Raw genomic sequence first — 56,753 nt, 5'->3', positions numbered from 1 at the left:
ATAGGGAATATAGAAAAATACATCACCGATACCGCGTTTGCTATGGGCTGGAAGCCTGATATGAAGCACGTGGTGTGGACCGATAAAAAAGTCGCCATTATAGGTGCTGGCCCCGCTGGCTTGGGGTGTGCTGATGTGTTGGTACGTAATGGCGTTAAGCCGGTGGTATTTGACCGTCACCCAGAAATCGGGGGGTTGCTAACCTTTGGCATTCCTTCTTTCAAGCTCGAAAAAGAAGTAATGCAGCGTCGTCGTGAAATCTTCACCGAGATGGGAGTGGAGTTTCAACTGAATACCGAAATAGGCAAAGATATTGAATTGCAAAGTATTATTGATCAATACGATGCAGTCTTTTTAGGTGTTGGCACATACCAAAGCATGCGCGGCAATTTAGCCAATGAGGATGCCGAAGGCGTCTATGACGCATTACCATTTTTAATTGGTAATACTAATCGCGTGATGGGCTATGATGAAAGCCAAACGCCTTTTGTTGATATGCAAGGCAAGCGTGTTGTCGTGCTTGGCGGTGGAGACACCGCGATGGATTGTGTGCGTACCTCGGTGCGTCAACAGGCAAACCATGTGATCTGTGCCTATCGTCGCGATGAAGAAAATATGCCGGGCTCAAAGCGCGAGGTGAAAAACGCCAAAGAAGAAGGCGTGGAATTCATGTTTAACGTTCAACCTAAAGGTATTGAGGTGAATGAACAAGGCATCGTCACCGGTGTGAAAATGATAAAAACCCAACTCACAGAGGCGGATGAAAATGGTCGTCGCCGCGCTGAAGAAGTCGCGGGCTCTGAACATGTTGTGGCCGCTGATGCCGTGCTCATGGCTTTTGGCTTCAAACCCCACAAGATGGAGTGGTTATCGCCGTTTGGTGTCGAAATCAATAGTTGGGGTGGGATCACTGCGCCTGAGCAAGGCGAATATACTCACCAAACGACTAATCCAAAGATTTTCGCTGGCGGTGACGCGGTACGAGGATCCGATCTGGTCGTCACAGCGATCTTTGAAGGTCGAAACGCCGCCGAGGGCATCATGGACTACCTCGAGGTATAAAGTTCTTTTCTGGGAAAATCAAAGCGGGCCCTTGTTGGCCCGTTTTTTTATAGCTAACAGTGACTGAAAAAGGATAAGCTAAAAACCGCTCAACTGGTTTTTCATCCGTAAGTGCAAATTATGACAGGGAGGTAATGAGCTATGGAATATGTGTTAGCGGTGACTCTGTTTGCCATTTCGGCTTCCATCACTCCAGGACCCAACAATATTTTAGTGATGACTTCTGGCGTTAACTTTGGCGTTAAGCGCAGTTTGCCGCTACTGACAGGCATTTGCGTAGGCTTTGCTGTTATGTTGTTGCTTGTCGGCCTAGGATTTTCTTATGTATTTAGCAGATACCCAAGCCTGCACTTTGTCATAAAGTGTTTAGGTGTTCTTTATTTACTCTACCTTGCGTTCGTTATTGCTTTTTCATCCGCTGCCATTGAGGGGAAGGAGCAGCATCGACCTTTATCATTTATCAATGGTGCGTTATTTCAATGGGTTAATGGTAAAGCTTGGGTTGTTGCTAGCGGCGCTATTGCCGCTTTTACGAGTGTTGGAGGGGAATTTAGTGGCGACAATATTGTTATCGTCCTGACTTTCTTATTGGTGTCATTTCCCTGCGTTGGCGTGTGGCTAATGTTCGGTTCAATGCTTAAAAATCTACTCAACACCGCAAACAGACGTCGCTGGTTTAACCTGACGATGGCTTTGTTACTGGTGTTATCGGTGATACCTGTGCTCAAGGAAATAGTAACAGCACTTTAGTGCACAGCCTCAATCCATAAGACCGTACACATTGCTAATGTCGAGTTGTTAGCGCTCTGAGCGCTCATATAGAGTTAATCGAGTGTCATCCCTCACCCGTGTGCGGCAATCAACTCTTTGGCGTTAGCCAGCGTTGCTTTACTAATGTTGTCCCCTGCTAATAGCCGCGCAATTTCATCGACTCGTCCTTGCTTATTCAACGGCTGCATCTGTGTATAGGTCTCATCGTTGGCCACTTCTTTGGCGACAAAAAACTGGTTCATAGCACTGGAAGCCACCTGCGGTAAATGGGTCACACAGATTACTTGTGTTGATTCACCCAAACGACGTAATAACTTACCTACCGCAGCGGCTGTCGGGCCAGAAATACCCACATCCACTTCATCAAAAATAAGAGTAGGCGTGGTAACCCGTTGAGCGATAATTACTTGAATCGCTAAACTGATGCGCGATAACTCGCCTCCGGATGCTACTTTGCTAAGCGCCTGTAAGGGCTGGCCTGGGTTGGTACTGACCATAAACTCTATGCGGTCTTGGCCTTGCTTACTGGGGGCTCGTGCGTTGTCGTAATCAAGCTCAATGGCAAAGCGGCCATTTTCCATCGATAATTCATGCATACTGGCGCCAATTAACTCGCCCAGTCGCTCAGCCGCGTGTTTGCGGCTGTCTGAAAGCGCTAAACTGTGCTGCTGATAAGCAGCCAGTGCCGAGGCTATTTCTTCGTCTAATTGGGCTAAACGTTGGTCATCAACGCAAATAGCTTCTAACTCAGCCTTAATATGCTGATGGTGCTCTACTAAGGCCTCGGGTTCAACCATGTGCTTTCTTGCCAGAGTTACTGCGGTGCCAAGACGCTCATCTAGATACTGTAAGCGCTGTGGATCGAGCTCGGCGCCATCGCAATAAGCGCGTAACTCGCGGCTAGCTTCTTCCACTTGCACACAGGCATCGTTGAGCATAGTCGCTACGCCCTCAAGAGCGTTATCAATGTTGGCCAGTTCGGCAATAGTAGCGGCGCTTTGTTGCAATGCACCGTTAATGGTTTGTTCTTCGCCCTCATATAAGGCATAAAGCTGTTGTTGTGAGCCTTCTAGTAATTGCTGTGAATGACTGAGTTTGTGATGCTCAGCTTCAATGTCAGCGTATTCACCCTCATTGAGGGAGAACTCATCAAGCTCAGCAACTTGATATTCAAGCAGTTGCTTCTGTGCTTGTTGTTGGGCGTGCTTAGCTTCTAGCTGCTGGCGTTCACGATGGAGATTGGTATAGGTATGATGTGCGTTGGCCACTTGCTCAAGTAGTGCACCGTGGCCTGCGTATTCGTCTAGCAAATGCAGCTGCTGGTCGCTTTTTAACAACAGTTGATGAGCATGTTGGCCATGGATGGAAAGTAAATATTGGCCCAACTCCTTTAGCTGTCCAGCGGTGACGGCAATGCCATTAACGTAACTTTTACTACGGCCATTTTTAGCAACCACGCGACGCAGCAAACACTCGTCATCATCGCCCTCTAACATATGCTCTTGCAAATACTGTTGTGCTTTAGGCAGCTGGCTAATATCAAACCGCGCGCTAATATCGGCTTGCTTTGCCCCTGGGCGCACTGCGCCAGCGTCAGCACGTTCACCTAAACACAGCGACAGCGCATCAATAGCAATGGATTTACCGGCCCCAGTTTCACCGGTTATGGCGGTCATGCCACTGCGCCATTGGGTTTCCAATTCGCTTACAATGGCAAAATTAGTAATTTTTAATCCACACAGCATACTGTTCATCCATCCAGTTATGTATAACTGTTAATCTATACAGTGTTTGTGGTTTTTGCAAATTAAATTTTAAACAGTTTCGTGCTGAGCTGATGAGTGCTCTTGCTGCTCATCGACGTCGTCCTCAGTCTCATCAGGCTCGTCTTTAAGCTGCTCGTGGTCACTGAGATCGCTGGAGGTAAGCTGCGTCAGCAGGGTAGGGAGGATGTCATGGTAAAACGCAGCATTAAACTCAATACCGCGTGTGGGTAATTCACTAATAAAGTATTGAATCCGCTCTGCTAGAGTATCTATGTCGTTACGCACATAAGACTTAGCTAACTCGCTGTCCAACGTCTGCAGCACACGTTCACTGATGTATTCTAAATAAGTGAGGTTATCCTCATTGTGCCCTTGAACAACGAAGAAGTTGCTGCAGATAGCATTGAGTTGCGGCACATGTTTGGGACGTAGAATGCGAGCTTCTTCATACTCATGCAGATGGCTTTGAAAGCGTTGTTGAACTTGCTTGACCCGAGCGTTAAACATACGTCGTTGAGCCTCTCGCGCTTTCTCACGGTTGCGCTCAATGACCATGTACACACCAAGCAAGGTAATAAGTAAAATAAGTGTCAAGATGACGACGAAAACCATGAGGATACGAGTGGGAACCGAAAACAACTAATGCCCTATTCTTATGTAAATAGGGCCTAATTGCAATAAAAACTGAACGCTAAGTTAACGCTGGCTAATACAAGCGTGAACCCCAGTTTAGCTTTTGCCTCAACACGTTATAGTACGAATAGTCAGTTGGATGGACTAGCCGCAAAGGCTTTTCAGCCTTTTTAATAACGACCTCATCACCAGGGAGCAGGGCCAGTACCACGTGACTATCACAACTCACTTGCAGGCTATCGGTATTACTAGGACTGAGTTGCAAACGCACCACACTGTCGCCATCAACGACGAGCGGGCGGCTGGAGAGGGTGTGTGGGAACATAGGTACTAGCGACATGGCATTTAAACCTGGCGTGAGTATAGGCCCGCCACCAGAAAGTGAATAGGCGGTAGAACCCGTGGGCGTGGACACTATCAGGCCATCTGATTTTTGTGAAAAGACAAAATCATCGTTGATAAAACACTCAAATTCAATCATATGAGCCACTTTATCGGCGTGCAGTACGGCCTCATTCATGGCTGAGTTGGCACTTTTTAGCTCAGCATGGCGAAACACTTCGACTTCCAATAAAAAGCGTTTTTCTTCTATATACTGACCGCTGAGAACCTGCTCTAAAGAGGCTTCAAAGCTATCGGGGTTTAAATCGGTTAAAAAGCCTAAGTTACCTCGGTTGACGCCGATCACCCCAACATCAAAGCGGGCAAGCACCCGAGCGGCACCGAGCATGTTACCATCGCCGCCGACAACAATCGCCAAATCGGCCCGTTCACCCAACTCCACTAAATCCACCAAAGTGGCTTCTTTCGCGTCTTCAAGTTGGCCGCCATAGTGGCGCTCGACCAAAACCTTGTAGCCTAGTGCTTGCAAAAAGGTATAGAGGCGTTGTAATGTCAGCGCCGCGCCTTCATGATTGGCTTTACCAATTAAGCCTATGGTTTTAAAAGATGCGCTCATAAATGTGCCAAGACCGAACTAACTCCTTATAGAGTAACGCAAAAGTCAGGGTGTTGAAACTGAGGCAAAGAGCCTAAATTATAACTATATGAAATTATCACCACGTGACGAGCAGATTTTCTCTGCTGTAATGAGCTTGTATTGCGACGGCGAAGGTAATCCTGTCGCCTCGACCCGTATTGCTAAGCAAAAAGGCATGGCGGTGTGCAGTGCCACCGTGCGCAATGCCATGTCTCGACTTGAAAAGCTCGGTTTACTGTACTCACCTCATACCTCTGCGGGGCGTATTCCTACTGAGCAGGGGTTTGCGTTTTGGTTTGACAGCTATTTCGACCTCGACCAACTCGGCTTGTATTGGCAGCCCCCGCAGGACAAACTGATTGAGTTTGCGCATCACCTCGCGCGACGCTTTAAAGTGTGCGTCTGTGTCGGCCTACCACAGGTAACGACGCAAGTTGTATTTCGAGTTGAAGTACTTGATTTTGACCGCAAACATTGGCTGGTGCTGCTGCTTGACCGGCACGGGCAAAGCCATAACATTCTTATTACTAAGCCCGTCGAAGCCAACGACGACATTCGCTATCAGTTTGCAACTTGGCTGAATTCGGTGTTTGCCCAGCAAAATCTGCTCGAGGGGATCCACCGCATGAAAGCAATGAGTCGCACTGCACCGCATTATTGTCATGGTTCGCTGGCTCAGTGGACGCGAGAGCTGGGTAATAAATTGGGCACTGATAACAGCATCGTGGTGGGCGAGAATAACCTCTACGCTCACAGCCAGCACGACCAAGAATATGCTATTGGAGTGCGCTTTTTACATGCGGTTGAAGACAAGCTGGCTTTTCGCAATGGCGTGTCGGTGCTACTAGGTAACAGTGTGCCGATGCCGGGATTTGATGACTTCTTAATATTGAGTTTGGCGTACTTTGCGAATCACGAATACCAAAGCCGGTTTTGTGTGATTGCTCCGAAATCAGCAGAGATCGAAGCAATTATTCAAGAATTTGCGCAAATCGAAGAAGTGGACCTTGAAACCACTTAAACCATCCCCATAATGAAACGCAGTTAAGCAGTTTTTGGAGAACAGATAAATGTCCGAGCAAACACAGGCGAAAGAAAACGAACAGGACAACCCGCAAGAAGCGGTGGAACAAGAGCAGGCGAGTGAGCAACAAGCTCAAGGCGAGGATAACAGCGCAGAAGCTGAAATCGCTGCGCTTCACGCAGAATTAGAAGCGGCGAAGCAGACGATAGAAGATCAAAAAGATAGCGTTGTTCGCGCTGCTGCCGAAGTGGAAAACATTCGTCGTCGTGCGGCTCAAGATGTCGACAAGGCGCACAAGTTTGCACTGGAAAAGTTTGCCGGTGATCTGCTTCCTGTGCTCGATAACCTTGAACGTGCCATTGAGTTCGCTGATAAAGACAACGAGGCTATTAAGCCTATGCTCGAAGGCGTTGAAATGACAGCGAAAAGCTTTGTCGAAGCGCTTGGCAAATTTAACGTTGAAGTGGTTGAGCCACAAGGCGAAACATTCAACCCTGATTTACATCAGGCAATGAGTATGCAACCCAGTGAAGACGTAGCACCTAATACTGTGCTTGCAGTGATGCAAAAGGGCTACACACTCAACGGTCGCCTATTGCGCCCGGCTATGGTGATGGTGTCAAAGGCGCCGTAATAGCCTTTAGATAATGCTTTAAATGCCCGCTTAGCGGGCATTTTTTTTGTGATGCCAAAACTGGGTAAGCAGAATCAGTACTAGGGCACTGAACATCATACTTGAAAATGGCACCGCATTTTCGGGATGGATCAGGGCGAGAATAGGCCCTACCAGCGCGCCGCTACCAAAACGCAAGGTACCAATCACGGCGGTTGCCGTGCCGGAGTTGCGTTCAAATTCCATTAAAATAAGGGCATCAGCATTGCTGGCAATGATACCCAAACTCATCATTAATGGCGCAATACTAAAGACAATAAAGTACAGTGACTGCTGCATTAGGCTCACTGTGAGTAAGGTGCCGCCGGCAATAAAAGCCAGAGCTAAGCCGATAAACAACATGCGCCGAGAACCCACTTTTGGTACCACACGGGTATTGACGAAGTTGCCTATCATCAGCGCTATTACGTTAAAGGCAAATAACACCCCAAACAATTGCTCTGACACTTCAAAGTAATCTAAATAGATAAACGGCACCGAGGTCAAAAAGCAAAAGAAAGCGAATGACGCCAACATTGAGGAGAGTATATCTGCCCGGGCTTTAGGTTCGCTTAGTACTACCGAGTAGCTTTCAAAAAACAGCCTCAAGCCACGCTTTTCGCTGCGATAAATGGGAATGTCGATCAGGTGCATTTGCACCCACACAAGAATAAATACGGCATAGCCCGCTAACGTTAAGAAAATCACTTGCCACTGCGCCAGAGAAAAGATCAGCGAGCCAATACTCGGGGCAATGAGCGGTGCAATCATCATAATCATCGACACATAGCTCATGCCTTTAGCGGTATTTTGCTGATATATATGACGAATAATGCCAGGCACCACAACGGTAGCAGCGGCGCCGGTAAAGGCTTGTGCAGCCCGTAATGCCCAAAAAAGATGGATGTCTTGGCAAAACGCCAACGCCAGTGAGCACAGCGCGAATAGCCCAAGGCCAATGCGGGCAAGGCGACGACGGCCCATTTGATCGGCTATAGGGCCAAAAAACAGCATACCTAACGCATAACCACCCAAGTACACACTCAGTGAAATTTGCACTTGTGGCATGGTCGCGCCTAAATCAGCGGCAATTTGCACCATCGCCGGCAGATACATATCCACCGCAAGCGGGGTAATAGCAACAATACTGGCTAACAGCGGCAGTAATAAACGCCGACTAGGCGTTCTTATATCGTCTGTGGACATAGAATTCAGTCTTCAATTTGATAGTGTGGAGAAACCAAGGCTGGCTTGATACTTTTAACGTATTGGGGTTCAGCGCAGACGGATAAAACACCTTGGTTTGTTCACTATATCACCCGCTGCCAGTAGGTAACAGCCAAATGTTATTAAGATAATGTTAATTATACAGTTTTATACTTTTGCGTAGAGCTAGGCGAGCCCCATCACACTTTGCTATGCTAACCTCATTCGGTAAATAGGGAACAAATCATGAAACATGCTTTAATCGCGCTGGCGCTTGTCGCCGCGCTTGGTGGATGCAAAACATCGCCCACGGGGCGCACCCAAGTGGCTTTATATTCAGACAGTGAGATGAGCCAACTCGGCGGTGCTAGCTTTGAACAAATGAAAAAAGAACAGAAGATCAACAAAGATCCAGCCACCAATGCCTATGTGCAGTGTGTGGCTGATGCGGTGATCAACGTTCTACCGCAGCAATACGCGCAACAAGAGTGGGAAGTGGTGGTGTTTGATGAGCCCTCGGCGAATGCCTTCGCATTACCTGGTGGCTACATTGGTGTGCACACCGGGCTATTAGATGTCGCGCAGAATCAAGATCAACTCGCGACGGTGTTGGGTCATGAGGTGGGGCACGTGATTGCTGAGCACTCAAATGAACGCGTTTCGCAAAGCCAACTACTGCAAACGGGTATGCAGTTAGGTGCTGTGGCACTGGATATGAGCGAGGTGAGCTATCGCAATGAGATTATGCAGGCCTTGGGTCTAGGAGCCCAATTTGGGGTGGTGCTGCCTTTTAGCCGTACTCATGAAAGCGAAGCCGATGAAATCGGTCTTGAGTTGATGGCCAAAGCAGGCTTTGAGCCCCAACAGTCAGTGGCATTGTGGCAGAATATGGCCAAGCAAGGTGGCGCTCGTCAGCCAGAGTTTTTATCAACCCACCCGGCGCCATCAAGTCGCATTACGCAGTTGCAAAAGCAAATGACCAATGCACAAAGCTTGTATAGCAGTGCTCAAAAGCAAGGTAAGCGCCCGCAATGCCGTTAGTCGCTCGGTAAGCACTTAAATGCTCAGCGCCTATAAAAAACTTAAACAAAGGCCGCCAGTATTTATCCCACTGTCACTGGCGGTTGTGCTTATCATTGATAGTTTGATTAGCGCGCCGGTATTTGCCATACAGTGGCACACCCCCATGCTGATGTATCGTATCGGTGTGGTGTTTAGCTCGGTTAAGTTAGTACTGGCTGGTGGTTTGAGCGCATATTTGTGGTGGGCGATAGAAAAGCGCAGCTACAGGCCTTTGGCTACTATCGCCGCGCAAGCAGTCATGCTAATGAGTGCCTTACATGGCATTTTACTGCTTGTGGGTATGCAGAGTGTGATCGATAAATCAAAGCACTATGAGCAGATTGGCCCTTATATCTTGGCGCAACAGCACAATGATAACGAGCCTGGCTACATGCAGGTGCTCTATGTATATTGCCCTAAAGCACTGGGTTTTTACCGCTTAACAGAGGTTCAGCGCCAGCCCGGGCCTCCTGCGATGCTGTTAGTCAAGCGAGATAAACAATGGTTTGTGCAAGGCACTGACCATGCACTGCCATCACCTGGAGAAATCTGTGGCCAATAATTACTTAGTGACACTATTGATAGCCGTGGCGAGTTATAGCGGCTTTAGCAATGCCAAGGGCAGTGATAGCGCTTTGCATCTAGACCCTAGTTTGCCAACAAGCTTAGCGCTGGCCTTTGCTAATGATAACAATATTGAGCCGGATATCAGTGCTTTCAAAGTATTAAATGTGGTGCCTATGAGCAGTCGCTCTGGGCGTCGGGTGGCGATGCTGACCATTGAAAACACTGAAAGCGGCCAACGCAGTTTGAATCATCAGCAGGTCATGGGGCTTTTTGCAGATGGTATGCGGCGCTCACCAGAGGCTTTTAAGCAATTATTTACGGGGCGACAACGTTTGTCTATTACCGTTGATTTTGCGCAGTATGACCACCCGCTGCTTCAGGTGTATACACGTAACGAATAGCCAGTGTGAAACGCAGTCAGATGCTTACAGCACGCCCGCTAAGGAAGAGGTAAGCGAGCGCTTACCTCTACAATAAATCAGCGCTAAGCGCGGCTGATAAACTTGCTCTCAGCGGTGTTAATTTTAATCTTATCGCCGCTGGAAATGTGTTCGGGCACTTGTACTACCAGTCCTGTACTCAAGGTTGCCGGTTTGGTGCGTGCACTGGCCGATGCCCCTTTAATGGATGGTGAGGTGTCTTCAATCACTAATTCAACGCTAGTTGGTAGGTCGATGGACACAGGGCGTCCTTCAACTAACACCACCTGTAAGCCTTTGGTCGACTCGTCAATAAACAGTAGCTGTTCAGCAATGCTGTCTTTGTTGAGATGATAGGGGGTGTAGTCCTCTTCATCCATAAACACATGCTCATCACCGTCAACATACGAAAACATCGCAGCACGACGCTGTAAATCGGCAAAATTAAGCATGTCTTCGGCTTTGAACGTTTCATCCACCTTGGTGCCATCAACCACATCATACATGCGCATGCGGTACAGGCTTCCACCGGCGCGGCCTTGAGGCACAGAGCGCTCAATGTCGCGTACAATCATCACCCGACCTTGATACTCAATAGCCGCGTGTTTTTTTATCTCACTTGCCTTGGGCATTATTATTATTCCTCGATTATCTAAGAGCTGTAAGTTACCTGATCAAAAGGTCCAAGCCAAGTGAATTTGCGGAACCGACTCAGAGGTATTGGTGCCCAGTTTATTGTGCCAATATTGCCATTCGATACCTAGCATCAAGGTGCGTTCTTTGGCGTTAAGCGCGTGGCCCAAATCCCACTGCAGGATCGGTTGTGCTAATACCCAGTTTTGTACTTTTTCGCCAAACTCATTAGTACGGCCATCAATGTACTCAACGTGGCCGGTAAAGTAGAACTTTTGCTCGCCGAGGCTAAAAGGTGCGCCCCAGGCAATATCCAGCATCCAACTGTCGCTTTCGGTTGGCGCGCCGCCGGCACTAATACCATCGCTATCATCAATATAAGCTGTGACTAAGGTAGAGAAAAAGTCAAAGCCATCTACCTGCCAGTCGAGTTTCACGCCGGGTAGGTATTTCAGTACCTTGGCATCGCCTGCGGCATTAAAGCCCATTACAAAACCGACATCCTTGAGAGGGCCGGCACTGATATTTTCGCCAGAGATTTTTGATAGGCTGAAATTGGAGTACCACTCACCGTAGAAATCACTGTCTTGGTAGCCATCATCAAGATCATCATGAATAACATCGATAAAAAAGAAGTTATCGCCGTAATCGTAAGCCGACGCGTGTTGCAAAGACACGACGCTGGTATCTGCTTTTTGGCCCGAGAAGGGGTTTTTAAAGTCGCCATAATTCACGTGCAGTTGAGTCTGACTCCAATTGGCCGCGAACGCTGGCATGCTCAGCAAGCTACAGCCTGTCAATGCACAGGCGACAAGGTTACGTGTATTGATTTTCATAACAAGATGTTTCTAAAAGGAAAGTCAACGCAATTATAGCAGATGATGGCGAACAACCACCATCTGCATGGCGTTGATTTAACCGCGATGGCGCCGCAGTATGATGGTAATAATTGCCGTAACAGCCAAGATGAAGCAGTAATAAGCCGAGGTTGATACCTGCCATGGACTAATGCTAAACGTTGCACCTAGTAGCAGAGCTTGGGCGCCGTATGGCAATGAGCCTTGTAGTACACAGGCAAAAATATCCAGTAAACTGGCCGAGCGTTTTGCTGCAATGTCGCCATCGTCTGCGAGCTTCTTAGCCACCGGGCCTGCGACAATAATGGAGACCGTGTTATTGGCAATACACAAATTCGATGTCATCACTAGCAGCGCAATACCAATTTGGTCAGCCACCTTGCGATTGAAACGGGCAATGATTTTGGTCAACGCTTGAATTTTATTGGCAAGGTAATCCAGCCCCCCACCTCGGCGAATAAACTCCGACAGGCCACCGATGAACATGGATAACAAGAAAATCTCTTGCATGTCACTGAAACCCTGATAAACGTCTTTTACAAAAGCACCGCCTTGGTAGTCGCCTGTAAAGCCCATTATTGCCGCGAAGATAATGCCGCTAAAGAGCACTACAAAGACATTCAGTCCCATCACCGCAAGCACAAGAATAAAGAAATACGGCAACACTAAGAGCCAATCAAACTCCGCTACTTCTACCTGTTGTGGTGGTGGTGTGAGCATGATCAATAATGTAATTGTTAAAATGGCGGCAGGCAGGGCGATTTTTAAATTCTCACGGAATTTGTCTTTCATCTCGCAGCCTTGGGTGCGTGTAGCCGCAATGGTGGTATCAGATATGATCGATAAGTTATCGCCAAACATGGCTCCAGAGACGATAGTACCCGCCATAAGTGCAGGGTCGATGCCTGTTTTCGTCGAGACGGCAAGGGCGATTGGGCCGATGGCGCCAATGGTGCCCATAGACGTGCCCATGGCCGTCGATACTATCGCGGCTATTAGGAACAGCCCAGGTAATAGCATACTTGCAGGAATAAAAGACAGGCCGGCATTGACCACAGCATCAACGCCGCCAGTGGCTCCAGCAACAGCGGAAAATGCGCCAGCCAATAGATAAATCAAACACATGGTGATGATGTTGCTATGCCCAGCACCACGAATAAAGGTTTCTACCGAGGCATTAATACTTTGTTTTGTTATCAAAAAGGCGATAACGATGGCTGGTAGAATCGCGACTGGGGCAGGGAGTTGGTAAAACGCATAATCGACACCTTGCGATTGCAAATACAATCCAGTGCCCAAAAATAGCGCGACAAAAATAAGCAGTGGAAGCAACGACAGTTTTGCCGTTGTTGCGTTGTAAGTAGGCTGCATGAATACCTCAAAAAATGATCGCCAACAGCCAAAAGTTCTTCTTTTAGCTGTATTTCTTTCGCATGATTTGTCCATCAAACCCTGCGTGCGCCCGCAAGCCAAAGACCAAATCGGCGCGTAATTTTGGGCAGTTTATACGTATGGACGGCTAAAGTCTACGGCGTTCATTGTGGTTGTTGTTATTTTACTCAGTAGTAACACAAAAAATTAACATTATCGAGCGCTTAGCCATAATTAGCGGGCTTACCTTGGGCCTAAATTGAAGTCGCACACGACATGACTGCAGGGCATTGTTTTGAATCTTTCTCACTCGCGCACCCTGTGCATCTGCGTTAGCATAGAGGCTATCAGTATTTCATTGATTGAAGGAAAATATATGTCTGCTCGTGTAGGGGTACTCGGTGCCAATGGCCGAATGGGGCAAGTGTTATTAGCTGCAACCAATAATGATGGTGACACGCAGCTCGCAGGCGCTTATGTACGCGCGCACTCGCAACTGCTCGGTGTCAACGTCAACAATATAGTTAAAGACCTAAGTGAACACGCTGAGGGCTTAGCTTTTAGCGCCTTCGATGAGCAAAGTCAGTGTGACGTGCTGATTGATTTCACCCTTCCTGCTGGCATGCTGGCCCACCTTGATATCGCCGTTGCTAAAGGCACACCGATGGTGATTGGTACCACCGGGCTTGATGAGCAACAAATGCAGCGTTTGTATGATGCCAGCGAGCATATCCCCATTGTTTTTGCCCGTAACTTTAGCGTCGGTATTAATTTATTACTTAATTTGGTGCAAACGGCAGCGCAGAAAATGGGTGATGACGCCGACATAGAGGTTTTCGAAGCTCACCACCGCCATAAGATTGATGCGCCATCAGGGACCGCATTAGCCCTTGGTGAAGCCATTGCCGAAGCCAAACAATGGCAACACGATGACGTCGCTGTGTATGACCGCTCACAAAGTGAGCAGGCCAAATCTCAAAAGGAAATTGGCTATTCGGTGCTACGAGGTGGCGATATAGTTGGTGAACATACGGCTTACTTTGCATTAATGGGTGAAAGGCTTGAATTAACACACAAAGCAAGCTCAAGAATGACGTTCGCGCAAGGAGCAGTGAGGGCTGCGAAGTGGGTGCAAAATAAGCAACCTGGCTTTTATACTATGCAAGATGTGCTCGAACTATAGAACTTTAAGGGTGTTTTTACGAGTTTCGGGAGCTTTTCATTGAATAGGTGCTGTTTTTTATATTTACAAACTTTTAATTAGATCTTTCTCCGACTCTCGTGTAGAATATCGTCAATTTGCCAAAATTTCATAATGCGTATAACCAAGCGCTGCAAACGGGTAGTAAATCGGTCATTTTTACTCCCGTTTTTTACTGTTAGGAGGTTAACTTGACTAAATCCGCTCTGTTAGTCCTAGAAGACGGCACAGTGTTTCGCGGTACTGCGATCGGCGCTGACGGCATGTCAGTGGGTGAAGTAGTATTCAACACGTCGATGACTGGTTACCAAGAAATCTTGACTGATCCGTCATATGCCGAACAAATCGTTACCCTGACTTACCCGCATATCGGGAACACGGGTACTAACAGCGAAGACGAAGAAGCGGCACGTATCTGGGCTAAAGGCCTAGTTATCCGCGATTTGCCACTGCTAGCGAGTAATTTCCGCAACCAACAATCGCTCGACGATTACCTAAAAGAACGTAACATTTTAGGCATCGCCGATATCGATACCCGTAAGTTGACTCGTATCCTTCGCGATAAAGGGGCGCAAAACGGGTGTATCATCGCGGGCGATGAGGTTGATGAGAATAAAGCCCTGGAAGCGGCGCAAGCCTTCCCTGGGTTGAAAGGCATGGATTTAGCCAAAGAAGTCTGTACCAGCGAGCCATTTGAGTGGCGCGAAACGAGCTGGACACTGGGCGAGGGCTTTAAAACCCTAAGCGCTGAGGATGAAAAGTTTCATGTGGTTGCCTACGACTTTGGCGTTAAGCGCAACATTCTCAGGATGTTGGTGGATAGAGGCTGTAAGCTCACGGTGGTGCCGGCACAAACCTCGGCAGAAGAGGTGTTAAAGCTTAATCCCGATGGCATTTTCCTCTCTAACGGCCCCGGCGATCCAGAACCTTGTACTTACGCCATTGACGCCATTAAAACCTTCCTAGATAAAAACATCCCTATTTTCGGCATTTGCCTTGGTCACCAACTATTAGCACTGGCTTCAGGTGCAAGCACTGCAAAAATGAAATTTGGCCACCACGGTGGTAACCACCCGGTAAAAGACCTTGACCGTGGTGTAGTGATGATCACTGCGCAAAACCATGGCTTCGCGGCGGATGAAGCAAGCTTGCCAGAGAACCTTAGAGCGACACATAAATCGTTGTTTGATGGCACCTTACAAGGTATCCACCGCACCGATAAGCCTGCGTTTAGTTTCCAAGGCCACCCAGAAGCCAGCCCAGGCCCCCATGACGCAGCCCCGTTGTTCGATCACTTTATCGAACTGATGCAAGCGCAATCTAACTAATTTAAGACCGGAGTAATAATGCCAAAACGTACTGACATAAAAAGCATTCTTATCTTAGGCGCAGGCCCGATCGTTATCGGTCAAGCTTGCGAATTTGACTACTCGGGTGCTCAAGCCTGTAAAGCGCTTAAAGAGGAGGGTTACCGGGTAATCCTTGTTAACTCTAACCCTGCTACGATTATGACCGACCCAGAAATGGCCGATGCCACCTACATCGAGCCTATTCACTGGGAAGTAGTAGAGAAAATCATCGCCAAAGAGAAGCCCGATGCGGTGCTGCCAACCATGGGCGGACAAACCGCATTGAACTGTGCACTCGAGCTGGATAAGCACGGCGTGCTTGCCAAATATGACGTTGAGCTTATCGGTGCCACGGCGGATGCCATTGATAAAGCGGAAAACCGCGAACGCTTTGACGCCGCGATGAAAAATATTGGCCTTGAGTGTCCGCGTGCAGAAATTGCGCGCTCTATGGATGAAGCCCACGATGTGCTTTCGCGCATTGGTTTTCCATGTATTATTCGCCCCTCATTTACCATGGGCGGCACCGGCGGCGGTGTGGCTTACAACATGGAAGAGTTCGACGAAATCTGTACGCGAGGTCTTGACCTATCGCCGACCAATGAGCTGTTGATTGACGAAAGCTTACTGGGCTGGAAAGAGTACGAAATGGAAGTCGTGCGGGACAAAAATGATAACTGCATCATTGTCTGCTCAATTGAAAACTTCGACCCTATGGGCGTACACACCGGTGACTCAATCACTGTAGCGCCGGCACAAACACTGACCGACAAAGAATACCAAATCATGCGTAACGCCTCGATGGCGGTACTGCGTGAAATCGGCGTAGAAACCGGTGGCTCTAACGTACAATTTGGCGTTAATCCAGATAACGGCCGCGTGGTCATTATTGAAATGAACCCTCGCGTGTCACGCTCATCGGCATTGGCTTCAAAAGCGACTGGTTTCCCGATTGCAAAAATCGCTGCCAAACTGGCTGTGGGTTATACCCTGGACGAGCTGCAAAATGATATCACCGGTGGCAAAACTCCGGCGTCATTCGAGCCGTCTATTGACTACGTTGTTACGAAAATTCCACGCTTTAACTTTGAAAAGTTTGCCGGCTCTAATGACCGCCTAACCACACAGATGAAGTCAGTGGGTGAGGTAATGGCTATTGGTCGTAATCAGCAAGAGTCACTGCACAAGGCACTACGTGGATTAGAAGTAGGCGCGACCGGCTTTAACCCGGTATTGCCTATTGGTGAAAAAGGCGCGATTGAGAAAATCACTCGCGAGCTACGTGAGCCGGGCGCTGAGCGTATCTGGTACATCGCCGATGCGATGCGCCATGGTATGAGCGTGGAAGATGTATTTAATTTAACCAAGATTGACCGCTGGTATCTGGTGCAAATTGAAGACATCATCAAAGACGAAGAAAAAGTCAAAGAAGGCGGCCTAGCTGGCCTTACTGGCGACTTCCTACGCGCTTTAAAACGTAAAGGCTTTGCCGATGCGCGTATTGCTGAACTTGCCGGTGTGTCGGAAAAAGAAATCCGTAAAAAGCGTCAGCAGCTGAATATTCTGCCCGTATACAAGCGCGTGGATACTTGTGCAGCTGAGTTTAGCTCAGACACTGCCTACATGTACTCAAGCTATGATGAAGAGTGTGAAGCGGCGCCTTCAGACAAAGACAAAATCATGGTTATCGGTGGCGGTCCAAACCGTATTGGTCAAGGTATCGAATTCGACTACTGCTGTGTGCACGCAGCACTGGCGATGCGCGAAGACGGTTATGAGACCATCATGGTGAACTGTAACCCTGAGACAGTGTCAACAGACTACGATACCTCAGATCGCCTATACTTCGAGCCAATCACCCTTGAAGATGTTCTGGAAATTGCTCGAGTTGAAAAGCCAAAAGGCGTTATCGTGCAATACGGTGGGCAAACACCGTTGAAATTGGCGCGTGCTTTAGAAGCGAACGGTGTACCAATAATTGGTACCTCACCGGATGCCATTGACCGTGCAGAAGACCGTGAGCGTTTCCAGCAAATGGTTGAGCGTTTGAACCTGCTGCAACCTGAAAATGCCACCGTCACGTCGCAAGAAGAGGCGATTGCCAAATCAAAAGAAATTGGCTTCCCGCTGGTGGTTCGTCCCTCTTATGTACTGGGTGGCCGAGCGATGGAAATCGTTTATGATGAAGACGACCTACGCCGCTACATGAATGAAGCGGTATCGGTGTCTAATGAAGCCCCAGTGCTTTTGGACCACTTCCTTGATGATGCCATTGAGGTTGACGTAGACGCAGTGTGTGATGGTGAAACCGTTATTATCGGCGGTATTATGGAGCACATCGAGCAAGCAGGGGTACACTCTGGTGACTCGGCATGTTCTCTACCTGCCCATACACTGAGCCAAGACATTCAAGATGTTATGCGTGAGCAAGTGCGCAACATGGCGCTTGAGCTGGGCGTAATTGGTCTTATGAATACTCAGTTCGCGGTTAAAGACGGTGAAGTGTACCTGATTGAAGTGAACCCTCGTGCCGCGCGTACAATTCCGTTCGTATCAAAGGCGACGGGCGTGCCACTAGCTAAGGTAGCGGCGCGTTGTATGGCTGGTCAAAGCCTAGCGAGCCAAGGCATCAGCAAAGAAACCATTCCACCTTATTATAGTGTTAAAGAGGTGGTGTTACCCTTTGCTAAATTCCAAGGTGTTGACCCAATTCGTGGCCCAGAGATGCGTTCTACCGGTGAAGTGATGGGTGTTGGTGATACTTTCGCCGAAGCCTTCGCAAAAGCGCAGCTTGGAGCAGGTAATGCTTTACCACGCGGTGGTCGCGCGTTACTATCAGTACGTAATGGTGACAAAGCGCGAGCTATCGAGCTTGCTAAAACCATGACTGAACTAGGCTTTGAACTAGACGCAACCTCAGGGACAGCGCAAGCGCTTGAAGATGCGGGCATCGCAGTTCGCCGTGTAAACAAGGTATTTGAGGGCCGTCCTCATATCCTTGACCGCATTAAAAACGGCGAGTACAGCTACATCGTAAACACCACCGAAGGTCGCCAAGCGATTGAGGATTCCAAAGTGTTACGTCGTGGCGCCTTGATGCACAAGACAAACTACACCACCACCTTGAATGCTGCGTTTGCCAACTGTACGGCTAACTCAGCAGACGATCGTGGCCACGTAGCGTCAGTTCAAGAGTTACACCAACGAGTAAACTAAGCGCTTGGCCGCAGTGTTGCTGCGGCCTACCGTAAGTGGGAAAACTATGCAAAAAATTCCAATGACCGCACGCGGTGCAGAGCTATTGCGTGAAGAGTTAAACGAATTAAAGACAGTAACGCGTCCAAAGATCATCGCTGATATCGCCGAAGCGCGTGAACACGGAGATTTGAAAGAGAACGCTGAGTATCACGCTGCCCGTGAGCAACAGGGGTTCTGTGAAGGTCGTATTCAAGAAATTGAAGCGAAACTGTCGAATGCGCAAATTATCGACGTCACTAAAATGCCGAACAACGGCAAAGTGATTTTCGGCACCACGGTCACCATATTAAATGTGGATACCGACGAAGAAGTACGTTATCGCATTGTTGGTGACGACGAAGCGGATATTAAAAATAACCTGATTTCGGTTAATTCACCCATTGCTCGCGGTCTTGTCGGCAAACAGCTCGACGACAGCGTGAACATTGAAACACCTAATGGTGCGGTGGAATACGAAATTATCGAAGTTGAATACCTCTAAACGAGCGTATTCATTCTAAAAAGCCCGCGCCTTGACGCGGGCTTTTTTATGGCAGTGATGCACTTGCGCAGGGAAACCGTGTATTGCGCATCATAGCCTGCGCAAATGACTCAACAAGGAAGCTCCCATGCGTTATCCTGCACCGTTAAAACCCGGTGATACTATCGCCGTTCCCGCGATCTCCTCGGGGGTCGATGCGCCTTTTTGGCCACGTTTGGATTATGTACTGGAGAGCCTGAAGCAACGCGGCTTTCAAGTACGAGAGGGTGACTCGCTACGAAAACAAGGGTTAGTGAGCGCCTCTCCTGAAGCGCGCGCCAATGAGCTGATGGCACTGCTATTGGATGAGACGGTGGCTGCAATTATGCCGCCTTGGGGTGGGGATTTCGCTTTAGATTTATTGCCCCACTTGGATTTTGATGCCTTAGCCAATGCCGCACCTAAGTGGTTAACAGGGTTCTCTGATATCAGCACCATTAGTGCCGTATTAAGCTATCGCTGCCATTGGGCAACCATGCACTGCGCTAATTTAATGCAATTAGGCATCAATGACTGCAGTGCTCAGGTTGAGCAAGTATTTACTGCGCTGAACTTGAGCTTAGGCCAGCAATTGCAACAACGCAGTAGCCAATATTATCAGGCGACACACCCCAACTACCGCACGCATCCCAAAGCCGTTTTTAAGGGAGATATGCCAACTCACACGCGCATGTTATCAGGGGCGCACTCAGCGCAGTTTGCTGGACGTTTAATCGGTGGCTGCGCCGATACATTGTTTCCTTTGTTATGTAGTTCGCTGTTAGACCTAAAGCAGTGGCGAGCACATCACAATCAAGGTGTGATTTTGTATTTGGAAAATGCTGAGCTGAGCCCGGCACAATTTGCTCGGGGCTTATTGGCGGTACGCGCCACTGGAGGCTTAGAGAATCTCAGTGGCATTATTCTCGGGCGCTCATTGTGCCTAGGGCAGGGAGATTTTAGCTACTATGATGCCCTCGATTACGCCCTCCAAGGGGTGGCGTGTCCGGTTGTTATCGATGCTGATATTGGTCATGTTGCGCCCAACTGGGTCATGATTAATGGTGCCGATACTGAATGTGAATTTAAACAGGGTGAACTTAGCCTGGTGCAGTACTATCGCTAACAGCGCGATATACAAAGGCTGATATATAATTTTTAAGGAGCTAATAAATGCACAAGGACAAAGCGATGGCGCAGTGGTGTTTAGAGGAGCAACGCCGTCAACAACAACACTTAGCCACGTTTAATAATTTGCGGCCAACATGGAAAAGCTGGGTGGCGCGTTTGCTTAGCAATTTGCTGGTGGTACTGATATTACAAGCCATGTACCCAGAGGTGCTGAGCGAACCAGTACTCTATGTGCTGGTGATTTTGATATTCGCTCAGGGCTTTGACATGCACAGTCAACACAAGCGCATTAATAAACGTATCGATGCGCTGTATTCACTGTTGTCGCACAAGGATTAAACTTTCTATCGGTAATTTAATGTTGCACTAATACAATGGAAATAGGCTGGCTGGATGGTCAGCTTAGTGTAAGAAGCGCACCTTTATACATAACTCGTTTTTGCTCCAAAACGAGTTAACGTGAATGCTCTGATGGTGGCTTTGGGCGAAGTACGGACACTCACTCCCTAGCTAATCTAGGGAGGGCTTTTCTAATTCCTGCCAAGATGTTGCTCCAACCAATACGCTTATTCCAAAGCTTTCCGTCGACTAAAACTTTATAACAATCGATCCGATCAGTTTTATACAGTTCAAGTTTATGAGTAATGGGTTCACCACTATCGTAATCGGTGATTTCGATTATTCTTCTTAGTTCAGGAATGTTTTGTGGCTCTACAAAGCTTTCTTGTTCTATAGCAAATTTTCGATTAGTGTATGATTTACGATAATTTTTTGAAGCTTTATTAGTTTGTCTATACATAGGTAATCTCCTACCTTACAAGGTAGCATACCTTGCAAGGTCTCACTAATAAGCTGTTATATTTCAATCAAGGTGTGTCGGTGACGTCGAAGATTTGGATTCTAGTAATTTCATTGTTTTTTGTTAGCCCCACGATGGCTAAGAGTGAGATGAACCCAAGAGTTTCAGCTATAAAAAGCAACTTAATCTATGAGGGAACCTTTGTAGAGGCCGAAGTAATTGGACTGATCGTAAAGAGTGATAATGATGCTTTTACGCTTATGCTTGATAGCGATAATCAAATTTGGTTTGACGATTCATTTGTAATGTCCAATGAAGAAAAAAAGCATGTGGCCCCTTATTTAGTAAAAATATTCGAAGAGGCAACTGATCCGCAGCAAAAAGCTGCAATAGCAACAATATTAAAGGCAATGCTATGAAATATAACAAGTTGCTAAAGTTCGTTCGTACACTCACTGGGACAATTAACAGTTGGCTTGGCGCTTCGCGCAAGTATATCCCACTGTTAATTGCCCCTTAGCAAAGCGTTAGTTTTCTCATCAACATCATCATTTATCAACAAGGATAGAAATGGATACTTTCATTGAATTTGTAAAATCAGACATTGGGGTCACGCTGGCTTGGCTTTGTACTGTAGGAAGTACATTGTTTGCTGTGATTACATCAAAGAAAAATAAACAGTTGAAAATAAAAATTGGTGAAATAACAAAGAATTCAACAGTAGATAATAGTCAGGATAGTGTTATGCAAAACGGCCAGAAGAATGTATATACAAAGAACAACTCTGGCGGCATGAAAATTGACATGTAAGGACTAAATCTTGACCATAGGAAATGAAGAGGGTAACCCCCCTGTAAATAAAACAGTTCAAGTTGAACGTAATGCTGGAAATATCATAATCGGGGATTCACCCGAATATGAGATCAGCTCGGCTATAAATGAATTGCTAAAATCATTAGCTAATAAGCCGTTTACGTTTAAGAGAAGCAGAAGACGCCCGTCCTCTGAAACTGTTGTGAAGATTGAACACAATAATCTTAAAGCTAAAAGTCATATCATAAAGCAATATCTAGATCACTCCTCAAAAGTAGAAGAAGCCTATTCTGAGATAGATTCACTGATAACTTTTGGAAAAGATACAATTCTGCAAAATTTAAACGATTTATATTATCTTGCTTTAGACGCTGTTGAAATAGACTATCTAAATTGTGATATAGACATAGCTAAAATCAGAGAAAATTCAGAGTTCATTTTGGATTTTATTATCCAAAGATTAAAAAATACCGTATTTGAATCAAAAAACACTCCAGATTACAAAGAGCATATTGAATTGGGCGTTAATGTCGTCGTCGCTCATGCTTTTATTGAGTGCATAATTATGGAAAATCCAACTTATGATTCCTAGAAATGGTTGTGACCCAGAAATAAATGTTGTAAGTATCGGGGCAAAAATTCTAAAGAGATTGGCAGAGGAAAATTCGTCCTTGGATGTGATACTCACTGACTGTTCTTCAGAATTTAAAGTATCGATTGATCACATTATATTGTCATTAGATTGGTTGTATGCAATTAAGGCTATTGGGATTAATGGAACAGAGGTTTTTATAAATGAAGCTTGTTAGCCTTGAAATAAAGATAAATAGCGAAATAAAAAGATTAGTTAAATTCGAGACAGGCCTTAACCTTATCACAAACAAGCCTAATTCTGGCCGCACAGGAAACAGTGTCGGAAAATCAACATTATCAAGAGTGGTTGATTTTTTAATGCTAGGAAGTATAGACAATATTTACATCGATGAAGAGTTCAAAAAGCCAAACCTTGAGATAGAAACGCTTTTTAAGAACAACGTTGTAACTGCTTCTCTCAGTTTCTTTGACTTCTCAAACAAAATAAATCAAATTTCTCGAAATCTATGTATTGATGGAGAATCTGAATCAAAATTTTGGGTAAATGGTGAAATTGTTGATGAAAAGGAATATGAGTCATTTATTCAGGATAAAATCTTTAATATATCTACTAGAAGGCCTTCTGTTCGAGCTGTAGCGCCTAAATTTATTAGAAATGATAGTCATAGAATGTTGAGTACGACCAAGTTTCTTGATAAACGACAAGGTCCAAAAGATTACAGTGAACTTTTTTTATACCTTTTCGGTTTCAACAATACGTCTCTACTTACAGAGAAAAGAGATGCAACGAATCTGGTTAATAGACGAAAAAGGAATTCAACTTCAATCAATGCTCTAGTGAAAGAGCAAAAGCCAAAAAGTGAGATCAAGAAATATAAGGCAGATGCTAAAGAGCTAGAGAGCAACCTTTTAACATTCGAATATTCGTCAGAATATTCGAATCCAATAGAAAGGCTTTCAGATCTGCAAGTAAAAGAAGACAGGTATACCGAGGAGCTTCTATCAATACAGCGAAAAGTAGACAATATCAATCATACTATAGAGCTATTATCCAAAGACAAAGATGGTTATTTAATCAACGAACTTAAAGCAATATATAGTTTCTCTGGTGTAGCAATTGATGGAGCCTTAAAAGAACTTGAAGACGTTATTTTGTTCCATAGAAATCTCGTTGAAAAAAAGAGGGACTTTCTTACGATTGACTTGCCTAAATTGAATGAGGAATCTGAAGGTCTTCAAGCAGAACTCAGTTCAATACGGAAAGATAAGTTACAAGTTTTTTCTGATATGAGGTCCAAGGAAAGCTTAGATAATGTGACTAAAAACCTGAAACGCCTTGGTGAGCTTAAAGTTGAGCTTGGAAAGTTAGAAGGTCTAATGGAGCAGCAGTCCAAGGCAAAACTAGATCAAACTGAAGCTGAAGCTCAATTACAAAAAATCCTTGAGGCTATTTCCAAAGAGATTGACAATGTTTATGAGTTTGAGAAAAAGTTCAATACACATTTAGGGTCTCTTACCAAAAGTCTTCACGATGAACAATACAGCATAGACTTAGAATTCAATAAGGATAGCGGTATTTGTTCAATAGAGCTCAATAACTCAGCAACTAATCCTGAAGGTGGGAAGAAGAAAGCTGAAGTCATTGCTTTTGATTTTGCATATATACATGCCATTAATGAGTTAAAGTTAAATCGACCAAATTTTATATTTCATGACAGTATTGAGGATATTGACAAAAAACAGATTGAAGATATTTTCAAAGAAGCAAAGAGGCTTCCGGGTCAACAGATTCTGTCAATGCTATCAGATAAAATATCAGAAGAAACTTACAAGAAGATATCGAAAAATGTAATCTTATCTCTTGATGAGGATGAAAAGTTCTTTTGTGTTTAAACAAAAACTAACAAGTCAAATCACTCGGACGCAGCAAAGCTGCGCCGGTGTTTGAAGCGTTATAAGCCACTCTAGTTTGGCACTAAATTAAGGATGATGATGAAAAAAACTCTTTTACTGCTAATGTCTCTTTCGCTATTCGCATGCTCTTCGACTCCCCCTAAGCTTGATGCAAACGAAGAATTCGAACGACTCTATGTCGCGCTTGGAATGGAAGAAATCTTAAGTTCATTTGGTGGTGAAATAAATATCAGTCCTGAAAAATTGTTTTCAGAAACGTTGAGTGATTTACCTGAAAATCAAAAAAGAATTTTTATCGAGTCTATGCCTTCGAAAATAATGACTGATCCTATCAATGTAAATGCAGCTAAAGTTGTATTTAGAACAAAGCTTCTCTCGTTATTAACAGCCGAAGAGTTAAAGATTGCAGCAGACTTTTATTCTAGTAATGTTGGCTTAAAGGCACATCGAGCTATCATAGAGGCAGAAGTAGCTGTTTCTGAGTCTTTAGATTGAATTAATGGCTTATAACAAGTTACTCAAAAGGACGCAAAACGCTTGGCTTATGCTCCTTCGTCGTTAATTTTAGCCAAGCATTTATGCGCCCATTAGTAAGGCGTTAGGTACACATGGTTAGTTCAGGCGTATTCTTAAATATTGGAAAAAGTATTCTAGCTCTCGCTTTAGCTATTTTCGTTATTTTTTGGTTTCCTAGTCCTGCTTTTGATGCCTGTTTCCCTGATAATAATTCTTACGTGTGTAGCCAATGGCCAGAGATATTCGCTGGATGTATGTTTGTCTTAGTTTCATACTTTGCAGGCCCTAAAAGTAAATATCACTATATCCCTGCTTTCTCGCTTTTTGCGTACATAGGTAGTGCGGAGCACATCAGGTTTGGTGGGCAACTTTTAGATGTCCTATATCAGATACCTTCCCAGTCATTTTACTACGGCGGCATCATAGCTTTAGTAGTAATAACTGGGGTAAAGTTTATAAAACGTAACTGGGTGCAAAGTGTACCTAACAAGCTAATAAATAAGGACTAAAAACAGTTTGCTGTTTTCGTTCCTCAAATTTTAGCAAACTATTTTTAGCCCATTATTAGGGCGTTAAGTAGCCAAGGAAAGTACGGCGTTTAAATGACCTACGAAGAATTTTATTACAGCATTGATTGCAGGTTTCCTTATCATCAAGAATGCGAGTGGAAGCGAATCATTGATCAATCAATTGAAATAGGTGAGGACGCGCCTTTTCTCGTGCTTCATGAAATTTGCAGAGTTCCTGCTTCGGAGAAGCTGGAACAAGCAAAACATTTAGAAATGTATAAATATTGGAAGCAATCGTTTGCCAGCCCAGTGCAGGACATCGTTGAAGCAGCTTCACTTTCTTACATCAACAAAACTGAGATAACAGACTCCGAAGCACTCGATATAATGGAAAAACTTTCAGCGTTTCCTAAATCTTATAACGCGCTTCAAGTTGTTTTGTTTGCGTGTCCAGACGATGATGAACTCGTCGACGAAAAATATGAAAACATTGTAGCCGTGTGGAAATCGGCCACTTAACAAGTTACTTAAAAGGACGCATAAATGCTTGGCTTGCGCTCCTTCGTCGCTAATTTTAGCCAAGCATTTATGCGCCCATTAGTAAGGCGTTATGTGATTGAATTTATAATTGGTGTGTTGTATATTTTGAGTAGTTAAAGTTTCTGGCACTAATATTTATCTTTCAAATTCTGATATTTTAGTCTCAATAGCAGTTCACTTTATGTCGGTTTGCTTATTTTTAACCACATTACTAGGGATGGAAGTTATGTCACTAAATAGTCTGATGAGAGCGTGTGCGGGGTTTCTTGGAGGCGGTTTCCCGTAAATCGATACTTACTTGGTATTTTTGTGTTTGTAGATAGAATCTTGGTTTTTGAATCTTATATTATTGCTAGGGGTGAGATCCCCCACCGCCTCACCAATTCAACCCACTAGGTTTGCCTAGTGGGTTTTTTGTATATATTCAGACAATCACATAACAAACAATTTAAGAGGGATTCACAACGCTTGGCACTTTTGCTTCTACTTCAGTTTTAGTGTTTATGGCACAATGCTTTAGGTTTGGGTGGAGGCGTTGTTCACCCCTTAATTGGGCGTTAGGCTTCTTTAAACATAAGGTTCAATCTTGACTCAGAAATGGTATAAAAAAGATGGTAATCAAAGTTCACTCATTAATGGTATCTGTATAATTGCAGGAGCCATAGTAGGTGTTCTCGGAGCGCCTTACGTTAATAAAAATATGGAGCCACCTAAGCAAATTATTTATAAGGTTGGTGATACGAGCGATAATATTGGCCAATACTGGAAGCATTTAAATTTCTCTTTTGTCAGAGAGGAATACATAAACCCTAGGATTATTGAAGAGCTTCTAGGTTGGATTAGTGACTCCTCAGCAACAACGTCCTCAATTGACTTAGTAGCAGCAAATAAAAGTAATAGGTTTTTTGTTGATATAGAGCACAGGAAAGTGGATGGAAAAGAATTAGTCGGTTACATCAGAGAAAAAGGTGAAGGTTCTTTTTTTTATCAGTACATAGGAACTTCGCCTTCCGGAGTACATATAATTCTATGTATAGATCATGGTGGTGGTTCAGGTGTCTTCAAAACTTTGATGCTTTTATCTTTGCGAGCAGACAATGCCTTAGATGGTTACTCTCAAGGTTTTACTAAAAGAGAAAGAGTGCTCTTACATTCAATAGGTCACATTGGATTAGGTGACAGATACTCAGGAAATATCACTTATAAAAATGAGATTTTAACGGTCGGTGAAGATAAAAGCCCAATGAAGCACGGGCTTTGGACCTCCGCACAGAAATTCGAGGTTAAGTAGAACTCTAAGTCTAACAAGTACCTAAACCAAGGGACGCAAACAGCAGGCTTGCGCTCCTCCGTCGCTAATTTTAGCCTGCTATTTTACGCCGGTTAGGCAAGCGTTAGAAGCCTATGAGAATTTATGCCTCGTCGTAGAGAACTAAAAGGGATTGTGAACAATCTCTCTGAATTATTGAGTGGTCGAAATAATGACTATCTCGGCTATTGGGCCGTGGGTCAGTTATTTCTACTTGCACAAGAGCATGGCGTTGATTCGCTCACTCTAAACTTAATAGATTGTAAAAGCGATATTGTCTCACCTGTATTGGTTGATATGTGCCAATCGATGAAGTCTGAGGTGAATCGAATGCTTGCTGCGCATCAGATTCCAAGGGAATGGGTTAAGTCAGTTTCTGCGAAGTTTAGTTTTAATCAAGAGTATCAAGAAAAGTATCACTACTGGCGCTCAGCATTAGGTAAACCTTACTTGGTTCAAGTAGAGATTGAAACAGATTTGGGCTACATAAATAAAGCCACACAAGGTGGTAATGTCCAGCCTCATGATCCTTCAAAAGAGCACCGAAGAGGCAGCTTCTAACAAGCGCCTTAAAAAAATGGACGCAAAATGCTTGGCTTGCGCTCATTCTTCGCTAATTTTAGCCAAGCATTTTCCGCCTCTTAGGCGGGCGTTATATTCAAAGGAAGGATCGGAGTGTTCAATAAGTTTTTGAGTGGATTAGTGTTTGGTAGCGGTTTTGCGATAGCCTTTGTTTTTATTGCCTATTTAGGTCTACAAGTACTCCTTCCTGCTGTAATAAATAACTCTAACAAAACTCCTGAATTTAATGATTCGAAAGCAGCCGAGGTCATAGAGCAAGAGTCATCATCTACTCCCAAAATGACAACCAATAATGATTTCAAACTATATAAAAACTCTAGCGCAAAGATGGAAGTGCCAGAAGGTGGCGGAATTTTATCTATAGCTTCAATAAATACTCCCGCTGGAAATAAGTTCCCTAGCACTTATCAACTTTGGATTACAGAATCAGAGTTTTGGCAGGTTAAAACGAATGAACAAAATGTCGAAATTGAACAACTTAAATATCCGACCGTTTTGCCAATAGATGCCGTTGACGCAACCATGAGAAAACAAGCTGGGTACGCTATGAGTACAATGACAGTTCATTCTGAAGCAATTACATCTTTAAAAATGGGCAATGGTTCATGGCAGGATAAGGACATGAACGGAAAAACGAAAATAACAAAAGAAGGTGTTGTATTTATTCAACCCAATGAATTTTGAATATAACAAGCCAATTAAGGGCGGGACTGCTAAAGCTTGGCTCAGTTTCGCTTCGCTACACAGTTTAGCCAAGCATTACCAGCCCCTTATTGGAGCGTTACCGAATAAATACTCTAACGTGTTTCTGTCCAATAATGATTTAGAGTAGCTGTTTGCTTCTCGCTCTTAACAGCCTTTAAGTAACAACCGTTATTACTGGCCCGCAGCGATTAGCTTATAACCTCTCAAGTAAATGGCTAGCTCAAAAAAAGCCCCGCGATGCGGGGCTTTATGGTTGGGTTAGTAACAATGCTTAATTATGTTGTGCAGCTGGTTTATCACCTACTTCGGTGCTTGGCTCAGGGCGAGAGAACCATTTGCGCATCAGACGCTTGGCATCTTCCAGTGCCACATATTGGCAAGGAATGAGTACCAAGGTGATCACCGTTGCAAAGAGCACCCCGAAAGCCAAGGAAACCGCCATAGGAATCACAATCTGTGCCTGCAAGCTGGTTTCAGTGATAATCGGGATAAGGCCGATAAAGGTGGTGATTGAGGTGAGCAAAATAGCGCGAAAACGCTTGCAGCCCGCTTCGACCACCGCATCTTTTATAGCGATACCCTGGGCACGCGCTTTATTGACAAAGTCCACCATGACCAGCGAGTCGTTAACCACCACACCGGCCACGGCGATGATGCCAAAGAATGACAGGCTACTCATGGTCATGCCCATAAACACATGGCCATAAACCGCGCCGACCACGCCAAAGGGGATCACCGACATGATCAACAAGGGCTGGGTGTAAGAGCGCAAAGGAATTGCCAATAACGCAAAGATAATCATCAGCGATAGCACTAAGTCGCGGATTTGCTCGGCAACGCTTTCCATTTCCTCTTGCACGCGCCCAGCAACCTTGCTTTGTACGCCGGGGTAGTTCTTCAATAAAGCTGGCAGATACTCATCACGGATCTCTCGGGCAATGGTGAAAGGTTCAGCTTGATTGGGGTCTACCGCAGCCCACACGTTAACCGTGCGTTTGGCATTTTCGCGACGGATGCGGTTAACACCGTCGACCAGCGTCACCTCAGCTACTTCTGCCAGCGGCACTTCTGCGCCAGCAGGCGTGATAATGCGCACATCATTAATTTCACTGATGGAATTTCGCTGTTCAATGGGGTAGCGGATCATCACTTTTAACTCTTCGCCATCGCGAAGAATGCGCTGCGCCTCTAAACCGTAAAAGCTAAAGTTCACCTGCGATGCAACATCGGCTAAGGTCAGCCCTAAGCTGTAGGCAATAGGTTTTAAATCCAGCTGTACTTCTTCGGTGGCACTTTGCATGGAGTCATTGATATCACCTACACCGGCCATGGTGGCAAGTTTGTCTTTGAGTTTGGCGGCCACTTCTTTCAACTGTTCGTTATCTCGACCCTCTAAACGGAAGCTGATATCGCCATCATCACGACCGCCGCCATTCATGATGCTATCGTCGATGGTCATTGATTTCAGTCCCGGCAGTGGCGGCATATTTTCACGCCACAGAGCACTGAGCGCAAAGGTATCCATAGGACGCAAATGCGGCTCTACCAATACCATCATCAAGCGAGCGTTAGTGCGCCCTTGCATGTTGACAGAAATATCGCGGATCATTGGCTGGCCGTATTGCTGTTCAATTTGTTTTTCAACATCGAGCACCACTTGCTCAACTTTGCGAGCCGTTGCCAAGGTTGCACTCTCTGAACTGGCGAGATTCATTTCGATATTAATGCCAGGGAAATCATGCGGGATTTTTGGGTTGGCGATAAACTTAATGAGTCCACCGGCGAATAGCCCCGCACTGACAATTAAAATACCCAAAAAGCCCACAATGACGGTGTAACGGTAGTGAATACACCAGGTAACCGCAGGGCGGTATAGTGATTCAATCACGTACTTTAAGCCCGCATCAAAGCGACTGCGCAAACGATGCAACGGGTTGCGTGGGTTAACCGGGCGGTTTTTCATCGCCGCCAAGTGTGCTGGAAGGATCAGTTTTGATTCCACCAAGGAGAACAGTAAGCAGAGGATAATAACGCCGCCTATGGCCTTACTGAATGCTGCGCCAGGGCCGGAAGCGAGTGTTTGCGGTAAAAAAGCGGCCACGGTGGTGAGCACACCAAAGGTGGCGGGCACGGCGACGCGTTTTACGCCGCGTACGACGTTATCTAAACTCTGGCCATGCTTTTCTATCTCCGCATGGGCCGACTCGCCAACCACGATGGCATCGTCTACAACGATCCCCAGAACCAAAATAAAAGCGAACAGTGAGGCAAGGTTAATGGTGATGTCTAGCCCCACGGGCATCATCAGGAAAGCGCCGAGAAAGGACACCGGTAACCCCATCATCACCCAAAAGGCCAAACGAATGCGTAGGAACATGGCTAGCATCAGCATGACTAACACACCGCCCCAAATCATATTCTCGATCATCATATCGAGACGACCTTCGAGGTAGTAGGTTAAATCGACCATAGGCGTTAATTTAACACCTGCGGGTAATTCGGTTTCTTTGCGTTTGAGGTAGTCATCCATTACCGCAGCAACACGGGTGATGTCTTGATCTTTGGAGGCTGCCACCTCGAACATCAGCGAGTTTTTACCATTGTATTTCGAATATTGTAGGCCTTCTTCAAAGCCGTCTTGAATGGTGGCCACATCCCCCAAAAAGACTTGTGCGCCATCTTCAAGGGTAATTAATGGCAGCTTCTCAAATTCATTACCGCGATAGGCTTGTTTTTCCACGCGCATGGATATGTAGCCGTTATCGGAGCGGATTTGTCCGGCAGACATATTGGCCGAGAAGTTACGCACCGCCGTGGCGATATCGCGGAAGGTAAGGCCATATTCGCGCAGCTTATCGGGACTAACTTCAATGCTTATCTCGTAATCTAAGCCGGAGTTAAATTCGACTAAGTTCACTAGCGGCAGACTGAGCATTTCATCATGCAGCTTATTCCCGAGCTCCTTAAGCTGATAATTACTCATATCGCCGTAGAGAGCCAAAATCATGACTTCCTGAGTAAACTTTTGCCGGCGAATATTAGGGCGCTCCATCTCCGCAGGGAAACTGGAAATTGCATCGACCTGCATTTTTACTTCATCGAGCACTTCTTGCGGGTCGTAAGACTCTTCGACCTCAATCCAGCTTTGTGAGTAGCCACGATTAGAGTAGGTGATCAAACGTTTGATCCCCTCCAATCCCTGTAAAGACTCCTCAACCTTGATGGTGATCCCTTCTTCAACCTCTTGAGGGGCCGCACCGGGATAAACCGCCTGAATGCTTAACCAGTTATTCTCAAACTGTGGGAACATTTGTTTGCGAATAGATAGGGCGCTAAGGATACCGCCAACAATGATGAATACCATCAATAAGTTGGCTGCCACCGGATTACGCGCAAACCAAGCGATTAAGCCTTTTTCTCTTTGCTGCGTCATCACTTAGTCCTCTTTCAGTGCCAATTGCGTGTGTGGCTTCTGGGTTGGCTCATCATTTAAGCGTAGCGCCATGCCCTCAGTAGGGTATTCAAGCGCTGAGGTAATGAGTTGCTCTCCGGTCGTCAAACCGGTGTCAACATAGGCCATACCGTCTTGCTCGCGAATAACATTAAGGGCACTGAACTCCAGGGTATTGTCGTTATTCAACAGTGCGACGCGATTTTCTTTGATTAAGTGGCTGGGGATTATTGCCGCATTTCGCAGTTGTTTGCCGGTAATAGTCGCATTGGTGTAGGCACCAAAACGCAGCGGTACGCTGTGTTGGTAAGGAGTGTTTACATAGGCGACCAGATAGGTCATGCGTGAACGTTTATCAACCACGCCTTCATTACGCACTATGGTGCCTTGCCAAGTCACCGCTTTGCCGGCGATATCGCTTTGTAAACTGACTTTCGCGCCGACGCCGCCGTCGACAAGATACTGCATATCGTGATTGGCAACCGGTAAACGCACTTTAGCAATGTCGGTGGCATCGACTTGACCCAGTTTACTACCTGGGCTGACAACACTACCTAAACTAATATTTTTTGCTGTTACTAAGGCATCAAAGGGGGCACGAATCGAGGTGCGCTCTAAATTGCGTTTGGCGCGTTTCACTTGCGCTTGTGCAGCTCTAAAGTTGGCGAGCTTTTCTGCCAGTTGCGGTTTGCGTAAATACAGCTCTGAGGGGATCACCTCATTGGCATTGTCTTTAATACGCTGCCATTCAGCTTTAGCCACATGTGCCTGTGCTTGTTCAATTTCTAGTGCTGATTGAGCTTGAGCTAGACCTGCCTGCGCCTCAATGAGCGCCGCTTCATAATCATTCGGGTCAATACGTAGCAGTTCATCGCCTTTGGCAACAAAGCCACCTTTTACAAATTGCTCAGAAACAGAGACTACCTGACCGCTTACTTGCGCCACAAGCTCCGTTTGCTCTTGCGCCATAACTTCGCCATACGAATGCACTTTTAATGTTACGTCCGTTAATTCCACTGGTGTTACCTCAACCAGTGGGGCGATATCCTGTTGTGCTTTTTGTGGTGGCGGCGACTTCATGGCGCTGAGGGCGACAAACACCCCAATGGCGCCTGCCAATACTCCTAGCGGCAAAAATATTTGTTTTTTACTAGCCACAGTGTTGCTCCCGTATATTTCGATGACAGCTTAATACTATCGTGAATGATGTTTACAGGTATGTGGAAGATGTAACAAACCATGAATTATGTGTCAGCAGCGCGCAAATGATAGGCGACAACTTCAATGCAACGCTATTTATTCCAGCGTTGACATCCGTTTATAGTCAACGACGACTGCGTTATGGGCATGCAGACTTTCTTGGTGTTCAACCTTAAACCAATAACCGAGTAGCCTGGGTTTGTGCTGCAATGCCTGTTTTATACGCCGGGCGGCGTCTTCACAAAACAGCAGGTTTTCGGCATTGAGTTTGGCAAAGGCTTGCTCGTCCTCTCTTTTCACTGCGGTTTGCACGGCGGTGGCAATGACGGCCTCGAACTCGGTGATAAGATCACTGATATAGCCCAAGGTATGACCTTGCATCTGCATGTGAATATAGGCGAATGAGCGCTGACTGTGCGGCGTGGCGATAGAGCCTTGCTCGCTACTTAGCCAGTTGAGCAATGTGTTCTTGTCGATGGTATCGTCTGTAAACTTGCAGGCAATAACGTCGCTCAGAGCTTGGCGCGATAATGCAGCGGAGCAAGGGCAGGTGCTGGAGTAAGGAATAGACAAGCCGAGCTCAATAGTAAACTGGCCTTGCTGATATTCACAATGTAGCGTCACCGGGTAGCCTTGGTACCCGCTCTTATCGCTGATTAAGGCTTTTTTCTCGAGTATAAGGTCAAAACTCAGCTGCAGTTTGGCACTGTGGCTTAGCCCTTGCTGCGAACTGATAAGCTCGCGAAGCAGATGCTCTAAGCGATGGGGCGTCATCGCTTTGTTGCTCAAATGCTGGTTCAGTATTTGATAAAGCCGTGACATATGAATCCCTTTTGCCTGCTTACTATCTAGGCTGACAAAAACATCCGCTTGTGCATGAGTTTGCTGTATCTGCGAGCTGGAAATTGGAACGTGTATGGGTAGGGCAATGTGCTCCATCCCGACCCATTTCAGCGTTAAAGCGGTATCTGCTGGTTGCACTGCAGTAATATCAGGTAAATGGCCCATTTTTTCCTCATTTGGTTAGTCGGTGTGGGGGTTATTAAATGCAGCTATACAGGGCTAAAAAATGCCATCGAGAGTCAGTAATAGCCTCGGTTGCTGATCATGTTGTGGGGGAGAGCGATGCACCAATGCGCTGTGCTCACCGTCAGGCCAAAGTTGTCCTTTGAGCAGTGCCACATCACCTGCTTGTAATTGATGAATATACTCAGCATGGCGATACAGCCCTGATTTTTCGTCACTGAGCCCTTGATTGCCGCTGCCAAGCTTGCTGTAGTCTGCATCGGCGTGGGCTAGCCACTGCGACCCCGGGCCTTGGTAAGTGGTTACTAAGCGCACGGGCACGCGGTCAACATGAAACCGAGGGCACATGGCTTGGCTGATCACTTTGAGCCGTAATCCAACGTGTTCACAGTCAAGCAAACAGCTGAACATATCCACTAATGTAGAGATATCGCTGAACAAGGCCTGATAATCTTGGTGGTTATCAAAGTTACTTTGCAAGGTGTGAAGTACTGACTTTGCACTCACCGTCGAAGTCAATGCGAGATTTGGCTGCGCCTGAATAAGGGTTTGGATTTGCCCGCGTATCGTTGAGTCGAGTGCGCGTTTCCAAATGACGATGTTATGAGCTGGCTGGTAAATTGAAGGTAATACATCAACATTGCTTGACGCTCTCGCTGTTTTTGGCTGATGCACGGGGGGCGCATCAGGGGCATGGGACTGTGTTACTTGCATAGCATCTCTCGTCATTTGTGGTTTGTTATAACATATCATTTATGTTGTGCTCTGCATAGACAGGGTCATGGCTCGAAGCGGGCTATGGTATACTGCGAATTTGTATCATGAAGAGGTGAGTGATAGATGGATTGCCGTTTAGGGTGTGGCGCTTGCTGCATCGCACCGAGTATTTCCAGCGCCATTCCGGGTATGCCGAACGGCAAGAAAGCGGGAGAGCGTTGTGTTCAACTGGATACTAACAACTTATGTAAGTTGTTTAACCAACCTTCGCGGCCCGCTGTATGCAGTCAGTTTAGTGCCACCACGGATGTGTGTGGTCGCACTGATGCCCAAGCAATGTGGCGCATCACCCAATTGGAGGCGCTCACGTAAAGCGCCTCTGTTTGATCTTTACTGAGCTTGAGGAGGGAAGTTGCTGAGAATATCTGCCACTGATTCACGTACCACTTCGGTGCGCTCAATCGGGGTTTGATTCTTTTTCAGGCGTCCCTCTTTAGCTGCCCGCCACACTAACTGGTTTGAAGACCTATCAACGACATCAATGACTAACGTACCTACCTCATACTCACGCGTGGTGGTTTGCACATTGTAACCAATGCCCCAATAGTCCCAGCGAGCGCCGTAACCTGTAGAAAACGTATCGACATCGACCTTGGTATCAACGGATGCATGGTAATTAATTAACACATCTGCTTGTTGGAGGGATACCAGTTCCATGCCCTTGGCGCGAAGCTCATCATTGACCGCTTGTTGCACGCGGCGTTCCATTAGCTCACTAATTTGATAATTATTAGTGCCTTTGGTGAGGCTGGCATTGGGGATCCATGCGAAGGTTTTATATTGCGAGAAATCGACCGATTTGTCGTAGTCAAAATCCGGGTGCGAAGCACAGGCGCCCAGTAATAGTACCAAACCGGCTAGCAGAAGGTTTTTCATTGAATGCTCCTTAGTTGGGCAAAGTGTAAGTCCTACGAATAACATAACACAGGTTCTTAGAAAGCGAGAACTGCGTAGTCTGTTAGTTTTTTACCGCAGCCGTTAGTTCCCCGTAAAGAGAAAATTCGAATTTATTTAAAGCTAATTATATTTTTCTGTGGTAGTCTTTAACTTGCCTTGAGTTAAGGCGTGTAATGTGACGGTTTTGTGCGGCCAATGCTGTAAGAGTGACTATTTAGCTAGTGTGCCCTTAGTACTGTACCTGACCCATCGGCGGCGACACTGGCTCAGGGAGGATAGTGCCTAATTTTAGGCGATTGATACAAATTGACTTACAGGAAAACTAAGTATGTCAGCAGAAGCACAAGGTAAAGTAAAGTTTTTCAACGAAGCAAAAGGCTTTGGCTTTATCGAACAAGAAAATGGTCCAGACGTGTTTGTTCACTTCAGTGCCATTAACGGTAACGGTTTTCGTACTCTTAACGAAGGCCAGCAGGTAACTTTCGGCATCAAACAAGGCCAAAAGGGACCAGAAGCGGAAAATGTAACACCCGTTTAATGCTTATTTGCTCACGCCTGTGAGCGAGTAATTGGTGAAGTCGACTCGGCTTCACTTTTCCCCCTCAAATTACACCTTCTTTGTCATATTAATTTAAAATAAGCCTTCCCAGCGTATAGTGCCTTTTTATTTTTGATATATTATCAATCTTCAATTATTATTTAATCTCCATGTTCAACAATTAAAAGAGACCATAGTGAGAGAGATCAGAGCCTTTGCCAAAACGGCATCGATGAATGAGTTAGAGAAAGCAATTAATATTCTGAATACTGCGCTCGAAAGTCAGCAACAGCAGGAAAAAGCGAAACAGGAAGTTCTCGAACTGATGAAGGAAAAAGGGCTCAGTGTGGATGATATTGTTGACTCGAAACAGGACAAGCGAACTAAGGTTGAACCTAAGTATCGTCGCGAGTTTGAAGGAAAAGTAGTTGAATGGTCAGGCCGTGGTAAGCGTCCGAAAGCATTCCAAGATGTTGACCTAACTAAATACCTCGCAAAATAATAACCTCCAAGGCCCGGTTTCGGGCCTTTTACTTACTTGGGTGTTAGTTGTGTTTACACTCAGAGATTACCAACAAAAAGCCGTTGATAGCACCTTAGCCCACTTTCGCCGCTCAGATAGTGCAGCCGTGATCGTACTACCCACTGGGAGTGGCAAAAGTGTAGTTATTGCTGAACTTGCGCGCCTTGCGCGATTCCCTATTTTGGTGCTGACTCATGTTAAAGAATTAGTACAGCAAAATGCCGAAAAATATAAAGCATTGGGATTAACACCGGGGATCTTTTCTGCAGGTCTTAATGAGAAAGAGTTAAACCAGCAAGTCACCTTTGCCAGTATTCAATCTCTCGCTAAAAGTAGAGATAAGCTAAAAAGGCAATACTCACTTATTATAGTCGATGAGTGTCACCGTATTAGTGACGATGAAAACAGTCAGTATTCACAGCTTATTCAGCACTTAAAAAAAGCAAATAGCAGATTGAAAGTGTTAGGTCTAACCGCGACCCCATATCGCTTAACATCGGGATGGATATATCACCGCCACTATCATGGCTTTGTGCGTGGCTCGGCAGACGCGCCATTTAGCGAGTGTATATATGAATTACCGCTTCGTTATTTAATCAATAAAGGCTATTTAACCCCGCCGAATTGCGTTGATGCTGCAGTGCAAAATTATGACTTTAACTCATTGGCATCCGGCCCCTCAGGTATACCTAGTGAAGGCGATATGAATACACTATTGCAATCGAGTACCCGGGCAACAAAAAGTATTGTCAGTGATATTCAAGCGCAAGCAGATGCTAGACAAGGAGTGATGATATTTGCTGCCACAGTCAAACATGCTTATGAAATAGCTGATTATTTGAGTAGTGAGTCAGTAGCGGTTATAACTGGTCAGACGCCGGCGGCTGAGCGTGATGAAATTATCCTTAGGTTTAAACGCAAAGAGCTAAAATACCTTGTTAATGTATCGGTATTAACCACGGGCTTCGATGCTCCACATGTGGATTTCATCGCCATTTTAAGGCCCACCGAGTCGGTTGGCTTATATCAGCAAATTGTTGGCCGAGGGTTGCGTTTATGCGAGGGGAAAAAAGACTGCTTGGTGATTGATTATGCCGCCAATGGCTTTGACTTATTTTATCCAGAAGTGGGAGCGAAGCGCCCCGACCCGTTGAGTGAGCCGGTGCAAGTATTATGTCCGGGATGTGGCTTTGCCAATATTTTTTGGGGAAAAACGGATGCCAGTGGTCAAGTCATTGAGCATCATGGTCGGCGCTGCCAGGGGCTGCTTGATGATGGTGAGCAAACGCAGCAGTGTGACTATCGCTTTAAATTTAAAGAATGCCCGCAGTGCGGCAGCGAAAATGACATTGCTGCGCGCGAGTGCAGCGCCTGCCAACATCAGCTGGTTGACCCAGATGATAAACTGCGAAAAGCACTTAATTTAAAAGAAGCCATGGTACTGCGCTGTAGTGGCTTAAGTTGTCAAATTACTCAGCCAAGCAAACTCAAAGTTACCTACTTTGATGAAGATGGGGCCAGTGTCGATGAGAGCTATGACTTTAATAATGCCAAGGTGGTGGCTCGATTTAATCGCTTTTACGCGAAGCGGCACACAGTTAGCGGAGTCACAACCTGGCACGATGCTCAGCAGGTGGTTGACCATCAGCACTGCCTGCAAGCACCTGATTTTGTGGTAGCGCGAAAGTCGAAACGATATGGGTGGCAGGTGAGTGACAAACTCTTTGACTATGAGGGCGCTTTTCGAAAGGCAAACGCCCTGTATTAGGGCGTGTGAAATGCTCCTGTGCGGAATGCTTTAAGCCATTAGTCCCCAGCCGTCACCATAACCATTGTGCTTATCAGCTAGACTTTCCAAATAGGCTTCGGTATCCATGATCACATCATGTTGCGGCACCATTTTGATACTTACTTTGACTTCAAATACGCCAGTGTCAGGGCAAGTTCCCAATTGTGAATCGGCGCTTAGTTCGGAACTTTTCAGTGCTTCTTGGTAACTAATAGCATGTTCTTGCTTTTCAAATAGAATAAAGAAGTCCAATGTATGAAAGCCTGTCAAGTCCACACCTTCATCGTGTATTTGCTGTAACATGTGTCCGGTGTCGTCGTCGGGAAATTGCATACCTTGTCTCGTTTTTTTAAGAATCGATAAATTGTCTATTATCTTGTAAGAAATAAAAAGCCTTGAAGGCAAATTTTATTTATTCAGTGGGTGCGCGAAGTCAGTGGCATTTGTTAAACTGATGGACCTACTTTGGGACGTATGAGTGATCTGACCATTCATTGTTGCAGTATTCTTAGATCATGGAGTTCTAGTCGTTTGATTTTCTGCCGCTTTTTCATTCTTCTATCTATTTTAATATGGCCTGCTGTCACTGCACATGCTGCTGTGCAACAAGCAACAACTATTACTGGCTACAGCATTAACGGGTTATCAGGAGAGTTAGAAGAAAATGTTGCGCTTTATTTAGTGCAATTAAAAGGCGAGGTCCCCTCCAGGCAATTACAGCGCTATGCAAGTGCACAAGTTAAAGCGAGTATGCGCGCACTGGGGTATTACCATAGCGAAGTAGAACTCAGTTTAGAGCGCAGCGAAGGCAAAGCGCAAGTAATTGCGAACATCATACCCGGCAAAGCGACGCGCATCGCTAGATTGGATTATCAATTTAGTGGTCCCGGAGAAGACGATCAGCAGCTTAAGGCGGTGCTTGATAGCTTACCTCTGCAGCAAGGGCAGGTTGTACACCATGGCCAATATGATAGTGCTAAATCAGCCATAGATAGGCAACTGTTAGAGCTTGGCTACTTTGACGCCAAGTGGCAACAATCTAAGTTGGCAATTAATCGCTCTCAACACAGTGCAGAGGTGGTGCTGCATGTGCAAACGGGCCCACGTTATGATTATGGGCCGATTAACATCAGCTCTGATACACCAGCAAGCAACTATATTTATTCTCTGGCGCATTTTAAAACCGGGCAGCCCTACCGTGCTACTAAGGTGTCAGAATTCAATCTTGCGTTATCGCAAACGCCTTACTTTAGCAGCGTCCGCGTTTATGCTGATATTCCCGCTCGGACTAATGGCGAAGTGCCGATTCGTGTGGAAGTCTTGCATAAACCACAAGATAGCTTTGAAGTGGGGGGCGGCTATTCAACGGACTTAGGCCCCAAAGCCAGATTCAAATGGTCTCGTCCTTGGATCACCGAAGACGGCCACTATCTTGAGAGTAACCTGAACATTTCCAAACGTCAGCAAGACATCAGTTTTGCCTACACCGTGCCGGTGGACGACCCTAATGACGATATCTGGCGCTTTAGCCTCGGCTACAAGCTCGAAGATAATGTCGATACGGATATCTTCTCGAAAACACTGACAGGCTTAGTGCAAAGACAGTGGAAAGTGGGAGAAGATTGGATACGCACCGCATTTTTGCGCCGAGAATATGAAGAGTTTCGCATTGGCGAGCAGCATCAGCGCACTAAGATGTTGCTACCCGGAGTGAGCTTTGCCCGCAAGCAAAGTAAAGGGGGCACCACGCCGTTTTGGGGTGAGCAATGGTTAATCAGCACTGAAGTGGGCACTGAGCACTTGGCTTCGACCACCGATATTGTCAGAGTCCAGCTACAGTATGCGTGGTTAAACACTTATTGGCAGCGCCATATGTTTTTTACCCGGGTCAATCTGGGTGCTATTTACGTGGATGATATTAATGACGTGCCGGTTTCTATGCGCTTCTTTGCCGGCGGCGATCAGAGTATTCGCGGCTATAAATATGAGTCTATCTCGCCTGAGCGTAATGGCTATAATATTGGTGGTAAATACCTAGCCACCGGCACCTTGGAGTATAATTATCAGTTTGCTGAGAATTGGCGGGCGGCGCTATTCGTTGATGCCGGAACCGCCACCAATGACTTCTCTGAATCATGGTCGGTTGGCACCGGCTTCGGGGTGCGTTATTTAACCCCAGTGGGCCCCATCCGTATTGATCACGCGTGGGCATTATCCACACCTAATAACACCACTCGTTTGAGCATTACTGTGGGGCCGGAATTATGAGCAAAGGATATAAGCGTATTCTCCGATGGTGTGGCGGCCTTGTGGGCACTATTTTAGTGACCTTGTTTTGTTTGTTATTTACGGAGGTAGGTAACAAGGGCATTGCTTATGTGGCCAATCATAGCGTTGATGGGTTGCGCATTTCGCTCAAAGAGGGGCGGTTTTTATATGATGACCCATTTGATATCTCTTTTACCAGCGAACAGATAAGCATCGATGCTGAGGCTGTGCGTATTGACTGGCAGTTATTGGGTTGTGCTGGGCTGTGCTTTCGCCAAGTTGGGGCTGAGTCGCTGACGGTGCAAGTAGCTGATCAGCAAAACGATAAGGCGGCAGCGACTGATGCACAGCCGCCGGCCAGCGAGCCAGTATCACTGCCGACTATTACCATAAAAAGTCTATTTTTAGGACAAGCCAACATCCATGCTGCGGGCCTTAGCGTGTCAGCACGGGATTTTAAATCAGCGCTTGAGGCGCATCAACGAGACGTTAAGGTGCAGCCGTTGCGTCTGCGCTCGCTTGAACTTACTTTACCTGAGAGTGAGCAGCAGCCTTCCTCAGCACCACTTGAGACGCTGCCACCGTTACCGCCTATCGCTTTTGATTTGGGCATCAATGCGCAGCTTAAAAGTGCACAGGTTGCTGACATTATTATCACTCAAGGGCAGCAAAGCCATCGTATCAGTGATTTAAAAGTGGCTGCGGCACTGCAACAACAACAGTTGTCCGTTTCACAACTATCAGCCGCTTACCAATTGCCCGCTGATATCGCGACAAACGAAGGGGATACACTTGAGGCCCAAGCTCAGGGTCAATTCTCTTTTGCTGATGGCAACCCTTTAACAATGTCGCTGCAATTAGCTGCCTTGGGCGAGCGCAGCGAGCTTTCATTCACGGGCAGCTTAGATGAACTTAATGTTCAGGCGCGTAATCAAGGCAAATATACCTTCGAATTAGACGCACAGGCACAATTACGACAGCAAAATTGGCCTTTTGAGTTGGCGTTTTCACACGCACCTTGGCAGCTCGAGGTGCAAGGCCAGCCGTTACAGATAGAACGCACCAACATAAATGCATCGGGTACTTTAGATAACTACCGCGTCGATGTCGATGCATTGACACAGCTAGCAGCATACCCACAAGTGAGCACTTCTTTACAGGCTCAAGGAAGCCTTACCGGCATCAACGCTGCGCCGTTGCAATTGCGAGCGAATGATAGCCACGTTGAGGTAACAACATCAATAGCCTGGCGCGATGGTGTTAGCGCCGATTTTTCTGCGCAGCTAACTAATTTACACAGTGAGTACTTATTAGACACCGTGCGCAGCGACCTATCGGGCCAGCTGCAAGGCCGAGTGAGTGTTGAATCACCCCAGCAGTGGTGGGTGGAGCTTAAACCGTCGTCATTATCAGGCACGATAAACGAGCAACCGCTCACATTTAATGCCGAACTGAATATTGATAGCGATCTCAGTGGCGATATTCATGCTTTTAGTGTACGCCAAGGCGAGAATACATTGGTTATCAATGGCCGCATTGATGAGCAGTGGCAAATAGCCGGCGAATTAAACTTGTCATCATCATCGCCACTTTATCAAGGTTATTCAGGGCAGGGACACGCTCAGTTTAGTATCGAAGGGCAACGTTTATCTCCTAAGCTGCAATTGCAATTGCAACTAGCGACTCTGCAAGGTGAGGGATTGCGAGTGAGCGACGCCACATTAGATATTACAGGGCAATATCAACAAGCCGACTTAGAGTATGACCTTGATGCAGAAGTAGCTAACGTTAGCCTTGATGGCCAAGTTATCAAGGGCATTCAAGTACAGTCTCAGGGCTCCCAACATCACCAACAAAACCATATTCGTGCTGGATTAACTCAAGGGCAAGCGCAGTTGGCGTTTCAGTCTGAACTGCAACAGCAGCAATTGAGCTTGGCAATTACCGAGTTGGAATTGCGCGGCGACGAGTATCAGGTCGCACTGGAGCAAAGTACCGAGTTGGACATTGATCTGGCCCAGCAGAGCGTGCGCACTAAGCCCTTTTGTTTGCAGGGCAATGCCATGCATTTATGCATAGAGCCCAGTGATATCAGCGCCAAGCAGGGACACGTCAACGCTAAGCTTGACTACTTTCACTTACAGTCTCTTACCACTTTGCTGGGACCCAACCTGGGTATAGAGGGGCAAGCGCAAGGACATGCGCAGTTGGCATGGCAAGATAACCAAGCAATGCAGATTGATGCTGAGTTCCATACCCAGCAATTACAAGGGTTGTATAGAAACCAAGGGCAGTTGCAGCGATTGCCTGTGGAAACCTTAATGATAAAGCTAAGCAGTGATGCAAAAAATGCCAATGCTAAGCTAAGCATAGACTCCTCAGTGGTTGGCAGTATTGACGCTGATTTAGCCGTAGAGGATATCACTCAAGCGCAACAACTCTCTGGAGAGGTGCACCTAACAGATACCGACATCAGTAAGTTCACTCACTTTGTGCCTGATGTGAGGAAGTTAGCGGGCAGGTTAAGTGCTAACCTCACTCTCAGCGGCACGTTGGCGCAGCCCTACCTCAATGGTGAGCTCAAGGCGCATGAATTGGCAATTGAAGGGGACGCATTGCCGGTAGCTCTTGCTAATTCTCGACTCGAAGCTGAACTCGATGGTGAGAGTATGACCTTGGAGGGGGAATTGCTCACGCCCGATGGCGGCAAGCTTGCTATTGACGGCTCAGGTGTATGGCTCAGTGATAATCCGGCACTTACCATTTCGCTCTCGGGCGAGCGCTTTATGGTGGTACCGCAGCAAGGGGTCAATGTCGCCATCTCTCCGGATTTAAACATAGATATTAGCGCCCAAAGTGTGCAAGTTGATGGTCGTGTTGATGTTCCTTACGGACGTATCAAAATCAAAGAGTTGCCTAAAGGAGCAGTACAGGTCAGTGATGATGAAATCATTGTGGATGCACCACAAAAGCAGCAAAGTGCACCATTCGCTTATCAAGTGCAGTTAGATGTGGGCGTACATGACGATGTGTATATAGACTCGTTTGGCCTGAAGTCCTACATCATGGGCGACTTGAAGCTAACCGCGAGTAATGAAAGTCCGCCATTGGCAAGTGGCGAGTTAAAACTGGTGGATGGTAAATACCGTGCATTTGGCCAAGATTTAGTGATCCGTACCGGGCAAATTGGGTTCAGTGGTGCGCTTGATAAACCTTACTTAAATGTGCGCGCGATCCGTAATCCAGACACCACCGCCAATGGGGTGATAGCGGGTATCGAATTAATCGGAAATGTTGAACAGCCGAAATTAAACGTGTTCTCGGAGCCGGCCATGGATCGTTCACAAGCGCTTTCTTACGTGCTTAACGGTCAGCCTCTTGGGGATGGTGATACGAACACTGATGCCATGCTAACGCAGATTCTTCTAGCCCAAGGTCTCAATCGCAGTGAGGGGTTTGTATCGCGAGTAGGGGAAACATTTGGTCTCAGCGATATAACCTTAAATTCAAAAGGCAGTGGTGATGATACTAAGGTTGAAATTGCTGGCTATATCGCGCCGGGGATCCAAGTAAAATACAGTGTTGGTGTATTCGAGTCTATCAGTGAAGTGGCTGTGCGCTATCAAATACTGCAAAAACTATATATAGAGGTAACCAGCGGGCTTTATGATACCTTAGATATATTGTATCGGTTTGATGTGGACTAACGCATGTTTAAATGCTGGCTATGGGCATTGTCTTTATTACTGGTGATATGCGAGTGTGGTGCGCAGCAGTCGGTGACGATGCGTGTCGCCCAGGCCGATCATCCTTATATGCAGGCATTATTTACTAAACTAGCTGAGCGCATTGAGTGTTTGCACCAAAAGCAGGTCACATACCAGTATGTTGACCATCTGCCATCACAGCAACGAGCGATTCAACTGTTGGGAGATGAGCACGGGATTGATTTATTCTGGGGTGTGACTTCGCAGCAGCGAGAGCAACAAGGGTGGGCGATTTTAATCCCAATAGCCAAAGGGTTACTGGGTTATCGCATTGCGCTAGTGCGCTCTGATAATCCCGATATCCTGGCGCAAAAAAAGTATATAAGCGATTTTTCATCATTACGAGTGGGTCTAAGTGAAGATTGGCCAGATGCCAACGTGTTCAGCCGTAACGGTTTCACGGTGGATGCGTTTTCTAAATCATCGTCTCATTACGATATGCTGAGAAAAGGCCGCTTCGACTTTCTGCCTGAGGAGCTCACAGCATTTGACCCCCAATCACTGCCTAAGGGGCTGATGTACGACAAACACAATGTCTTTTATTACCCGTCGGCGGTGTACTTGTTTGTTGCAAAAGGTGATAAACAGCGCCACCAATTGCTGAGCTCGGCGCTGCGAAGCTTATTTTCAGATGGCACCATAGAGCGCTTACTGCACACCCATTTAGTCCCCAATATTGATGCGGCGGAACTGGCAACACGCAATTATATTCGCTTGACCAATCCGTTATTACCCGCCTCAGCACCGTTACATATTTCTCATTATTGGTATAACAATAAACAAGGAACTCGCCAATGATCACACGCCTACTTATAGTTGTGAGCTTATTTTTAAGCGCGACTACCAGTGCAGACGACAATCCCTCTCCTACAACTATTATTGATAACGCCAATGCCAGCGAATGGCGAGCCGTTACTGATGAAAACCTAATGATGATTACCTTAGCGACAGGGATAGTGTATCTAGAGGTAAATCCAGAGCTGGCGCCGGCGCATGTTGAGCGCTTGCGCTCACTAGCTAGCCAAGGCTTCTATCGTGGGCTAAGTATGTATCGTTTTGTCGAAGGCTTTGTTGCCCAAGGCGGCGCTGGAGACAAAGACACGGATGTGCCGACGCTGAAAAACGAGTTTGTCAGTCACAGCGAAACAACGCGGCCGTTAGATATCGTCATCAACGAAGATGATGGTTACAGCGCGCGCAGTGGCTTTATTAATGGCTTTGCCGTGGGCCAAAATAAGCAGGGCACACAAACGTGGCAAATTCATTGTCCTGGCGCATTAGGTATGGCGCGGGGCAATGGAGTCGACAGCGCAACCAGTGAATTTTTTGTAGTGCTTGGTCAGGCACCGCGTTACTTGGATAAGAACATTAGCGTATTTGGTCGCGTACTTGTGGGCATGGCCCATATACAGCAGCTACAGCGCTCGCCAAAGCCAGGACAGCCTTTTAACCCGATTGTTGATATCCAATTTGCTGATCAACTACCTGCCAAGCATCGCCCGGTAATTAAAGTAATGCGCACCGACTCACGCAGCTTTGCGGCGCTCGTTGCGGCGCGTAAAAATCGCCCCGAGGCGTGGTTTGTGACCACGCCTGATTATATTGATACCTGCGCCATGAATGTACCGACGATTATTGACGGTTAATGCGCACGTCAAATAAGGTTTTATCGCTGTGCGTGGCGCGGTAAGGGTTAATATCCAGTCCGCCACGGCGAGTGTAGCGGGCATAGACCTCTAGGGACTGCATGGGCGCGCAGGCCATAATATCGGTAAAAATGCGCTCTACACACTGCTCGTGAAACTCGTTGTGGCTGCGAAATGAAATCAGGTAACGCAGCAGCGACTCATGACAAAGAGCCGGGCCTTGGTAGCGTATAACCACGCTGGCCCAATCGGGTTGTGAGGTGATCAAGCAATTAGACTTCAATAAGTGACTATGCAGCGTTTGTTCAACTTGCTGCGCATCGTCGGCTAGGCGCAGTAAGCTTGGTGTCAACTCATAGGTATCGACGGTGATATCGAGCTCATCAATGCACTGACCTGGTAATGCGGTGGCTGCGAAGTGCTGATAATCCTCAGGGCCATACAGTGTTACTTGCACGTCACTTTGGGTCGCCGCACTTAAGTCCTTGGCCATGGTTTGCTGTACTGCTTGCATGCTTTCAAAACGGCTTTGATTGAAGCTATTTAAGTACAACTTAAACGATTTAGACTCAATAATATCCGGGCTTTGACAAGGGAAGGTAAAGGTGGCCACCGCGACCTGTGGTTTGCCTTTAGGATTAAGCCACGATAACTCGTAACCGGTCCAAATATCCTCCCCTTTAAAGGGCAGGGCACGCTCATCTATTTGCAAATCATCACGATTAAGCTTGCGTGCTATGGGATAAAGTAGGGATGGATCGTAGCTGTCTTTATACTCAGTTGCCTTGCCGAGTAGGCTGGCTTTTAACTCTGGGGCGTTGCTGTAATCTGTCATGCTGTGCTATTTGGCGTTACAATATGGCGTAATTATACCTAAATTATTTGAGGCATGCATGAGCGTAAGCACAGAACTTCGGCGCTGTTTACAGGCACACATTAGCAACGAGCAACAACAGTATGGCCGTAACCCGCTGGCGTTTTTCGACCCGGACTCGCCAAGCCCTGCAGCCATTGCCGGCACTGAACAACAGCAGCAAGTTCAGTGGCAAATTCATGAGCGTACCCCCAGTGCTGACTTAAATGAATTGGCAGCGGCCCTGGAAGTGCCTTTCCCACAACAACTGAGCGAATTATTTGGCAGTTACTACAGTGGTAATCTGCCGGCGAGCATCGACGGTCATGGCGTGGAGCTCCTTTTACCTTGGGACGAGGACGACTTTATACGCTTACAGCAAAATATAACCGGTCATGTATTAATGAAACGTCGGTTAAAACAGCAAGACACCGTGTTTATTGGGCTGACCGAGCAGGATGATTTATTGCTGAGTGTGCGATTGAACGATGGTGCAGTCTGCTTAGAATATGTCGGTAAAGAACCGCACCATGTTTTGGCGAATGATATCAGCTCGTTGTTACAGCAATTAGACGTGCTGTAAACACTATTGGTGATCCCAGGAAATATTAGATATCAACTGACATTGTTCACAGCGAAAGTCGAACAATCCAAACCATGGCTCTGCTAGATGCCAATGACCATCGCAGCTTGGGCAGCGACGTTGTTGCTCGGCTGTCAGGCTCTCGCCACCGACACGGTACAAGTAATAGTAGACTGGCTTTTTGGTTAGATAACGGATCCGCTTTGCCAAGTCCAAGCCGCGACGAGTCAGGTCGCTATCAAAGGCGCTGATCTCATGCAGCGCCGCAAATTCGCAGCGTGTTGCACCATTAATTTGGATTTGATCGCATGCCTGCCAGTCTTCTTGCCATTTTATCAGTGTCTTGTAATCGCCGTTGGCGATAGCAGGAATGTGATACAGCGGCACCGGTAAAAAATCATCACCACAATACAACGGGCTGCACGTATGCAAATAGGTGGTGTAAAGAATGTAACTGCTCGGTGCAGCGCAGTTATCTGCACTATTGGCGTGAATATCTTGCCCTATAACCTTGACCTTGGGCGCTAACAACCCGGCATCGTTTAGTTTATCGAGCGCAAACTTCACAAACGGACTGTGGTTGAGCGGGTGCAATGAGTCCTCTTCTGGGCACATTACCCGGGTCACGAAGAAGCCTTCTTTCAATACGGTTGGAAATTCATCGCCGATGATTTGGCCATTGGCTCGAAGCGCCACCACCGTCTGATTTATCGCCTGTTCGGCAGCGCTGAGTTGGGTGTCTTGGTAACAGTCAAAAGTGAGGTCTACAACAAACATTCGCTATTTTGAGTTCTCGAGCAAAGCGAGTAGTTTATCAAGTTTTTCCTCAATGCGATCAAGTTGTGTCGACTTTTGTTCGTTATTCGGCAATTGTGGCTCTATGACCATGTTTTTGAATGCCTCGGGGTTATTTTTATATTGGCTTACAGCGGCAATAATCATTGGCATCGGCACGGGCTCTTTGAGCATCGCTTTGGTCATTGCTACGGTAGGTGTTTTGTTTTGTGCTAATAAGGCTTTGATGGCGTCAAAAACCACAGGGTTCATACAAATGGATTCCTTCTTTTTAATCGCTGAACAGTATAAAGCAAAGGGCCGCAAGGACCCTAATTTTGGATGTTCAATATTAACGAAGAAAGTATGAACCACACCTGTCTTGGGCGAGCTTTATCGCTGTATTAATGCCTTAGCTGGGCGTCTAACTCGTCAATTAATTCGCACCAATCCGCGTCTTGTTCCAAAGATTCAGTAATAAAGTGGCGCTGCGCCTGTGACCAAAACGGCGCATCAGCGAGTTTGAGCTCAGGGCTTAATTTGTGGTCAGTCACAAATTGTTCAATTTGCTCATCGCTGCTGGGCAGGCCGAGCTGTTGAAAAAGGGTCGTCATCGTATGTTTTGAGGTATCCATATAATGTTTCCATTGTGCTCATAAAAGGCTATGGTTAACTATAGAACAACAACGATAACAAGGAAATACCATGCTCGGCGACTATAAAGTTAGGTATCTTACTCCGGAAGATTTGAACGTGGCTGCAAGCCTGATTTATCAGGCTTATCATGACGACCCGCTAATGCGAGAAATATTCAGCGCCGAGAGCAGTAAAACCCAAGAGTATGAAAAAAAGTTACGCGCGCTCATCCGTGAAGAGCTACACAGTTTTTGGCAGGCCAAACAACCATTAGTTGGCTTGTATGTTGATGATGCTCTGCGTGCCATTGCTTGTGTATTTCAATCTGACGCCAGCATGCAGGCGGATCGCTATTGGCACTGGCGACTGAAACTGATGCTCAGTGCTGGTTATTTGACGACTCAGCAGCTCATTGAAAAGGAAAAGACCATTCGCAACGCCTTAAAAACGATGGGGCGCTACTTATTTTTAGCCTTTATTGCAGTGGATCCCCACTATCAACGCCAAGGTTATGGTCATTACCTCCTTAAAGGCCTTGATAATCTTGTTGAGGAAGATAACGAAACGCAAGGACTTGCTGTGTTTGTTACGCAGTCTCAGCATCAAACTTTCTTTGCTAACCACGGTTTTGAGACCATGCAAACTTTGCAATTTAGCAAAGTCAGTGGAGAGTTGTTATTCAAAAAAAGTCCACATTGCGTTTAATGGAAATTTCAATGTGAGAGATCTCTCACATTGGTGTGGGTTTAACGATGAATATGCCCCTACCTTTAGCTCTATAATAAGTCTAACTTATTGATTTGTATAGCCTTCTTCATTGTTTCTACATTATTGCAATAAAACTTTTTGCAAAGCACTTGCTGCATCTTTTTGGCTTTTCTCTAAACTTATCATTGTCAGGACGACAACAGTGCAGGATGCACTTGGCTAAGGAACGGATGTAGGCCAACCACGCAAAGTAATGCAGGAATAGTAACGGAATAGACGGTAACGGACGCCGTTAAAGGACAGGAGCACAGGACGTGCAGGGAAGGCGGGATGCCTAGGAATAGCCAAGGAGGCAAGAGGAACACTTCAGGATGAAGCAAGGAACAAAGCACAGGATATGCATCGGTTAGATAGGGTAATCGAGCAAGGAAAGCAAAAGGGACGACCTTTAGGTCAGCGGTGATGGATACCGCGCAAGGATGATGCAGATTAGGGCGTGACTTACAGTCACGCCTTAGTTTTTTTGGATTCTGTGCGGTGGGATATCGGCCTTACGTAAACGTTCATTCTCCATCCACAACTCTCCCTCGTATAAGGTTTCGCCGTCACTGGAAAACTCAAACATAAAGCGGCTGCGGATCCCAAGCTTACCATTACTTAAAATCGCTAAACGCCACTGTTTGCAAGCAACACTAACAAATTGCACGCCTAATTGTTCAGCTTGACGCTGAGCATGTAACCGCGCAGTTTCTGCCACTTTACGGCGATACCAAAACAACGCTATCACGCCACCACACAGCAGCAGAATCCATAAGGTTTTCACGACGAAAATAACCCACCAATTGCACGAGAAAGCGCATCAGAACGCTGCTCAGACCGTAATATAGCTAATACATGAGGGCGCAACATTGGGATTGCAACTAAGTCGGCAAAAATACTGGCGAACAATGGCTGCTCGGTGTCTATTCGACAGCAGTGCTCTAAGAACTGTGCTAAGGTTTGCGGTGCTTCTAAATAAGCCCAAAGTCGTCCAGCGATGACCTGGCATATGTCAGCATCTTGGCCGTAATCACTGTTCATTACCTGCCCTAGCGCTTGCTCAACCAGCCCCACTGCGCGTGCACTGCTGATGGCGCGAAGCGCATCAATAAGTAGCGCTTTATCCTGATGTTGAATCGCTTGATTGATACTTGTGAGCAGGGTTTGCGCTGCTTCAGTACCTAGCTCACTATTTTCGAGCTGGGCAGCAAGAGGTTGGCGTACTTGTGCAGGTAACTGCGACCATGCTTGGCACAGCAGGGCTTCATTATCTTGATGGTCAATGCGCGCAGCAAAATCGGCAAGGCCTTGCACAGCGACGCTTTGCCAGTCTTGCCAGCCCAACTTACCACTCAAATATAGCTGTGCATGCTCATAGTACTGCGATGCGCTTTGCCGTAACTCTACTTTGATGCGGGCATTGAAAGCGGCACGCTTATTGGCATTGGGAGTAAATACATAAGGGTTGTTATCGAGTTTGCTTTGCTCACCCTCAGCCCCGGTTAACGATGTGCCAATGGCTTCTAGCACCATATTGGCAAAATGGTCACGACTCGCTGCTACCAGCTTACTTTGCTCATCCAACGGCATTTTCAAAAACCACACATAAGGCTCACTCGATGCTTTTGGGTCCCAAAACTGAATCGCCAGTAGCGCATGCTGTGCCAGTGGATATGGATAAGCAATAGTTGTCGACTCAATATCGGCAAAGGTTGCTTTATCTATTTTTTGCACCCGACGACCAATGTCAAATACACGCCATGTGGTGCCGGCGGCATCTAATAATTGTGCCAGTGTGGCGATGTTGTCGCTCATACGCGGCTCCTAGAAAATAAAATTCCGCAAATTATAGGCATATTGCGTCATCAACCCAAGAGAAATGCTAATATAGCGTTTTTGAAGTTACCGCAATAACCGTGTTATGTCGTATTCCATCACTCAATTGCTCACGCAGTTGCAAGGTGAATTAGCTAATGCAGGCTTATGGCAAGATAAGCCCGTTGCTGAGCATTTATTGCAATCCAGCCAACCCTTTTGTGTTGATACCCTTAGGTTCGAACAATGGTTGCAGTTCGTCTTTATTCCCAAAATGCGTGCCCTAATACACGCAAAACATCCTCTGCCTTCGGCTATAGCCTTAACACCCATGGCTGAGGTCTATTGGCCAGGGCGGTATGCGCAATTGCACACAGTGCTTAAGTGCATAGATATTACTCTCGGAGGGGGAGAGTGAACGACTTAACAGATTCGGCAAATGTTGCACCAGTACAGCCGCTCGATATTCTATATCGTGATGAGCACTACATCGCTATTAATAAACCGTCTGGACTACTGGTTCATCGCTCTTTTTTGGATAAGCATGAAACCCAATTTGCAATGCAAATGCTGCGCGATCAAATCGGTCAACATGTGTATCCACTGCATCGCTTAGACAGGCCCACATCCGGTGTCTTATTGTTTGCGCTTAGCAGTGCTGCCGCCAATCGTGCAGGACAGCTGTTCAGTGAAGGAGGGATGCGCAAACGTTATCTAGCGTTAGTCAGAGGTTTTGCCCCTGAGCAGCAATGTATCGACAGGCCGCTAAAGGAAAAACTAGATAAAATTGCCGATAAATACGCGCAACAAGACAAGCCAGCACAATCAGCGCGCACTGATATACGTTGCTTGTTGCAAGCAAGCCTGCCTATCGCCTTAGGAAAGTTTCCCAGTGTTCGTTATTCACTGGTGGAGTGTTGGCCTAAAACAGGGCGTAAGCATCAGATACGTCGCCATATGAAGGGCATTAACCGCCCTTTGATTAACGATGTAAATCACGGTGATAATACGCAAAATCACTTTTTTGCCGAGCACTTCGAGGTTTCGCGGCTTATGCTGTTTGCAACCGATGTATACTTTGGGCATCCTTACAGCGAAGAATTGATTCACATTAATGCACCACTAGGTGAACACGCACTCGCCGTTTTTGAGCGCCTCGGGTGGCCAGTGTGTGAGCAAGCTTATTATGCGAAGGAGTTTTAAATGGCCAAGATTAATATTTTTTACGGCAGTGTCTATGGCGGTGCGGAGCGTCTAGCCGACAGTGCCGAGGAGCAGCTACAAAAGCACGGCCATGAAGCCACAGTGATCGATAACCCGCAAGTGGAAGATGTTAGTAACAGCGAATATATATTAGTGATCACATCGACCACAGGGCAAGGGGATATTCCCGATAACCTCATGCCACTGTTCGCCGCTTTACAAAGCCAGTTTCCTTTATTAGGTGGCACCCCGTTTGCGGTCATTGCCATGGGGGATAGCAGTTATGGCGATACTTTTTGTGGTGCGGGTAAGCAAGTTGAAGAGCTGTTGATGGAGCTGCAAGGTAAGCCGCTGCTGCCACGCTTAGATATTGATGCCCTAGAGGACTTTGATCCCGAGCCGGTGGCGCAACCTTGGTTGGCTCAGTTTGCTGGTGCAATAACCAAGTAGCATGATGCCTTAAGACAAAAAAAGCGCTCTATATGAGCGCTTTTTTTAGCCGCGTTTTACAGCCACAATGAGTTTGAGCTTTTGCCCAGGGTAAAGGTATTTTTTACCGTTTAAGTTATTCCATTTGCGAATGTCGCCAACGCGCAGCCCGAATTGCTTAGCAATGCGTGATAATGAGTCACCACGACGAACCTTGTAGGTAATGGTGCGGTTGGTCGTTTGCGGTAATGCTTGGCCTGTGGATTGGCGAATTTTTAGTTTTTGCCCTAACCGTAACATGGCGTTGTTACCCAGATTATTCCAGGCTTTTAGCTGTGCTACGGTGACGTTGTACTCACGGCTGAGATCCCACAGCGTATCGCCTGACTTTACGGTATGGCTGCGTGTTAGTGATGTCGTACCATTGACTGCTAAACGTACTTTTTCTGGTAAGTGCGAGGCCGCCTTGTCAGATAAAGGCACCATTAGCGTTTGCCCTGCGCGTATGGTGCTTGACTCCAATGCGTTTAAAGTGCGAATAGCGCCAACGCTGGTATTAAACTTTTTAGCGATCACCGATAAGCTATCGCCCGCAGCCACTTCATACTGTTGCCAACGTAAGCGGTCTTGCAACTTCGCTGACGCTAATTGTTGTTTGAATGGCGTGATGCTATCAAGCGGCAATAGTAAGTGATGTGGCCCCTGTGGATCGGTGGCCCAGCGGTTGAATGCAGGGTTGAGGCGATATAGTTCGGAAAGCGAAATACCTGCCATTTCTGCTGCTAAAGCTAAGTCAATCTGTGAGCCAACATCGACACGGTCAATCACTTGGGCATTAACTATTTTGTTCCACTTAATGCCAAACTCATCATGGCGTTTAAGTAGGTCTGCCAGTGCCAATAGTTTTGGCACATAGGCGGTGGTTTCCCGTGGCAGATCAAGTGACCAGAAATCGGTAGGCAGGTGCTTACGGCGATTTTTCTTAATGGCTCGCATGACTCGCCCTTCACCGGAATTATAGGCAGCAATTGCGTTTAGCCAGTCGCCTTCAAGGGTTTTATGCAAATAAGAAAGATAATCCAACGCGGCTCGGGTTGATTCGGCAATATCGCGACGCCCGTCGTACCACCAGTTTTGTTTTAAGCCAAAGCGTTTGCCCGTTTGTGGCATAAACTGCCAAATACCACTGGCACTGCGGTGAGAATAACCGTAGGGGTCGAAAGCACTCTCGACAATCGGCAGCAGCGCAATCTCCATCGGCATTTTACGCTTTTCGACTTCCTCAACAATGTAATATAAATAGGGCTCGGCACGTTTGGCAATGCGATCCATATAAGCTTGATGGCGCGCATAGTAATTACGCTCAGCAACCACAGGACGATTTTGCGGAACTTCTATTGAGAGCTGATAGCGGATCCGCTCCCAGACATCGTCAAATACAGGTGCTTCTTCTAGCTGTTCAACTACCTCATCGCCGCCTAGGGTGTCGATTGTTAGCGCATCGCTTATCTCTTGCGGGGACGCAGTATTGCTAGGGAGTTTAGTGATTGGAACATCCCTAGAGATGGTTTGGCAACCACTTAAAAACGTAGATAACACCGCTGCGATGAGTATATGTTTATTCATGAACTGTTAATCTTTGGGCAAAACTGCGGCGCATACTAGCAAAAATTGATGAGATCCTACAAATTTTGCGCAATTGTACCGCAGATAGAGACTCAGAAATTGTCCTTCCAAGCACGAAGACCTGCAAAGATTGCACTGGGTTCACCGCTGGTAGCGGGTCGATATGCCGTAGGGAGTGCTTGTGGCGATATTTTATCGGCACGAAGGAAAGGGTTGATGCGTTTTTCCTGGCCGATAGTGCTAGGGAGGGTCATCTGTTGTTGCTCACGTAATGCATTGACTTTATTAGTGTAGCGCTGCACCTCTGCATCCTCAGGTTGAGCTGCTGAGGCAAAGGCCATGTTTGCCTGAGTATATTCGTGCGTGCAATACACCAAGGTCTCGTCGCTCAGGGTAAGGAAGGTTTGCATTGATTGCCACATTTGCTCTGGCGTGCCTTCGAATAAGCGGCCACATCCTCCACTGAACAACGTATCCCCACAAAATACCAACTGCTCATTGATATAGCTGATATGATCAAGGGTATGCCCCGGGGTGGCACGCACTAAGAAATTGAGCCCAAATACGTCAATGCTATCGCCATCTGCGAGCGTGTGCTCGATGCCCGTAAATGGGCTATTCTGTGGTCCGTATACCGGCGCCTCTGGGTAGGCTTGTTTCAGTGCGGCGACACCTGTTGTGTGATCCCAATGGTGATGAGTAACTAGTATCCCCGCCAGCTGGTAGTCATGTTGTTCGAGGTAGCGCATTACGGGTTCAGCATCCCCTGGATCGACTACATAAACGTGAGGTTTGGTGGGGTGCACCAGGGCCCAAATATAATTATCATTAAAGGCGTTGATTGCGTCGACTTGCACCATAGCGAATAGCTCTATATCGTTAACTTATGCCCCTTAGTATAACGAGCTAAATCTGTGAAACCAGCACTAAGCTTTCAACAACATCCTGCGCCCTATACCTGGCAGCAGTTTCCTCATGGTGACTACTTGCAAAATGACGTAGAACGTAAGATGCAGCCGTGGTTAGAGCGCATGTTCGGTTATCATCTGTTAAAAATTGGCGATCTGAGCGTACAGCTAGATACGTCCGCGAGCCCCATAAAGCATCAAGTTGGGGTGGCAGCGCGTTCACAACAAGCTGGCGTACTTGCCGAAGTCGATGAGCTCCCTTTCTATGAAGGCAGTGTGGATGCGTGTATTCTGAGCCTGTGTTTAGAATATAACAGCGACCCCCATCATATTTTGCGTGAGGCCCATCGCACACTGATCGCCGGTGGTTACATCGTTATTACCGGCTTTAATCCGTTTAGCTTTTGTGGCGCTGCTAGCTTGATCCCATTTAGCCGTCAAAAACTGCCTTGGAGCGGGCGCTTCTTTACTCCTTCCCGAGTCAAAGACTGGCTCGACCTATTGGGCTTTGAGCTGATAGCTGATGAGCGCTTTTTACATGCTTCATTGGCACGAGGCTCGCGTTTATCGCGCTTT

Annotated in this window: 60 protein-coding genes (2 of these 60 cut by a window edge); 38 read left to right on the top strand and 22 right to left on the bottom strand. The window is 46.5% G+C overall.

Going from position 1 to position 56,753, the window contains the following annotated elements:
- Together FIU82_RS09830 and FIU82_RS09825 are read left to right on the top strand one after the other, a co-directional pair.
- Positions 1-1,062 carry the 3' portion of an FAD-dependent oxidoreductase gene (locus FIU82_RS09830; protein WP_151172491.1) on the top strand. It extends 354 nt beyond the left edge of the window, so 1,062 of the gene's 1,416 nt are visible here — the last part of the coding sequence; its start codon lies off the left edge, out of view; the stop codon is at positions 1,060-1,062.
- A 141-nt stretch (positions 1,063-1,203) separates the two neighbouring features.
- A complete protein-coding gene (locus FIU82_RS09825) occupies positions 1,204-1,812 on the top strand; it encodes a LysE family translocator (RefSeq protein ID WP_045980315.1) in 609 nt (202 codons plus the stop codon).
- Between the two features lie 92 nt (positions 1,813-1,904).
- Here FIU82_RS09825 and recN read toward each other — a convergent pair whose 3' ends face one another.
- The 3 genes from recN to nadK form a co-directional block, all read right to left on the bottom strand.
- On the bottom strand, positions 1,905-3,578 hold the full coding sequence (gene recN / locus FIU82_RS09820) for a DNA repair protein RecN (protein ID WP_152440978.1): 1,674 nt from the start codon (positions 3,576-3,578) through the stop codon (positions 1,905-1,907).
- A 69-nt stretch (positions 3,579-3,647) separates the two neighbouring features.
- Positions 3,648-4,193 (bottom strand): hypothetical protein, encoded by a 546-nt coding sequence (locus FIU82_RS09815; protein WP_200860099.1) that lies wholly within the window; start codon positions 4,191-4,193, stop codon positions 3,648-3,650.
- Between the two features lie 112 nt (positions 4,194-4,305).
- The gene (gene nadK / locus FIU82_RS09810; protein ID WP_022946172.1) at positions 4,306-5,190 is read right to left on the bottom strand and encodes an NAD(+) kinase; all 885 of its coding nucleotides are present in this window, start codon (positions 5,188-5,190) and stop codon (positions 4,306-4,308) included.
- Positions 5,191-5,278: 88 nt separating this feature from the next.
- Between nadK and FIU82_RS09805 the strand changes: the two genes are divergently transcribed.
- Positions 5,279-6,232 carry an HrcA family transcriptional regulator gene (locus FIU82_RS09805; RefSeq protein ID WP_053911515.1) on the top strand — a complete coding sequence of 318 codons (954 nt, stop codon included), beginning with the start codon at positions 5,279-5,281 and terminating at the stop codon, positions 6,230-6,232.
- A 49-nt stretch (positions 6,233-6,281) separates the two neighbouring features.
- Positions 6,282-6,869, top strand: coding sequence for a nucleotide exchange factor GrpE (grpE, locus tag FIU82_RS09800; protein WP_152440977.1), 588 nt, complete (start codon positions 6,282-6,284; stop codon positions 6,867-6,869).
- A gap of 30 nt (positions 6,870-6,899) precedes the next feature.
- Here the strand turns inward: grpE and FIU82_RS09795 are convergent, their stop codons facing one another.
- Positions 6,900-8,093, bottom strand: a complete 1,194-nt coding sequence (locus FIU82_RS09795) for a multidrug effflux MFS transporter (protein ID WP_152440976.1) — start codon at positions 8,091-8,093, stop codon at positions 6,900-6,902.
- Between the two features lie 246 nt (positions 8,094-8,339).
- Between FIU82_RS09795 and FIU82_RS09790 the strand changes: the two genes are divergently transcribed.
- Genes FIU82_RS09790 through FIU82_RS09780 form a run of 3 tightly spaced genes read left to right on the top strand, consistent with a single transcriptional unit; the run spans position 8,340 to position 10,123 of the window.
- Positions 8,340-9,134 (top strand): M48 family metallopeptidase, encoded by a 795-nt coding sequence (locus FIU82_RS09790; protein ID WP_152440975.1) that lies wholly within the window; start codon positions 8,340-8,342, stop codon positions 9,132-9,134.
- 19 nt (positions 9,135-9,153) lie between these two features.
- Complete coding sequence (locus tag FIU82_RS09785; RefSeq protein WP_152440974.1) at positions 9,154-9,717, top strand: hypothetical protein; 564 nt, start codon at positions 9,154-9,156, stop codon at positions 9,715-9,717.
- Positions 9,707-10,123 carry a hypothetical protein gene (locus tag FIU82_RS09780; RefSeq protein ID WP_152440973.1) on the top strand — a complete coding sequence of 139 codons (417 nt, stop codon included), beginning with the start codon at positions 9,707-9,709 and terminating at the stop codon, positions 10,121-10,123. The genes FIU82_RS09785 and FIU82_RS09780 overlap by 11 nt, the downstream gene beginning before the upstream one ends.
- 83 nt (positions 10,124-10,206) lie before the next feature.
- Here the strand turns inward: FIU82_RS09780 and yeiP are convergent, their stop codons facing one another.
- The 3 genes from yeiP to FIU82_RS09765 all read right to left on the bottom strand — a co-directional run bounded on the left by yeiP (position 10,207) and on the right by FIU82_RS09765 (position 13,002).
- Positions 10,207-10,773, bottom strand: a complete 567-nt coding sequence (gene yeiP / locus FIU82_RS09775; RefSeq protein WP_045980321.1) for an elongation factor P-like protein YeiP — start codon at positions 10,771-10,773, stop codon at positions 10,207-10,209.
- A gap of 42 nt (positions 10,774-10,815) precedes the next feature.
- A complete protein-coding gene (locus FIU82_RS09770; RefSeq protein ID WP_022946180.1) occupies positions 10,816-11,610 on the bottom strand; it encodes a nucleoside-binding outer membrane protein in 795 nt (264 codons plus the stop codon).
- 78 nt (positions 11,611-11,688) lie between these two features.
- A complete protein-coding gene (locus tag FIU82_RS09765; protein WP_152440972.1) occupies positions 11,689-13,002 on the bottom strand; it encodes a Na+/H+ antiporter NhaC family protein in 1,314 nt (437 codons plus the stop codon).
- Between the two features lie 376 nt (positions 13,003-13,378).
- On the opposite strand from FIU82_RS09765, the gene dapB reads away from it, so the two are divergent.
- From dapB to FIU82_RS09735, 6 genes are all read left to right on the top strand, one after another.
- Positions 13,379-14,185 (top strand): 4-hydroxy-tetrahydrodipicolinate reductase, encoded by an 807-nt coding sequence (gene dapB, locus FIU82_RS09760; protein ID WP_152440971.1) that lies wholly within the window; start codon positions 13,379-13,381, stop codon positions 14,183-14,185.
- Positions 14,186-14,394: 209 nt separating this feature from the next.
- The gene (gene carA, locus FIU82_RS09755; protein WP_022946183.1) at positions 14,395-15,531 is read left to right on the top strand and encodes a glutamine-hydrolyzing carbamoyl-phosphate synthase small subunit; all 1,137 of its coding nucleotides are present in this window, start codon (positions 14,395-14,397) and stop codon (positions 15,529-15,531) included.
- An 18-nt stretch (positions 15,532-15,549) separates the two neighbouring features.
- Positions 15,550-18,768, top strand: coding sequence for a carbamoyl-phosphate synthase large subunit (carB, locus tag FIU82_RS09750; RefSeq protein WP_022946184.1), 3,219 nt, complete (start codon positions 15,550-15,552; stop codon positions 18,766-18,768).
- A 46-nt stretch (positions 18,769-18,814) separates the two neighbouring features.
- Entirely contained in the window at positions 18,815-19,291 is a 477-nt protein-coding gene (gene greA, locus FIU82_RS09745) for a transcription elongation factor GreA (protein ID WP_022946185.1), read from the top strand.
- A 127-nt stretch (positions 19,292-19,418) separates the two neighbouring features.
- A complete protein-coding gene (locus FIU82_RS09740; protein ID WP_152440970.1) occupies positions 19,419-20,435 on the top strand; it encodes a S66 peptidase family protein in 1,017 nt (338 codons plus the stop codon).
- A 47-nt stretch (positions 20,436-20,482) separates the two neighbouring features.
- Positions 20,483-20,779, top strand: a complete 297-nt coding sequence (locus tag FIU82_RS09735; RefSeq protein WP_152440969.1) for a hypothetical protein — start codon at positions 20,483-20,485, stop codon at positions 20,777-20,779.
- A gap of 160 nt (positions 20,780-20,939) precedes the next feature.
- On the opposite strand, the gene FIU82_RS09730 is transcribed toward FIU82_RS09735, so the two are convergent.
- Positions 20,940-21,239 (bottom strand): hypothetical protein, encoded by a 300-nt coding sequence (locus FIU82_RS09730; RefSeq protein WP_152440968.1) that lies wholly within the window; start codon positions 21,237-21,239, stop codon positions 20,940-20,942.
- Between the two features lie 80 nt (positions 21,240-21,319).
- On the opposite strand from FIU82_RS09730, the gene FIU82_RS09725 reads away from it, so the two are divergent.
- From FIU82_RS09725 to FIU82_RS09675, 11 genes are all read left to right on the top strand, one after another.
- Positions 21,320-21,658 carry a hypothetical protein gene (locus tag FIU82_RS09725; protein ID WP_138542739.1) on the top strand — a complete coding sequence of 113 codons (339 nt, stop codon included), beginning with the start codon at positions 21,320-21,322 and terminating at the stop codon, positions 21,656-21,658.
- 151 nt (positions 21,659-21,809) lie between these two features.
- Positions 21,810-22,049, top strand: coding sequence for a hypothetical protein (locus tag FIU82_RS09720; RefSeq protein ID WP_096013089.1), 240 nt, complete (start codon positions 21,810-21,812; stop codon positions 22,047-22,049).
- 10 nt (positions 22,050-22,059) lie between these two features.
- Complete coding sequence (locus FIU82_RS09715; RefSeq protein WP_152440967.1) at positions 22,060-22,644, top strand: ABC-three component system protein; 585 nt, start codon at positions 22,060-22,062, stop codon at positions 22,642-22,644.
- The gene (locus FIU82_RS18825; RefSeq protein WP_152440966.1) at positions 22,634-22,861 is read left to right on the top strand and encodes an ABC-three component system middle component 6; all 228 of its coding nucleotides are present in this window, start codon (positions 22,634-22,636) and stop codon (positions 22,859-22,861) included. Before FIU82_RS09715 ends, FIU82_RS18825 begins: the two co-directional genes overlap by 11 nt.
- On the top strand, positions 22,848-24,539 hold the full coding sequence (locus FIU82_RS09705; protein WP_152440965.1) for a DUF2326 domain-containing protein: 1,692 nt from the start codon (positions 22,848-22,850) through the stop codon (positions 24,537-24,539). The genes FIU82_RS18825 and FIU82_RS09705 overlap by 14 nt, the downstream gene beginning before the upstream one ends.
- 99 nt (positions 24,540-24,638) lie before the next feature.
- Positions 24,639-25,055 carry a hypothetical protein gene (locus tag FIU82_RS09700; protein WP_152440964.1) on the top strand — a complete coding sequence of 139 codons (417 nt, stop codon included), beginning with the start codon at positions 24,639-24,641 and terminating at the stop codon, positions 25,053-25,055.
- Between the two features lie 113 nt (positions 25,056-25,168).
- Entirely contained in the window at positions 25,169-25,585 is a 417-nt protein-coding gene (locus FIU82_RS09695; protein WP_152440963.1) for a hypothetical protein, read from the top strand.
- Between the two features lie 93 nt (positions 25,586-25,678).
- Positions 25,679-26,104 carry a hypothetical protein gene (locus tag FIU82_RS09690; RefSeq protein WP_152440962.1) on the top strand — a complete coding sequence of 142 codons (426 nt, stop codon included), beginning with the start codon at positions 25,679-25,681 and terminating at the stop codon, positions 26,102-26,104.
- 607 nt (positions 26,105-26,711) lie between these two features.
- Positions 26,712-27,416, top strand: coding sequence for a hypothetical protein (locus FIU82_RS09685; RefSeq protein WP_152440961.1), 705 nt, complete (start codon positions 26,712-26,714; stop codon positions 27,414-27,416).
- 123 nt (positions 27,417-27,539) lie between these two features.
- Positions 27,540-27,995 (top strand): hypothetical protein, encoded by a 456-nt coding sequence (locus tag FIU82_RS09680; protein ID WP_152440960.1) that lies wholly within the window; start codon positions 27,540-27,542, stop codon positions 27,993-27,995.
- A gap of 114 nt (positions 27,996-28,109) precedes the next feature.
- Complete coding sequence (locus FIU82_RS09675) at positions 28,110-28,700, top strand: hypothetical protein (RefSeq protein ID WP_152440959.1); 591 nt, start codon at positions 28,110-28,112, stop codon at positions 28,698-28,700.
- A gap of 292 nt (positions 28,701-28,992) precedes the next feature.
- Here FIU82_RS09675 and FIU82_RS09670 read toward each other — a convergent pair whose 3' ends face one another.
- The 4 genes from FIU82_RS09670 to FIU82_RS09655 all read right to left on the bottom strand — a co-directional run bounded on the left by FIU82_RS09670 (position 28,993) and on the right by FIU82_RS09655 (position 35,112).
- Positions 28,993-32,154 carry an efflux RND transporter permease subunit gene (locus FIU82_RS09670; RefSeq protein ID WP_152440958.1) on the bottom strand — a complete coding sequence of 1,054 codons (3,162 nt, stop codon included), beginning with the start codon at positions 32,152-32,154 and terminating at the stop codon, positions 28,993-28,995.
- Between the two features lie 3 nt (positions 32,155-32,157).
- Complete coding sequence (locus tag FIU82_RS09665; RefSeq protein ID WP_138509079.1) at positions 32,158-33,330, bottom strand: efflux RND transporter periplasmic adaptor subunit; 1,173 nt, start codon at positions 33,328-33,330, stop codon at positions 32,158-32,160.
- Positions 33,331-33,468: 138 nt separating this feature from the next.
- Positions 33,469-34,380 carry a GTP cyclohydrolase FolE2 gene (folE2, locus tag FIU82_RS09660; protein WP_138548997.1) on the bottom strand — a complete coding sequence of 304 codons (912 nt, stop codon included), beginning with the start codon at positions 34,378-34,380 and terminating at the stop codon, positions 33,469-33,471.
- Between the two features lie 54 nt (positions 34,381-34,434).
- Positions 34,435-35,112, bottom strand: coding sequence for a DUF1826 domain-containing protein (locus FIU82_RS09655; protein ID WP_172972726.1), 678 nt, complete (start codon positions 35,110-35,112; stop codon positions 34,435-34,437).
- A gap of 126 nt (positions 35,113-35,238) precedes the next feature.
- Between FIU82_RS09655 and FIU82_RS09650 the strand changes: the two genes are divergently transcribed.
- The gene (locus FIU82_RS09650; RefSeq protein ID WP_022946194.1) at positions 35,239-35,487 is read left to right on the top strand and encodes a YkgJ family cysteine cluster protein; all 249 of its coding nucleotides are present in this window, start codon (positions 35,239-35,241) and stop codon (positions 35,485-35,487) included.
- Positions 35,488-35,505: 18 nt separating this feature from the next.
- Here FIU82_RS09650 and FIU82_RS09645 read toward each other — a convergent pair whose 3' ends face one another.
- Positions 35,506-36,051 (bottom strand): DUF4136 domain-containing protein, encoded by a 546-nt coding sequence (locus tag FIU82_RS09645; protein WP_152440956.1) that lies wholly within the window; start codon positions 36,049-36,051, stop codon positions 35,506-35,508.
- A gap of 349 nt (positions 36,052-36,400) precedes the next feature.
- Between FIU82_RS09645 and FIU82_RS09640 the strand changes: the two genes are divergently transcribed.
- The 3 genes from FIU82_RS09640 (at position 36,401) to FIU82_RS09630 (ending at position 38,901) form a co-directional block, all read left to right on the top strand.
- Complete coding sequence (locus FIU82_RS09640; protein ID WP_022946196.1) at positions 36,401-36,610, top strand: cold-shock protein; 210 nt, start codon at positions 36,401-36,403, stop codon at positions 36,608-36,610.
- A gap of 196 nt (positions 36,611-36,806) precedes the next feature.
- Positions 36,807-37,112: an H-NS family nucleoid-associated regulatory protein gene (locus FIU82_RS09635; protein ID WP_022946197.1), complete on the top strand. Its 306-nt coding sequence runs from the start codon at positions 36,807-36,809 to the stop codon at positions 37,110-37,112.
- Between the two features lie 40 nt (positions 37,113-37,152).
- Positions 37,153-38,901, top strand: a complete 1,749-nt coding sequence (locus tag FIU82_RS09630; RefSeq protein ID WP_040643297.1) for a DEAD/DEAH box helicase — start codon at positions 37,153-37,155, stop codon at positions 38,899-38,901.
- 30 nt (positions 38,902-38,931) lie between these two features.
- Here the strand turns inward: FIU82_RS09630 and FIU82_RS09625 are convergent, their stop codons facing one another.
- Entirely contained in the window at positions 38,932-39,255 is a 324-nt protein-coding gene (locus FIU82_RS09625; RefSeq protein WP_045980333.1) for a ribonuclease E inhibitor RraB, read from the bottom strand.
- 267 nt (positions 39,256-39,522) lie between these two features.
- On the opposite strand from FIU82_RS09625, the gene FIU82_RS09620 reads away from it, so the two are divergent.
- Genes FIU82_RS09620 through FIU82_RS09605 form a run of 4 tightly spaced genes read left to right on the top strand, consistent with a single transcriptional unit; the run spans position 39,523 to position 46,603 of the window.
- Complete coding sequence (locus tag FIU82_RS09620) at positions 39,523-41,190, top strand: autotransporter assembly complex family protein (RefSeq protein WP_235418814.1); 1,668 nt, start codon at positions 39,523-39,525, stop codon at positions 41,188-41,190.
- Positions 41,187-44,897: a translocation/assembly module TamB domain-containing protein gene (locus tag FIU82_RS09615; protein ID WP_152440955.1), complete on the top strand. Its 3,711-nt coding sequence runs from the start codon at positions 41,187-41,189 to the stop codon at positions 44,895-44,897. The genes FIU82_RS09620 and FIU82_RS09615 overlap by 4 nt, the downstream gene beginning before the upstream one ends.
- A gap of 3 nt (positions 44,898-44,900) precedes the next feature.
- Entirely contained in the window at positions 44,901-45,755 is an 855-nt protein-coding gene (locus tag FIU82_RS09610; RefSeq protein WP_152440954.1) for a hypothetical protein, read from the top strand.
- Positions 45,752-46,603 (top strand): peptidylprolyl isomerase, encoded by an 852-nt coding sequence (locus tag FIU82_RS09605; RefSeq protein ID WP_152440953.1) that lies wholly within the window; start codon positions 45,752-45,754, stop codon positions 46,601-46,603. The genes FIU82_RS09610 and FIU82_RS09605 overlap by 4 nt, the downstream gene beginning before the upstream one ends.
- Here FIU82_RS09605 and queF read toward each other — a convergent pair.
- A complete protein-coding gene (gene queF, locus FIU82_RS09600) occupies positions 46,590-47,438 on the bottom strand; it encodes an NADPH-dependent 7-cyano-7-deazaguanine reductase QueF (RefSeq protein WP_152440952.1) in 849 nt (282 codons plus the stop codon). The two genes, FIU82_RS09605 and queF, sit on opposite strands and share 14 nt — an antisense overlap.
- Positions 47,439-47,496: 58 nt before the next feature.
- Between queF and syd the strand changes: the two genes are divergently transcribed.
- The gene (syd, locus tag FIU82_RS09595; protein WP_152440951.1) at positions 47,497-48,039 is read left to right on the top strand and encodes a SecY-interacting protein; all 543 of its coding nucleotides are present in this window, start codon (positions 47,497-47,499) and stop codon (positions 48,037-48,039) included.
- Positions 48,040-48,042: 3 nt separating this feature from the next.
- Here the strand turns inward: syd and FIU82_RS09590 are convergent, their stop codons facing one another.
- From FIU82_RS09590 to FIU82_RS09580, 3 genes are all read right to left on the bottom strand, one after another.
- The gene (locus tag FIU82_RS09590; protein WP_152440950.1) at positions 48,043-48,816 is read right to left on the bottom strand and encodes a Zn-ribbon-containing protein; all 774 of its coding nucleotides are present in this window, start codon (positions 48,814-48,816) and stop codon (positions 48,043-48,045) included.
- 3 nt (positions 48,817-48,819) lie between these two features.
- Positions 48,820-49,086, bottom strand: coding sequence for a hypothetical protein (locus FIU82_RS09585; RefSeq protein WP_022946703.1), 267 nt, complete (start codon positions 49,084-49,086; stop codon positions 48,820-48,822).
- Between the two features lie 131 nt (positions 49,087-49,217).
- Positions 49,218-49,448 carry a DUF2789 domain-containing protein gene (locus tag FIU82_RS09580; RefSeq protein WP_022946704.1) on the bottom strand — a complete coding sequence of 77 codons (231 nt, stop codon included), beginning with the start codon at positions 49,446-49,448 and terminating at the stop codon, positions 49,218-49,220.
- A gap of 70 nt (positions 49,449-49,518) precedes the next feature.
- Here FIU82_RS09580 and FIU82_RS09575 point away from each other — a divergent pair, with 70 nt between their 5' ends.
- Positions 49,519-50,154: a GNAT family N-acetyltransferase gene (locus FIU82_RS09575; RefSeq protein WP_022946705.1), complete on the top strand. Its 636-nt coding sequence runs from the start codon at positions 49,519-49,521 to the stop codon at positions 50,152-50,154.
- 517 nt (positions 50,155-50,671) lie between these two features.
- Here FIU82_RS09575 and FIU82_RS09570 read toward each other — a convergent pair.
- Together FIU82_RS09570 and FIU82_RS09565 are read right to left on the bottom strand one after the other, a co-directional pair.
- The gene (locus FIU82_RS09570; protein ID WP_152440949.1) at positions 50,672-50,980 is read right to left on the bottom strand and encodes a DUF3301 domain-containing protein; all 309 of its coding nucleotides are present in this window, start codon (positions 50,978-50,980) and stop codon (positions 50,672-50,674) included.
- Positions 50,977-52,011 carry a DUF3549 family protein gene (locus FIU82_RS09565; RefSeq protein ID WP_138509069.1) on the bottom strand — a complete coding sequence of 345 codons (1,035 nt, stop codon included), beginning with the start codon at positions 52,009-52,011 and terminating at the stop codon, positions 50,977-50,979. The genes FIU82_RS09570 and FIU82_RS09565 overlap by 4 nt, the downstream gene beginning before the upstream one ends.
- A gap of 106 nt (positions 52,012-52,117) precedes the next feature.
- Between FIU82_RS09565 and FIU82_RS09560 the strand changes: the two genes are divergently transcribed.
- The 3 genes from FIU82_RS09560 to FIU82_RS09550 are packed head-to-tail and all read left to right on the top strand — an operon-like array spanning position 52,118 to position 53,664.
- Complete coding sequence (locus FIU82_RS09560) at positions 52,118-52,429, top strand: YqcC family protein (protein WP_152440948.1); 312 nt, start codon at positions 52,118-52,120, stop codon at positions 52,427-52,429.
- Positions 52,426-53,214, top strand: coding sequence for a tRNA pseudouridine(65) synthase TruC (truC, locus tag FIU82_RS09555; RefSeq protein WP_152440947.1), 789 nt, complete (start codon positions 52,426-52,428; stop codon positions 53,212-53,214). Before FIU82_RS09560 ends, truC begins: the two co-directional genes overlap by 4 nt.
- On the top strand, positions 53,215-53,664 hold the full coding sequence (locus FIU82_RS09550) for a flavodoxin (protein ID WP_022946710.1): 450 nt from the start codon (positions 53,215-53,217) through the stop codon (positions 53,662-53,664).
- Between the two features lie 45 nt (positions 53,665-53,709).
- Here the strand turns inward: FIU82_RS09550 and FIU82_RS09545 are convergent, their stop codons facing one another.
- Both FIU82_RS09545 and gloB read right to left on the bottom strand, forming a co-directional pair.
- Entirely contained in the window at positions 53,710-55,269 is a 1,560-nt protein-coding gene (locus FIU82_RS09545) for a LysM peptidoglycan-binding domain-containing protein (protein ID WP_152440946.1), read from the bottom strand.
- A gap of 92 nt (positions 55,270-55,361) precedes the next feature.
- Positions 55,362-56,129, bottom strand: a complete 768-nt coding sequence (gloB, locus tag FIU82_RS09540; protein WP_152440945.1) for a hydroxyacylglutathione hydrolase — start codon at positions 56,127-56,129, stop codon at positions 55,362-55,364.
- 54 nt (positions 56,130-56,183) lie between these two features.
- On the opposite strand from gloB, the gene FIU82_RS09535 reads away from it, so the two are divergent.
- A protein-coding gene (locus FIU82_RS09535; RefSeq protein WP_022946713.1) for a class I SAM-dependent methyltransferase crosses the window boundary here: on the top strand, positions 56,184-56,753 show its 5' portion. 189 nt of this gene lie beyond the right edge of the window; only the first 570 of its 759 coding nucleotides appear in the window; it begins with the start codon at positions 56,184-56,186; its stop codon lies beyond the right edge, outside the window.

The sequence above is a fragment of the Pseudoalteromonas sp. THAF3 genome, assembly GCF_009363775.1.
GTDB lineage: Bacteria > Pseudomonadota > Gammaproteobacteria > Enterobacterales > Alteromonadaceae > Pseudoalteromonas > Pseudoalteromonas ruthenica.
Note: the sequence above shows the minus strand (reverse complement) of the source record. Positions and strands in the feature narration are given on the sequence as shown.

What these genes read in the sequence shown, in the direction of transcription:
- FIU82_RS09825 (WP_045980315.1), top strand. Translation starts at nt 1,204, where the DNA reads ATGGAATATGTGTTAGCGGTGACTCTGTTTGCCATTTCGGCTTCCATC.
- recN (WP_152440978.1), bottom strand. Translation starts at nt 3,578, where the DNA reads ATGCTGTGTGGATTAAAAATTACTAATTTTGCCATTGTAAGCGAATTG.
- nadK (WP_022946172.1), bottom strand. Translation starts at nt 5,190, where the DNA reads ATGAGCGCATCTTTTAAAACCATAGGCTTAATTGGTAAAGCCAATCAT.
- FIU82_RS09805 (WP_053911515.1), top strand. Translation starts at nt 5,279, where the DNA reads ATGAAATTATCACCACGTGACGAGCAGATTTTCTCTGCTGTAATGAGC.
- grpE (WP_152440977.1), top strand. Translation starts at nt 6,282, where the DNA reads ATGTCCGAGCAAACACAGGCGAAAGAAAACGAACAGGACAACCCGCAA.
- FIU82_RS09795 (WP_152440976.1), bottom strand. Translation starts at nt 8,093, where the DNA reads ATGTCCACAGACGATATAAGAACGCCTAGTCGGCGTTTATTACTGCCG.
- FIU82_RS09790 (WP_152440975.1), top strand. Translation starts at nt 8,340, where the DNA reads ATGAAACATGCTTTAATCGCGCTGGCGCTTGTCGCCGCGCTTGGTGGA.
- FIU82_RS09785 (WP_152440974.1), top strand. Translation starts at nt 9,154, where the DNA reads ATGCTCAGCGCCTATAAAAAACTTAAACAAAGGCCGCCAGTATTTATC.
- yeiP (WP_045980321.1), bottom strand. Translation starts at nt 10,773, where the DNA reads ATGCCCAAGGCAAGTGAGATAAAAAAACACGCGGCTATTGAGTATCAA.
- FIU82_RS09770 (WP_022946180.1), bottom strand. Translation starts at nt 11,610, where the DNA reads ATGAAAATCAATACACGTAACCTTGTCGCCTGTGCATTGACAGGCTGT.
- FIU82_RS09765 (WP_152440972.1), bottom strand. Translation starts at nt 13,002, where the DNA reads ATGCAGCCTACTTACAACGCAACAACGGCAAAACTGTCGTTGCTTCCA.
- dapB (WP_152440971.1), top strand. Translation starts at nt 13,379, where the DNA reads ATGTCTGCTCGTGTAGGGGTACTCGGTGCCAATGGCCGAATGGGGCAA.
- carB (WP_022946184.1), top strand. Translation starts at nt 15,550, where the DNA reads ATGCCAAAACGTACTGACATAAAAAGCATTCTTATCTTAGGCGCAGGC.
- greA (WP_022946185.1), top strand. Translation starts at nt 18,815, where the DNA reads ATGCAAAAAATTCCAATGACCGCACGCGGTGCAGAGCTATTGCGTGAA.
- FIU82_RS09740 (WP_152440970.1), top strand. Translation starts at nt 19,419, where the DNA reads ATGCGTTATCCTGCACCGTTAAAACCCGGTGATACTATCGCCGTTCCC.
- FIU82_RS09735 (WP_152440969.1), top strand. Translation starts at nt 20,483, where the DNA reads ATGCACAAGGACAAAGCGATGGCGCAGTGGTGTTTAGAGGAGCAACGC.
- FIU82_RS09730 (WP_152440968.1), bottom strand. Translation starts at nt 21,239, where the DNA reads ATGTATAGACAAACTAATAAAGCTTCAAAAAATTATCGTAAATCATAC.
- FIU82_RS09720 (WP_096013089.1), top strand. Translation starts at nt 21,810, where the DNA reads ATGGATACTTTCATTGAATTTGTAAAATCAGACATTGGGGTCACGCTG.
- FIU82_RS18825 (WP_152440966.1), top strand. Translation starts at nt 22,634, where the DNA reads ATGATTCCTAGAAATGGTTGTGACCCAGAAATAAATGTTGTAAGTATC.
- FIU82_RS09705 (WP_152440965.1), top strand. Translation starts at nt 22,848, where the DNA reads ATGAAGCTTGTTAGCCTTGAAATAAAGATAAATAGCGAAATAAAAAGA.
- FIU82_RS09700 (WP_152440964.1), top strand. Translation starts at nt 24,639, where the DNA reads ATGAAAAAAACTCTTTTACTGCTAATGTCTCTTTCGCTATTCGCATGC.
- FIU82_RS09695 (WP_152440963.1), top strand. Translation starts at nt 25,169, where the DNA reads ATGGTTAGTTCAGGCGTATTCTTAAATATTGGAAAAAGTATTCTAGCT.
- FIU82_RS09690 (WP_152440962.1), top strand. Translation starts at nt 25,679, where the DNA reads ATGACCTACGAAGAATTTTATTACAGCATTGATTGCAGGTTTCCTTAT.
- FIU82_RS09680 (WP_152440960.1), top strand. Translation starts at nt 27,540, where the DNA reads ATGCCTCGTCGTAGAGAACTAAAAGGGATTGTGAACAATCTCTCTGAA.
- FIU82_RS09670 (WP_152440958.1), bottom strand. Translation starts at nt 32,154, where the DNA reads ATGACGCAGCAAAGAGAAAAAGGCTTAATCGCTTGGTTTGCGCGTAAT.
- folE2 (WP_138548997.1), bottom strand. Translation starts at nt 34,380, where the DNA reads ATGGGCCATTTACCTGATATTACTGCAGTGCAACCAGCAGATACCGCT.
- FIU82_RS09655 (WP_172972726.1), bottom strand. Translation starts at nt 35,112, where the DNA reads ATGCAAGTAACACAGTCCCATGCCCCTGATGCGCCCCCCGTGCATCAG.
- FIU82_RS09650 (WP_022946194.1), top strand. Translation starts at nt 35,239, where the DNA reads ATGGATTGCCGTTTAGGGTGTGGCGCTTGCTGCATCGCACCGAGTATT.
- FIU82_RS09645 (WP_152440956.1), bottom strand. Translation starts at nt 36,051, where the DNA reads ATGAAAAACCTTCTGCTAGCCGGTTTGGTACTATTACTGGGCGCCTGT.
- FIU82_RS09640 (WP_022946196.1), top strand. Translation starts at nt 36,401, where the DNA reads ATGTCAGCAGAAGCACAAGGTAAAGTAAAGTTTTTCAACGAAGCAAAA.
- FIU82_RS09625 (WP_045980333.1), bottom strand. Translation starts at nt 39,255, where the DNA reads ATGCAATTTCCCGACGACGACACCGGACACATGTTACAGCAAATACAC.
- FIU82_RS09615 (WP_152440955.1), top strand. Translation starts at nt 41,187, where the DNA reads ATGAGCAAAGGATATAAGCGTATTCTCCGATGGTGTGGCGGCCTTGTG.
- FIU82_RS09610 (WP_152440954.1), top strand. Translation starts at nt 44,901, where the DNA reads ATGTTTAAATGCTGGCTATGGGCATTGTCTTTATTACTGGTGATATGC.
- FIU82_RS09605 (WP_152440953.1), top strand. Translation starts at nt 45,752, where the DNA reads ATGATCACACGCCTACTTATAGTTGTGAGCTTATTTTTAAGCGCGACT.
- queF (WP_152440952.1), bottom strand. Translation starts at nt 47,438, where the DNA reads ATGACAGATTACAGCAACGCCCCAGAGTTAAAAGCCAGCCTACTCGGC.
- syd (WP_152440951.1), top strand. Translation starts at nt 47,497, where the DNA reads ATGAGCGTAAGCACAGAACTTCGGCGCTGTTTACAGGCACACATTAGC.
- FIU82_RS09590 (WP_152440950.1), bottom strand. Translation starts at nt 48,816, where the DNA reads ATGTTTGTTGTAGACCTCACTTTTGACTGTTACCAAGACACCCAACTC.
- FIU82_RS09585 (WP_022946703.1), bottom strand. Translation starts at nt 49,086, where the DNA reads ATGAACCCTGTGGTTTTTGACGCCATCAAAGCCTTATTAGCACAAAAC.
- FIU82_RS09580 (WP_022946704.1), bottom strand. Translation starts at nt 49,448, where the DNA reads ATGGATACCTCAAAACATACGATGACGACCCTTTTTCAACAGCTCGGC.
- FIU82_RS09575 (WP_022946705.1), top strand. Translation starts at nt 49,519, where the DNA reads ATGCTCGGCGACTATAAAGTTAGGTATCTTACTCCGGAAGATTTGAAC.
- FIU82_RS09565 (WP_138509069.1), bottom strand. Translation starts at nt 52,011, where the DNA reads ATGAGCGACAACATCGCCACACTGGCACAATTATTAGATGCCGCCGGC.
- FIU82_RS09560 (WP_152440948.1), top strand. Translation starts at nt 52,118, where the DNA reads ATGTCGTATTCCATCACTCAATTGCTCACGCAGTTGCAAGGTGAATTA.
- FIU82_RS09550 (WP_022946710.1), top strand. Translation starts at nt 53,215, where the DNA reads ATGGCCAAGATTAATATTTTTTACGGCAGTGTCTATGGCGGTGCGGAG.
- FIU82_RS09545 (WP_152440946.1), bottom strand. Translation starts at nt 55,269, where the DNA reads ATGAATAAACATATACTCATCGCAGCGGTGTTATCTACGTTTTTAAGT.
- gloB (WP_152440945.1), bottom strand. Translation starts at nt 56,129, where the DNA reads ATGGTGCAAGTCGACGCAATCAACGCCTTTAATGATAATTATATTTGG.